The 57671-nt window shown below is 40.6% G+C and carries 53 protein-coding genes and 4 pseudogenes (1 of these 57 only partly in view); 27 read left to right on the top strand and 30 right to left on the bottom strand.

Annotation, left to right across the window (positions count from 1 at the left end; genetic code table 11):
- Positions 1–22, top strand: the end of a protein-coding gene (locus CDG76_RS26025) for a type II toxin-antitoxin system RelE/ParE family toxin (protein WP_094351771.1). It extends 206 nt beyond the left edge of the window; 22 of the gene's 228 nt are visible here — the last part of the coding sequence; its start codon lies off the left edge, out of view; it ends in the stop codon at positions 20–22.
- Here the strand turns inward: CDG76_RS26025 and CDG76_RS26020 are convergent.
- From CDG76_RS26020 to hemE, 5 genes are all read right to left on the bottom strand, one after another.
- The gene (locus CDG76_RS26020) at positions 8–277 is read right to left on the bottom strand and encodes a hypothetical protein (protein ID WP_094351770.1); all 270 of its coding nucleotides are present in this window, start codon (positions 275–277) and stop codon (positions 8–10) included. The two genes, CDG76_RS26025 and CDG76_RS26020, sit on opposite strands and share 15 nt — an antisense overlap.
- Positions 278–391: 114 nt before the next feature.
- Complete coding sequence (locus CDG76_RS26015) at positions 392–709, bottom strand: hypothetical protein (protein ID WP_094351769.1); 318 nt, start codon at positions 707–709, stop codon at positions 392–394.
- Between the two features lie 104 nt (positions 710–813).
- On the bottom strand, positions 814–2412 hold the full coding sequence (locus CDG76_RS26010; protein ID WP_094351768.1) for a B12-binding domain-containing radical SAM protein: 1599 nt from the start codon (positions 2410–2412) through the stop codon (positions 814–816).
- A gap of 247 nt (positions 2413–2659) precedes the next feature.
- Positions 2660–3619 (bottom strand): NAD-dependent epimerase/dehydratase family protein, encoded by a 960-nt coding sequence (locus CDG76_RS26005; protein WP_094351767.1) that lies wholly within the window; start codon positions 3617–3619, stop codon positions 2660–2662.
- Positions 3620–3913: 294 nt separating this feature from the next.
- A complete protein-coding gene (hemE, locus tag CDG76_RS26000; protein ID WP_094351766.1) occupies positions 3914–4975 on the bottom strand; it encodes a uroporphyrinogen decarboxylase in 1062 nt (353 codons plus the stop codon).
- A gap of 1099 nt (positions 4976–6074) precedes the next feature.
- Here hemE and CDG76_RS25995 point away from each other — a divergent pair.
- Both CDG76_RS25995 and CDG76_RS25990 read left to right on the top strand, forming a co-directional pair.
- Entirely contained in the window at positions 6075–6812 is a 738-nt protein-coding gene (locus CDG76_RS25995) for a hypothetical protein (RefSeq protein ID WP_094351765.1), read from the top strand.
- Between the two features lie 33 nt (positions 6813–6845).
- Positions 6846–7469 carry a hypothetical protein gene (locus CDG76_RS25990; protein WP_094351764.1) on the top strand — a complete coding sequence of 208 codons (624 nt, stop codon included), beginning with the start codon at positions 6846–6848 and terminating at the stop codon, positions 7467–7469.
- 54 nt (positions 7470–7523) lie between these two features.
- Here the strand turns inward: CDG76_RS25990 and CDG76_RS25985 are convergent, their stop codons facing one another.
- From CDG76_RS25985 to CDG76_RS25975, 3 genes are all read right to left on the bottom strand, one after another.
- Positions 7524–8843, bottom strand: a complete 1320-nt coding sequence (locus CDG76_RS25985; protein WP_094351763.1) for an ABC transporter substrate-binding protein — start codon at positions 8841–8843, stop codon at positions 7524–7526.
- A gap of 18 nt (positions 8844–8861) precedes the next feature.
- The gene (locus tag CDG76_RS25980; RefSeq protein ID WP_094351762.1) at positions 8862–9515 is read right to left on the bottom strand and encodes a glycosyltransferase family 2 protein; all 654 of its coding nucleotides are present in this window, start codon (positions 9513–9515) and stop codon (positions 8862–8864) included.
- Positions 9516–9847: 332 nt separating this feature from the next.
- Entirely contained in the window at positions 9848–10954 is a 1107-nt protein-coding gene (locus tag CDG76_RS25975) for a methyltransferase domain-containing protein (RefSeq protein WP_094351761.1), read from the bottom strand.
- A 217-nt stretch (positions 10955–11171) separates the two neighbouring features.
- Between CDG76_RS25975 and CDG76_RS25970 the strand changes: the two genes are divergently transcribed.
- A complete protein-coding gene (locus tag CDG76_RS25970) occupies positions 11172–11630 on the top strand; it encodes a class I SAM-dependent methyltransferase (protein WP_223265387.1) in 459 nt (152 codons plus the stop codon).
- A 26-nt stretch (positions 11631–11656) separates the two neighbouring features.
- Here the strand turns inward: CDG76_RS25970 and CDG76_RS25965 are convergent, their stop codons facing one another.
- Complete coding sequence (locus CDG76_RS25965) at positions 11657–12565, bottom strand: S66 peptidase family protein (RefSeq protein ID WP_094351759.1); 909 nt, start codon at positions 12563–12565, stop codon at positions 11657–11659.
- A 29-nt stretch (positions 12566–12594) separates the two neighbouring features.
- On the bottom strand, positions 12595–14067 hold the full coding sequence (gene dacB, locus CDG76_RS25960) for a D-alanyl-D-alanine carboxypeptidase/D-alanyl-D-alanine endopeptidase (RefSeq protein WP_223265386.1): 1473 nt from the start codon (positions 14065–14067) through the stop codon (positions 12595–12597).
- 234 nt (positions 14068–14301) lie between these two features.
- Here dacB and CDG76_RS25955 point away from each other — a divergent pair, with 234 nt between their 5' ends.
- Together CDG76_RS25955 and CDG76_RS25950 are read left to right on the top strand one after the other, a co-directional pair.
- Positions 14302–14901 (top strand): hypothetical protein, encoded by a 600-nt coding sequence (locus CDG76_RS25955; protein ID WP_094351826.1) that lies wholly within the window; start codon positions 14302–14304, stop codon positions 14899–14901.
- A gap of 512 nt (positions 14902–15413) precedes the next feature.
- A complete protein-coding gene (locus CDG76_RS25950) occupies positions 15414–16781 on the top strand; it encodes an ATP-binding protein (protein ID WP_094351758.1) in 1368 nt (455 codons plus the stop codon).
- Positions 16782–16817: 36 nt separating this feature from the next.
- Here CDG76_RS25950 and CDG76_RS25945 read toward each other — a convergent pair whose 3' ends face one another.
- The 5 genes from CDG76_RS25945 to CDG76_RS25925 all read right to left on the bottom strand — a co-directional run bounded on the left by CDG76_RS25945 (position 16818) and on the right by CDG76_RS25925 (position 20999).
- Positions 16818–17351, bottom strand: a complete 534-nt coding sequence (locus CDG76_RS25945) for a hypothetical protein (RefSeq protein ID WP_094351757.1) — start codon at positions 17349–17351, stop codon at positions 16818–16820.
- 8 nt (positions 17352–17359) lie between these two features.
- Positions 17360–18643 (bottom strand): AAA family ATPase, encoded by a 1284-nt coding sequence (locus tag CDG76_RS25940; RefSeq protein ID WP_094351756.1) that lies wholly within the window; start codon positions 18641–18643, stop codon positions 17360–17362.
- 95 nt (positions 18644–18738) lie between these two features.
- Positions 18739–18957: a type II toxin-antitoxin system HicA family toxin gene (locus CDG76_RS25935; protein WP_094351755.1), complete on the bottom strand. Its 219-nt coding sequence runs from the start codon at positions 18955–18957 to the stop codon at positions 18739–18741.
- Between the two features lie 3 nt (positions 18958–18960).
- Entirely contained in the window at positions 18961–19206 is a 246-nt protein-coding gene (locus CDG76_RS25930; protein WP_094351754.1) for a type II toxin-antitoxin system HicB family antitoxin, read from the bottom strand.
- Positions 19207–19397: 191 nt separating this feature from the next.
- The gene (locus CDG76_RS25925) at positions 19398–20999 is read right to left on the bottom strand and encodes an alkaline phosphatase D family protein (RefSeq protein WP_094351753.1); all 1602 of its coding nucleotides are present in this window, start codon (positions 20997–20999) and stop codon (positions 19398–19400) included.
- 229 nt (positions 21000–21228) lie between these two features.
- Between CDG76_RS25925 and CDG76_RS25920 the strand changes: the two genes are divergently transcribed.
- Positions 21229–22131 carry an ABC transporter ATP-binding protein gene (locus tag CDG76_RS25920; protein WP_094351752.1) on the top strand — a complete coding sequence of 301 codons (903 nt, stop codon included), beginning with the start codon at positions 21229–21231 and terminating at the stop codon, positions 22129–22131.
- 2 nt (positions 22132–22133) lie between these two features.
- Here CDG76_RS25920 and CDG76_RS25915 read toward each other — a convergent pair whose 3' ends face one another.
- Positions 22134–22814, bottom strand: coding sequence for a tetratricopeptide repeat protein (locus CDG76_RS25915; RefSeq protein ID WP_094351751.1), 681 nt, complete (start codon positions 22812–22814; stop codon positions 22134–22136).
- A gap of 651 nt (positions 22815–23465) precedes the next feature.
- On the opposite strand from CDG76_RS25915, the gene CDG76_RS25910 reads away from it, so the two are divergent.
- Both CDG76_RS25910 and CDG76_RS25905 read left to right on the top strand, forming a co-directional pair.
- Positions 23466–23792: a YbjQ family protein gene (locus tag CDG76_RS25910; RefSeq protein WP_094327544.1), complete on the top strand. Its 327-nt coding sequence runs from the start codon at positions 23466–23468 to the stop codon at positions 23790–23792.
- Positions 23793–24127: 335 nt separating this feature from the next.
- Positions 24128–24763, top strand: a complete 636-nt coding sequence (locus CDG76_RS25905; RefSeq protein ID WP_094351750.1) for a hypothetical protein — start codon at positions 24128–24130, stop codon at positions 24761–24763.
- Between the two features lie 170 nt (positions 24764–24933).
- On the opposite strand, the gene CDG76_RS25900 is transcribed toward CDG76_RS25905, so the two are convergent.
- Together CDG76_RS25900 and sufR are read right to left on the bottom strand one after the other, a co-directional pair.
- Positions 24934–25194: a hypothetical protein gene (locus CDG76_RS25900; protein WP_094351749.1), complete on the bottom strand. Its 261-nt coding sequence runs from the start codon at positions 25192–25194 to the stop codon at positions 24934–24936.
- Positions 25195–25297: 103 nt separating this feature from the next.
- Entirely contained in the window at positions 25298–25981 is a 684-nt protein-coding gene (sufR, locus tag CDG76_RS25895; protein WP_190240986.1) for an iron-sulfur cluster biosynthesis transcriptional regulator SufR, read from the bottom strand.
- A 476-nt stretch (positions 25982–26457) separates the two neighbouring features.
- On the opposite strand from sufR, the gene sufB reads away from it, so the two are divergent.
- The 6 genes and pseudogenes from sufB (at position 26458) to CDG76_RS25860 (ending at position 32782) form a co-directional block, all read left to right on the top strand.
- Complete coding sequence (sufB, locus tag CDG76_RS25885; RefSeq protein ID WP_094351746.1) at positions 26458–27897, top strand: Fe-S cluster assembly protein SufB; 1440 nt, start codon at positions 26458–26460, stop codon at positions 27895–27897.
- Between the two features lie 105 nt (positions 27898–28002).
- Positions 28003–28794, top strand: coding sequence for a Fe-S cluster assembly ATPase SufC (sufC, locus tag CDG76_RS25880; RefSeq protein WP_094351745.1), 792 nt, complete (start codon positions 28003–28005; stop codon positions 28792–28794).
- Positions 28794–30158 carry a Fe-S cluster assembly protein SufD gene (gene sufD / locus CDG76_RS25875; protein WP_094351744.1) on the top strand — a complete coding sequence of 455 codons (1365 nt, stop codon included), beginning with the start codon at positions 28794–28796 and terminating at the stop codon, positions 30156–30158. The genes sufC and sufD overlap by 1 nt, the downstream gene beginning before the upstream one ends.
- Before the next feature lie 14 nt (positions 30159–30172).
- A complete protein-coding gene (locus CDG76_RS25870; RefSeq protein ID WP_094351743.1) occupies positions 30173–31435 on the top strand; it encodes a cysteine desulfurase in 1263 nt (420 codons plus the stop codon).
- 102 nt (positions 31436–31537) lie between these two features.
- Positions 31538–32148 (top strand): annotated as a pseudogene (locus tag CDG76_RS25865) (hypothetical protein).
- Between the two features lies 1 nt (position 32149).
- Complete coding sequence (locus CDG76_RS25860; protein WP_094351742.1) at positions 32150–32782, top strand: Uma2 family endonuclease; 633 nt, start codon at positions 32150–32152, stop codon at positions 32780–32782.
- On the opposite strand, the gene CDG76_RS25855 is transcribed toward CDG76_RS25860, so the two are convergent.
- Positions 32783–33448, bottom strand: coding sequence for an HNH endonuclease (locus tag CDG76_RS25855; RefSeq protein ID WP_190240985.1), 666 nt, complete (start codon positions 33446–33448; stop codon positions 32783–32785). It abuts the gene before it with no gap.
- 530 nt (positions 33449–33978) lie between these two features.
- Here CDG76_RS25855 and CDG76_RS25850 point away from each other — a divergent pair.
- Entirely contained in the window at positions 33979–34200 is a 222-nt protein-coding gene (locus CDG76_RS25850) for an addiction module protein (protein WP_094351740.1), read from the top strand.
- A gap of 126 nt (positions 34201–34326) precedes the next feature.
- Positions 34327–34626, top strand: coding sequence for a type II toxin-antitoxin system RelE/ParE family toxin (locus CDG76_RS25845; protein WP_094351739.1), 300 nt, complete (start codon positions 34327–34329; stop codon positions 34624–34626).
- Between the two features lie 103 nt (positions 34627–34729).
- On the opposite strand, the pseudogene CDG76_RS25840 reads toward CDG76_RS25845, so the two are convergent.
- The 3 genes and pseudogenes from CDG76_RS25840 to CDG76_RS25835 form a co-directional block, all read right to left on the bottom strand.
- A pseudogene (locus CDG76_RS25840) lies at positions 34730–35014 on the bottom strand (hypothetical protein); the annotation flags it as partial.
- A 157-nt stretch (positions 35015–35171) separates the two neighbouring features.
- Positions 35172–35312: a hypothetical protein gene (locus CDG76_RS37705; protein WP_190240984.1), complete on the bottom strand. Its 141-nt coding sequence runs from the start codon at positions 35310–35312 to the stop codon at positions 35172–35174.
- 359 nt (positions 35313–35671) lie between these two features.
- Positions 35672–36154, bottom strand: a complete 483-nt coding sequence (locus CDG76_RS25835; protein ID WP_094351738.1) for a tetratricopeptide repeat protein — start codon at positions 36152–36154, stop codon at positions 35672–35674.
- Between the two features lie 190 nt (positions 36155–36344).
- On the opposite strand from CDG76_RS25835, the pseudogene CDG76_RS25830 reads away from it, so the two are divergent.
- From CDG76_RS25830 to CDG76_RS25820, 3 genes and pseudogenes are all read left to right on the top strand, one after another.
- Positions 36345–36527 (top strand): annotated as a pseudogene (locus CDG76_RS25830) (GTP cyclohydrolase II); the annotation flags it as partial.
- A gap of 331 nt (positions 36528–36858) precedes the next feature.
- Entirely contained in the window at positions 36859–37017 is a 159-nt protein-coding gene (locus CDG76_RS39715; protein ID WP_317616139.1) for a hypothetical protein, read from the top strand.
- Positions 37018–37228: 211 nt separating this feature from the next.
- Entirely contained in the window at positions 37229–37633 is a 405-nt protein-coding gene (locus CDG76_RS25820) for a DUF2294 domain-containing protein (RefSeq protein WP_094351736.1), read from the top strand.
- Here CDG76_RS25820 and CDG76_RS25815 read toward each other — a convergent pair.
- Together CDG76_RS25815 and CDG76_RS25810 are read right to left on the bottom strand one after the other, a co-directional pair.
- The gene (locus CDG76_RS25815; protein WP_094351735.1) at positions 37614–37997 is read right to left on the bottom strand and encodes a response regulator; all 384 of its coding nucleotides are present in this window, start codon (positions 37995–37997) and stop codon (positions 37614–37616) included. The genes CDG76_RS25820 and CDG76_RS25815 overlap by 20 nt on opposite strands.
- A gap of 395 nt (positions 37998–38392) precedes the next feature.
- The gene (locus tag CDG76_RS25810; RefSeq protein ID WP_094351734.1) at positions 38393–39697 is read right to left on the bottom strand and encodes a CCA tRNA nucleotidyltransferase; all 1305 of its coding nucleotides are present in this window, start codon (positions 39695–39697) and stop codon (positions 38393–38395) included.
- 86 nt (positions 39698–39783) lie between these two features.
- Between CDG76_RS25810 and CDG76_RS25805 the strand changes: the two genes are divergently transcribed.
- From CDG76_RS25805 to tsaB, 4 genes and pseudogenes are all read left to right on the top strand, one after another.
- Positions 39784–40032: a Ycf34 family protein gene (locus tag CDG76_RS25805; protein WP_094351825.1), complete on the top strand. Its 249-nt coding sequence runs from the start codon at positions 39784–39786 to the stop codon at positions 40030–40032.
- 799 nt (positions 40033–40831) lie between these two features.
- Positions 40832–40936, top strand: a pseudogene (locus CDG76_RS39710) (molecular chaperone DnaJ); the annotation flags it as partial.
- A 117-nt stretch (positions 40937–41053) separates the two neighbouring features.
- A complete protein-coding gene (locus CDG76_RS25800) occupies positions 41054–41713 on the top strand; it encodes a 6-aminohexanoate hydrolase (RefSeq protein WP_094351733.1) in 660 nt (219 codons plus the stop codon).
- 161 nt (positions 41714–41874) lie between these two features.
- On the top strand, positions 41875–42531 hold the full coding sequence (gene tsaB / locus CDG76_RS25795) for a tRNA (adenosine(37)-N6)-threonylcarbamoyltransferase complex dimerization subunit type 1 TsaB (protein WP_094351732.1): 657 nt from the start codon (positions 41875–41877) through the stop codon (positions 42529–42531).
- A gap of 31 nt (positions 42532–42562) precedes the next feature.
- On the opposite strand, the gene CDG76_RS25790 is transcribed toward tsaB, so the two are convergent.
- Complete coding sequence (locus tag CDG76_RS25790) at positions 42563–43480, bottom strand: AEC family transporter (RefSeq protein WP_094351824.1); 918 nt, start codon at positions 43478–43480, stop codon at positions 42563–42565.
- 102 nt (positions 43481–43582) lie between these two features.
- On the opposite strand from CDG76_RS25790, the gene CDG76_RS25785 reads away from it, so the two are divergent.
- Positions 43583–44386 (top strand): M15 family metallopeptidase, encoded by an 804-nt coding sequence (locus tag CDG76_RS25785; RefSeq protein ID WP_094351823.1) that lies wholly within the window; start codon positions 43583–43585, stop codon positions 44384–44386.
- A gap of 89 nt (positions 44387–44475) precedes the next feature.
- Here the strand turns inward: CDG76_RS25785 and CDG76_RS25780 are convergent, their stop codons facing one another.
- Both CDG76_RS25780 and mrdA (CDG76_RS25775) read right to left on the bottom strand, forming a co-directional pair.
- On the bottom strand, positions 44476–45537 hold the full coding sequence (locus CDG76_RS25780) for a serine hydrolase domain-containing protein (RefSeq protein ID WP_223265385.1): 1062 nt from the start codon (positions 45535–45537) through the stop codon (positions 44476–44478).
- A 54-nt stretch (positions 45538–45591) separates the two neighbouring features.
- A complete protein-coding gene (gene mrdA / locus CDG76_RS25775) occupies positions 45592–47430 on the bottom strand; it encodes a penicillin-binding protein 2 (protein ID WP_094351731.1) in 1839 nt (612 codons plus the stop codon).
- Positions 47431–47753: 323 nt separating this feature from the next.
- Here mrdA (CDG76_RS25775) and CDG76_RS36525 point away from each other — a divergent pair, with 323 nt between their 5' ends.
- Positions 47754–47939, top strand: coding sequence for a hypothetical protein (locus tag CDG76_RS36525; RefSeq protein ID WP_143854173.1), 186 nt, complete (start codon positions 47754–47756; stop codon positions 47937–47939).
- Here the strand turns inward: CDG76_RS36525 and mrdA (CDG76_RS25770) are convergent.
- A complete protein-coding gene (gene mrdA, locus CDG76_RS25770) occupies positions 47916–49763 on the bottom strand; it encodes a penicillin-binding protein 2 (protein ID WP_094351730.1) in 1848 nt (615 codons plus the stop codon). The two genes, CDG76_RS36525 and mrdA (CDG76_RS25770), sit on opposite strands and share 24 nt — an antisense overlap.
- A 295-nt stretch (positions 49764–50058) precedes the next feature.
- Here mrdA (CDG76_RS25770) and CDG76_RS25765 point away from each other — a divergent pair, with 295 nt between their 5' ends.
- Complete coding sequence (locus tag CDG76_RS25765; RefSeq protein WP_094351729.1) at positions 50059–51186, top strand: ABC transporter ATP-binding protein; 1128 nt, start codon at positions 50059–50061, stop codon at positions 51184–51186.
- 98 nt (positions 51187–51284) lie between these two features.
- On the opposite strand, the gene CDG76_RS25760 is transcribed toward CDG76_RS25765, so the two are convergent.
- Positions 51285–53186: a PAS domain-containing sensor histidine kinase gene (locus CDG76_RS25760; protein ID WP_190240983.1), complete on the bottom strand. Its 1902-nt coding sequence runs from the start codon at positions 53184–53186 to the stop codon at positions 51285–51287.
- Positions 53187–53452: 266 nt separating this feature from the next.
- Positions 53453–57671, bottom strand: a 4219-nt coding sequence (locus tag CDG76_RS25755; protein ID WP_143854176.1) for an ATP-binding protein, incomplete at its 5' end; no start/stop codon positions are given.

Raw genomic sequence — 57671 nt, 5'->3', positions numbered from 1 at the left:
TAATTTTTTATCGCCCTATTGATCGCGGCTTTTCTGGCATAGCATTCAATGATGGTTGGACAACTTCATTACCTACCAAGGCATTGGTATTAGTACTGTTATTCAAGCTATTCGCTAGTTTTCTACGAAGTGACTCTAAAAACATAGTATCATTACCAAGATCGGAAGCCTCATCTTCATTGGTATCTTCGATTTGATTGAGTCGCTCTTGGTATTTCTCAATCAGGCGATCAATGGCTTCAATAATAAACTTTATGTCTTTAAACGACAGATTCATTTTAATTTTCCTAGATACAATAGCGATCTGGATACAAAAACCTCAGTTAAATTAAAAATAAAAAATTCTTTAATATTGTCAGCATTAACTTACTTTATAGAATAATTCACCTACCTATTTCAAGGCTGCTTTGTATTCGTCTATCAACATCGCTCTAGAAGGTTTCCATAACCACTGGTTATGGTGGTCATTGACCAATTCTATTTGCTCAGGAATTTCAGTATTAGACTCTAATTTCCACCAGTTTTTACCATATCCTTGAGTGGTAAATGTAGATACTCCTCCCGGCGATGTCCCGTCTGGTAAAGTAGTCACGACCCAGACTTGACCATCTTTATTATAGCTGGCAATATCCTTGTCAGGTCTAACATTCTCCATTCTAGGAGAATTAGCATTACCTTGCAGATAGAGAGCAATTGGTGTTTTTGCCATTCAGTGAGTGTCGAGTTACGACTATCATACTTTGAATAGCATACTGGTTTTAGTAACGGGTAATAAGTAATTTTTTAACTCTTACCTATTAACCGTTACCACACTTAACTGACTACCGCTTCAGCTTTTTCCTCTACTTTTTCCTTAACTAGAACATACGGTTCTTCTGCACCTTGTGCCAAATATTCAGCTAGCTGGCTTTCAATTTGATCGCGCACAATTTGGCGATACTCTAGAAAATGCTCGTTGTGAGCGCAAGCAGAAATATAATGCTCAATAACTCCAGGATTACGCTTGAGAATGCTGAACAAATGATGCCAGAATTTCCAGCGGGTTTCGCGTTTAATTCCTTGTCGCCAAATTACAATTAGCAACGCTTTTATAACTACCCACTCTGGCATTTTCGCTGGGGCTTTCCAACTCGGCAAGCCCATCATCAAGAAGCAGCGATAGGTGCGATCTAAGTACTGTACTGGGTCGTATAAAGTACAGAATGCTTCAATATATTCTCGTGCAAGTTCTTCTAGAGGACGGGTGGGTAGGAAGTTCATCAATGTTGTTTGGTTGATGTTTCCGTCTTGATTTTCCCGTAATCGTCCTTCCTTTTTCAGGCGATGCCAAAGCGCAGTATTAGGTAACGCTTGTAACATGGCAAAGGTAGTTGAGGGAATTGCTGCTTGTTCAGCAAAGCGGACAATGCGATCGCCTGCGCCGGCTTTTTCGCCATCAAAGCCGATAATAAACCCAGCCATTGGGCGCAATCCCGCTTTGATGATGGTTTCCACTGCCTCAGTTAGAGAACTACGAGTATTTTGAAACTTCTTGGTCATTTGCAAACTATCCTCATCCGGCGTTTCGATTCCCAAAAACACCGCCGAGAAACCAGACTCAACCATCAACTCCAACATTTCTGAGTCTTGTGCTAAGTCAATTGAAGCTTCCGTGTCAAATCGGAAGGGATATTTGTGTTCTGCCATCCAGACTTTTAAATCTTTCAGCAACAATTTTACATTTCGTTTGTTGCCAATAAAGTTGTCATCTACCATGAATACACCCCGTCGCCAACCCAGTTCGTAGAGGCAATCTAACTCTGCTAAAAGTTGGGCTGGGGTTTTGGTGCGTGGTTTGCGCCCGTAGAGAACAATGATGTCGCAAAATTCGCACTGGAAGGGACACCCGCGCGAAAACTGCACCGACATCATGTCATAAGCGTTCAATTCTAATAAATCAAAGCGGGGTATTGGTGTGCTGGTGACATCAGGTTTTTCTGTGGCGCGGAAAGTGCCAGATGTGTCTCCCCTTTTTATTGCCTCAATAAACATGGGCAGCGTGATTTCCCCTTCATCCAGAATCAGAAAATCTGCGCCAACATTTTCAACTTCGTGAGGTACAGAGGTGGGGTAGGGGCCGCCAACTGCAACTAGTTTGCCACGTTTTTTTGCTTCCTGAATTTGGTCAAGTAAATCTTGTTTCTGGACAATCATCGCAGAAAGAATTACTACATCTGCCCATGCCCATTCTGCTTCTGTTGCGGGGCGGATGTTGCGATCGACCAGCTTAAATTCCCATTCTTGGGGCAAAATCGCGGCTACTGTTACTAAACCCAGAGGTGGTAATAAAACCTTGCGATCGACTAACTCCAAGATTTTTTCATAAGACCAAAAGGTTTTGGGAAATATTGGATACACTAACAAGATTCGCATGTAGTATCAATCCTCACACTTTGATTGTTATCCCACTCTAACGAAAATAAAGAGTTATTGACTTTTTATTAAAGTTGTTTTATTTTACCATTGATATTTTTAACTCAAATCAAGGCACTGGGGAGCAGAGAGGAAAGAGGTAATTTTCCATTCTTCACTCATACCCAATGACCCCATTGCTCTCTACGAGATGAGGATAATTTTCTGCTAATATTTTCCAAACATTGTCAAAAGCCACAGATTATAATCAATTTTTAGCCTTTTCAACACCGCTAATTTTCAAAACATCACTCATGGTTGCACAATAATTTGGCAAGTCGAAGCTATCAGGATTGATGAATTTTTCGTATGTAAAATGCCGATAGTTCATGCAAAACCGATCCCAAGCGGCCATGCGAATGCGGAACAGAACAATAATCAAATTAGCCAATGCTATAGATATGGGAATGCGAAAGTAAATCTTTTTGCCCAGATAAGCGCAAACTTCTTTCACTGCTTGATCAGCAGTTAACGGTGCTTGACCTAAAACAAGCCGACGTGGTTGATTATTTTTGGCAGGACGATCGATCAAATATCGCACGACAGTGGCAATGTCTCGTCCGTGGATAAAGTGAAAACTGCCATCTGCTTCTAGAAAGCGAATCACATTAATATATTTCGTCACTTCTGGAATGCCAGATGTGAGATGAGAATAGGGTTTATTGGCATCACCGCCCAATACTAAAGTGGGAAATACTGTGGTAATTTTGGGTGCGATCGCTAATTTTTCTTTTTTCTCTAAGCACTCATATTTAGAACGGATATAATCTGTCCCAATTTCCCCGGCTTCTTTCAATGGTTGATTGTAGCGATCCAAAACGCTAGCTGTCGAAAAATAAATCACCTGCTGGCAACGTTCTGGATCTAGCAGTTCCAGCAACTCTATAGTCTTAACGACATTAATATCAAATGTCTCATCACCACCCCAAGCTGTGGCTGTGAGTACCGCTGTATCAATTGTGGATAGCAAATCGGTAAACTGGCGAATATTTTGCATATCACCTTGTAAAACGTTGATGCCTGAACGTGCCTTGGTATCAACTTGCAGTTTGCTTGGGTTCCTAACTAGTAGATACAGTTCGTGATTTGTTTCTTTAATTAAGGCTTCTGTTAAATAATGACCTACACAACCACTTGCACCAGTCACTAAAATCCGCTTCTGGCTCATAAAGAGTTTTTCAAAATTTAGGAGTTAAAACTAAAGAGTTAAGAATAAAGTTAAAAGTTCCGAATCAGGAGTTATTAATAAAGTTAGGAGTTAGAAGTGAGGAGTTAAGAATAAAAGATAACTTTGCACCTCGCAACTGATCACTTTATATTTTATATAGCGGTTCTCGTCCCAAGTGATGTACAAGAACCCCACCCCCAACCCCCTCCCCGCAAGCGAGGAGGTGGCTCTGATCTACTTCATGGGATTGGGAAACGCTATAACTCCTAACTCCTAACTCATAACTCCTGACTCTCAAGCCTTAACTCCTGCAAGATTCAGTTCCTTTGCCGTTTCAAAGAAGAAAGCGACATTTTCTTCTGGAGTTTCTGGTAAGACACCATGACCGAGATTGAGAATATGACCCCAATTACCAGCTTTGCGAACGGTATCGAGAATGCGATCGCGGATAAACTGTTTAGAGCCGAATAACACGCCTGGGTCAAGATTTCCTTGAACTTTCATTTGTTTACCCAATCTGGCTCGTGCGTCTGCCATATCCACAGCCCAGTCTACGCTGACAATATCAGCACCAGATTGTCCCATTCTTTCCAACACACCCGCACTACCGCTAACTAGCAAAATCAAAGGTGTATCGGGATGGGTTTGCTTGACTTGCTGGAAAACTCGCTGCTGATAGGGGAGAGCAAAGGTGTCATAATCTTGAGGACTCAATTGACCCGCCCAAGAATCGAACATTTGCACAACTTGAGCGCCACAGTCAATTTGGTAGCGGGCATAGATGGCGATCGCATCTGCTAATTTAGCTAAGAGTTGATGCAATATCGTCGGATCTGAAAATGCCATGTTTTTGATGATGGAGTAGGTTTTAGAACCTTTTCCTTCCACTGCATAAGCTGCTAATGTCCACGGCGCACCCACAAAGCCCAACACTGTTGACTTATCGCCTACTTCCGAGCGCAGCGCTTGCAAAATTGTCTTGATAAATGGTAGAGCTGCTTCTGGTTCTAAAGGACGCAAAGCATCAATTTGTTCTTGAGTGCGGAGGGGCGAAGAGATGATTGGCCCTTTACCTTCCGCGATGTCCATATCAATGCCCAAACCAGGTAATGGGGTGACAATATCAGAAAATAAAATTACTCCATCTGGTTGGAAGGCTTTCCACGGTTGCAAGGAAACTTCAATTGCTACTTCTGGAATTTCGGAGCGATCGCGAAACGAAGGATACTTATCTCTTAAGTCTCGATATGCTTTCATATATCGTCCCGCTTGTCGCATCATCCATACAGGGGGACGATCTACTACTTCACCACGAGCAGCCCGTAAGAGATGAGGAGTCGTTGAATAAACACCCATTTATTACTTCATCCTATTTATGCCACTGTTTAGCTTATCATTCTGGGATTACGCTTTTCCAGCAGGTTTTCAGGAAAAGGTGAATACCAGGGCATAATAGTAATATTTTATAATATTTTGATTATTGGATATGAGCGATCGGTTGGCTTGACTACAGTATTAATGCCAGCAAGCGCTACAATTTATTGTTTTTTTGGCTTATCCCATAAAATTATTGCTTTGAGTTCCACGTAGAAATGCACCTCTCACTTCTGCATCAGGGGAATGTGTGAAGAAAACTGCATAAAAAAATGTGTCTCTATGTCATGCATAGAGACACATCCTTAAGGATTTTCAACAGGGATCTGGATAAATTTATCCTTTCACTATCGCTTTATGTTGTGAGCGTTTGAAGAGTGACATCATACCACAGCAGTCATTCCGAGTAAAGCCAAAGAGATTTTTTGCAGCATTCTAGTAATAAACCTTGAAGAACACAAAGAGAATTAAGACTGAACTTTTCTTGAAACCTAGCTATGAAAAACTGGTTTCATTACTCCAACAAATTAGAAGAAAATCACAAAGATTATTAGGCCTTTATATATGACTCTTGTTGGGTAAAACAAGCTCGAAGATGTAAGTTGAGCTTGATGCTTTGTAATCCTGTTTTGATTTTTATAACTCGCAAAAGATACGGTGTATATACTAAAATATCTTTAAAGATTAAGTGAAGGCTTTTGTGCAATTGTAGTGGACAGGACAAACGCATCTAAATTACTCTTGATCGCAACCAAGCTTAAGAACCAACAAAAAATCACTATTTATCGTTTGGTTTAGTTTCCCAGACTCAAAGCGATGTCTACGATGGGATACCCCTAAATCTTTAGCAAGAAGAATAGGTTAATGAGATTCTATTGCGAATAGACTGTTATTATTGACATAATATTCTCACCTTGAGGAAGTGGCGAGTGGGGAATGGAAAATAGGGACTGGTGATTGAGAAATAGAGTAAAACAAGAATCAATATTTAATTGAGAATTGGGCAAACAGGGCATTAGTTAATTCTCACCCTGCTCCCCTATCTCCGCGATCTCCCTATTCCCTCACTCCCTAACTTCTTATGCAAACTGACTCTAACAGTCCCGATCGTGTTGCATCTACTAATAACGAGCCTCATCCAGGAAAGTTTTTGATTCCGCGATCGCAGCGACAGAGGTTCTTTATTCAGTTTACCTTAATGACGCTCATCGGATGGGTTGTCGGTGGTGTTGCCAGTATCGCCTTAGAGAAAATTATTCTCCAAAGTCTCTCACCTAGCGTTGCTATCCAACCACAAACATTGAGCATTTTGGTGAGAAGTCTCAGTAATGTTATATTTGCCATAATTTTTGCTGCTGACCAGAGCCTTGCCCTTTATCGGTATTTACCAGGTTGGCAGTGGCTATTTGCTACTAGCGTTGGTTGGCTGATTGCCAACGGCGTTTCTACAGCCTGGATTAACTACATTTCAACCATTGCCTCATCATCTTCTGAAGATACTTTTATTTTGGGATTTTTGTCTGCGATCGCATATATAATTTCTGGAATTTGGCTAGGGATTTGCCAATGGCTGGTGTTGAGGCGATATACAGCAGGTATTTGGTGGTGGAATTTTGTACCCTCAATCTCTTTCTTCTGGATCGCTATTTTGGTTTGGTTGCTTTTTATTATGCAAAATTTGATTCCAGAAACCTACCGTACTCCCATACTATATTGGAGTGGACAAGCACTTACAGCAGCGATTTTAGGAGCCATACCAGCAATTGGTTTGTGTACATTAAAAAGAAATTTACATCCCAAAACTGAAATTTCTACCTGACTTTTGTCGATATATTCTATAACCTTAATATTTATGACTCGCCCGCGCATTCTCCAACCCGGTCAAAGTTATACATTTAGTAAGTATTTTGAATTACCTTATGCTCCAGCAGATATCTTGGCAGAACTGGGATGTAGTTACGAGCGCGCATTGCTACAACTACCACAATATTCAGGTGTAATTGACTATTTAGAATTTTTACAGCGTTATTTACGGCGTAATATCATGCGCGTAAATCCTATCAGTGAAGCTGCAAAACGTGAAGTTTTAATTGCTCCTATTTTGTTGGAAATTTGCGACCAAACGCAAACTCAACTAAACATTGAGTACCCCATTAATGTTAGCGAACAACTCAAAGGAAGTTTTGATTACTATATTTCATCTTCCAATTCCTTGTTAGTAGTCGAAGCCAAGCAATCTGATTTAAGCCGGGGATTCACTCAACTTGCAATTGAATTGATAGCACTCGACCAATGGACAGATTCGCAAACACCAACTTTGTACGGTGCTGTAACAAATGGAGAAGATTGGCGATTTGGAATATTTTATCGGCAAGATAAACGGGTCATGCAAGATATTAAACTTTATCGCGTTCCAGAAGGTTTGGAAGAATTAGTGCGAGTGCTTGTAGGAATTCTTACCAATACTAATAGTTAATTATATACTCAAGCCACTGCACCTCAAAGGATACCACAAGTTACCCAGTCCCATTTAATTGTTATCCCAAATAGTTTCTAAACGCTCTTGTGCTATTTTGAGAGCTTTGTCGGGAGATTCACCCAGCAATGTAGCCTCGATAGCTCGACCAAGACTGTCAGAAAGACGGCTATATCCGGCAATAATCGGTCGAGCGCCAGCCAGAGGAATTTGTTCCATAAACACTTTTAACCAAGATTTCTGGTTGAGGAATTGCTGATAAGCTTCACTTTGTGCAGCTTTAAGATTAACTGGTAAAAAACCGGTACCGATACTCCATTCTTTTTGGAATTCTTCACTCAAAACATATTCTAAAAACTTGAGTGCAGCTTGCTCTCTGGCTGGTGTAGTCTTCATCACATACAGATTTCCGCCACCTGTCACCGTAGCTTGACCAACATTTGTAGGTATGGGAAATGCGTCGTAATCAACGTTAGATTTCGTGATATAAGTCCAAGGTCCCGTAATTTGCATAGCAACGCGACCCGCTATAAAGGCATCCTCTTCATAACCCCGTTCTGGAGAAGAAAGCATTGCTGAACCATCTTTCAACAGCTGCTGCCAGAATTGTAAAGCTTTCAGCGCTCCAGCATTCGTTAAATTCGGTCGATTATTTGTCAGTACTTCTCCGCTAGCGCTCAATAAAAAAGGAAACCAGCTAAAAACAGTCCATTCTCCCTTCCCTAAAGGCAGTAGAATTCCGTACTGTTCTGGTCGGTTGTCGCCATTGCGGTCTATGGTTAATTTTTTGGCAACTTCCCTCAATTCTTCCCAAGTCTTGGGCGTTTGTGTAATTCCCGCAGCTTCAAAAAGCTTAGGTCTGTAAAAAATACCGATGTTACTTGTATATAATGGCGCTGACCAAAGATGACTATCTAATTGCAATTCTTCAAGTAGGTTAGGGGTGATTTCTGACTTTAGGGGCAATTTTTTCAACCAATCTTCTAAAGGTATAATTGCCCTTAAATCTGCTAACTGACCTGTAATTTGCGGATAGAATGCCAAGATATCTGGAGGCACATTACCCACAACAGCTGTTAATATTTTTGGCAAGTGTGGTTGAGCTAAAAAGACAGATTCTACCTGCACATCAGTATGAGTCTGATTAAATTTATCTACCAGTTTTTCAAACACATCCCGATTAGCAGGGGGATTGATTGCTTGCCATAGGGTTAAATGAATTACTCCATCATCCTTCTGTACCAGTCCCTGACAACCAGATAAAAATATTAGGAACGAACTTAGAACAATCCCTAGAAGTAACATCTGCCAAACAGAAGCGATGACTCGGCGAGAATAATGGCTTATTTTAGATAGAAAAAGGATAATCTTCATGCCAGGTAGTTAATCAGATTAAGAAATATTCTCCAAAACACTTTTGGTAATACTAGTTTCTGCTCTTGTGTAAATATAAGTTTGGGGTTCGGTTACTTTTTCAGTTCTGAATATTTTTGCCGCCCGATACCAAAAGTCTGTATCCTCTCCGTATGCAATATTATTAAATCCTTTCACCTCAAAAAATACCTGTCTCTTTCCAAAAAATGTTGGGCCTAAAACACATTCTCGGAGATTAATTTTTTGACCTGCTTGAAAATAATCTGCAACCCAAACCTCTTCTTCTGTGGCGAATCCACCTTCAATCAAATCAATTTCTGGATTAGCTCTCATATATTCAATTCGCGCATCCAGATGATTTACTTTGTACGCATCATCGCTATCTAAGAATGTTAGATATTTGCCGAAAGATGCCTGTATTCCAACATTTTTAGCATACCACAGCTTCCTATTTTGATGTTTCAAATACCGGATATTTTGAAATTTTTTAATATAAGAATTGACAATTTCAAAAGTATTATCTTGGCTGCCATCATCAACTATAATCAGTTCCCAATCTTTAAAACTTTGAGCAATAACACTATCAATACAATTGTTTAGATATTTTGCCCGATTATAGGTACAGAGGATAATTGACACTTCATGATTGAAATCAAAAACTACAGTTTCCATTTTTAAATCATCATCGTAATTGTTCGCACAATAATCCCACTAACAAAAGAGGGATTTTTAATTATTGAGGAGTAAAGTATAAAGCTGTGTTGAACAGAACCAAGTTATTAACACTCTGAAAAATTACTCCTTAACTGTGTAAGTTCATAAAATCGTGCATGATATCATTATAATGATAAATTATCCGGCTAAAATCAAAGTTTTCTCGAACATCTTCTAAAATTTGTGGACGATAATATTGGTTTTTATCAATCATCTCGCTAATTGTATCGGTAACAATTTTGTGAGAGCAATTTTCATAAATAATTTAATTTCTCCTCACACTTTTAGATTTACTTTTCAGCCAAAATACAAGTTGCGACGGGATAATCTGGATGGTAAGCATCTAGTTCTTCAGATGTTAGTTCTTCTACAGCTATTCCATGATAACTAGCTATGACACTGGTAGGGTTGCCATAGACATACAACTTCTGTTGTGAGAAGTTTCTAAACATCCAGGCGAAAGCATCAGGTAAAGGTCGCCAATAGTCAACGGGAGTAGCATGAACTCTAATCGCACTTGGTACCATTGCAAAACATTTTCCACCAGGTTTTAACCAAGTGTGGATATTTTCCACCACTATCCAGGGGGCGTAACAATGTTCTAAGACGTTAAAAATGATCACTGAATCAAAAGATTCTGGTTTAATAACGGATACATCGTGAGCATCCCCAACTATATCTACTCCTGGGCCTGCTTCTAAGTTGAGAATCTGATATGATGCGCCTGGATTAATTTGATAAAAATCTTTGTCTTTTGGTGTTCCTCCTATTTCTAAGATATTGCCACCAATTTGGGTTTGAATTTCTTTCAGAAATTTGCTGAGGTAGTATCTATCGACGGGTGTACCTCTTGTCAATCCAAATGCTTGACAAATGGGAACTGTTTTTTTCAAATCACCCCAATCTATCGAACCTGTAGCAGGGGATAGTAAACCAAGACTTTCTAGATGTTCTACTAATTTACGAAAGTCTTCTATATTCTCAATAGATTCTAGGTCATCTTCTAATTGATATTGGGAAAATAATTGTGGCAATACTTGGTAAGTTTCTCTACTTAATAAACCAAGTTCATATTGCATTTCTTTTTCGATAAAACTCCGAAAGCCTTTACCAAAAATTGTCAGGCTACTATCTGCTAAAAAAACTAGGGCGTTTTGAAGAAGCTGCTCATATTTTTTGATCTCCTGAATAACTTTCTCTGGTATAGGTTCTAATTTAATTTTTTGAAATATTTGGTAAGCTGTCTCTAATGAATGTTCGTGAATAAATATTTCCAGGATTGTCAACCATGATTTTGATGGAATAATTTCTGCGGTTCGCTGACTCCAAGCAAAAATTGCATATAACTGTGAATCTTCAACTTTTAAAAAGGCATTAGGTACATATTGTTTTGGCATATAATTAATAACTCAAAGTTTTATAATCAGGAGGATGACTTGGGTATTATAAGCTATTTTCGATTTTATTTATAATGGCATCGCATTTATTTTAAGCTTGGCTGAAAATAACAATTTAGCGTTCCTGGAAGATCCTCTTTTCCAACCCTTCCCCGGTTGCAAGAGGCAAGTGTTGCTCTACTTCTCTGGTAAGTAAGGAGTCTGGAGGGTTAGGTTTTTGATTCCTGAATCGATGCTCTGCTCTAATTGCCGCAGTACCACACTAGAGGCGATTACCTTTATTTGGATATTCGAGTTTGTCTTAGTATTAACTTTAGTAGCTGGTTATAGCCCACAAAGAGTAGAAGAGTTAGCTAAAGAATTACAACACAAGTGGTCATTGATTTTCATTGATGGCGATCATGAAGCGCCTGCTCCGCTCAATGATACGATTGTTTGTGAACCATTGGCAGAGGACGATGCTTTAATTTTGTTCCATGATTTAACTTCTCCTGATGTAGCACAAGGTTTAGACTACTTAAAGGAAAAAGGTTGGAATACAATCATTTACCAAACTATGCAAATTATGGGTGCTGCTTGGCGAGGAAATGTTGAACCAGTAAAACATCAGCCAGATCCGAAAATTAATTGGAATTTACCAAAGCATTTAGAACATTATTCTGTGAGTGGATTATGACTGTTTAACTAGAAGCGGATCTGATTTTAACTTAGATGGGGATGCGCGATCGCTAATATTCCTGCATCTCCATCTAAAGTTACCTCTACACCCACTGGTAAGGCTGCATTGGGACTATCATGGCCAAAAGGTAAATCGGAGACAATGGGAATCCCCAAATCGCCTAAGCGATCGCGCAATACTTCTTCTACACTAAAACTAGATATAGTTGGTGGCGCTTCACAACGAGTAAAACCCCCCAACGCAATACCGCAGACTTGAGACAAAGCACCACTCAAACGCCACTGCGTCAGCATCCTGTCAATCCGATAAGGTGCTTCGGTAACATCCTCGAAGGCCAGAATTACACCATCTAGATGTGGCAAGATTGGTGTACCCAAAAGGTGAGTAGCCACCGTCAGATTACCTGGTAATAAAGTACCAGTAACCACACCACCACCCCAACCGCAACCTTTGAGAGGTGTGAAAGAACTACCTTCTACCCAATCAAATAATCGCTTAATTGACCAATCTGACTCATCTGCCAAAGTTGTCATTACAGGGCCGTGAACGCCGGAAATTCCTGCTGTATAAAGACTCCATAATAAAGCTGTGATATCAGAAAAGCCTATAAGCCACTTGGGAAGCCCTGAGGTTGGCCAATTCCAATTTTCTAAGATGCGGGTGCTGCCAAAACCACCTCTGGCACAGAGAATACCACGACAATCAGGATCTTGCCATGCTGCTGCTAGCTGTTGACGACGGGTTTCATCTGTTCCTGCTAGATAACCCCATTTGTCATCTATCTGGGGACTGATTTCTAGTTTGTAGCCACGCGATCGCCAAATTTCTAGACTCTGTTTAAATTCCTCAAATTCTCGCAAAGCGCCACTAGGGGCAATTACTCGTAGTAAGTCTCCAGGTTTTAGGGGCGGTGGTAAGATTTTGGATGGCATGAAAAAAGTTATGAGTCAAAAGTATAATATTAACAATGCTGCAACTGTGTCAACAACACAACAACCTCATCAATTGCCTGTCGTACAACTGTTGCAGATTGATTCGACTGATTGACGATAATACTAAAAACTAGCGGCTCATATTTCGGCGCATTCATATATCCAGATAGAGAAACTACACCCGTTAACGTACCTGTTTTTGCTTGCACAATGCCCTCAGCAGGTGTATTTTGAAAGCGGCCTTTCAGAGTTCCACTTTTACCAGCCACGGGTAAAGATGCGCGATATATATATGCAGTTGGGGTTTTTGCCATTCCCCGCAGAGTTTGGACAAAAGCTTCTGGTGTCACTAAGTCACGACGTGATAAACCTGAACCATCGACCAAAATGTAATTAGCTGGATCGACCCCCAATTTAGTTAAACTTGCTTTGACAACTTCTAAACCGACATCAGCACTAGTCTGATTTTTCAGTCTGGTCTTTTTCACAGCTAATGCTCTCAGCAATGCTTCAGCATAAAGATTATTACTATTTAAATTAGTTTCTGCTAATAATTCAGCTAAAGGTGGCGACTCTACAAATGCTATTTCCTGTTGATTCACACCACCATTTACTACTAATGTCTGTCCCAAAGTAATTTTTTTTGTTGCTAAAGCAGTACGGAAACGTCGTAAGAAGTAATAATTAGGGTCAACTACAGGCAAATCTATTAAAGATTCTTCAGAATTGGTTGCCAGTTGTCCTTGAATTCGTAATACTGTTCCTGATAATTCGCGGGTGACATTGACGTAGCTCGGTTGATTTTGAGGGACGGTTATTGACTGATTAATTATCCGCCACTGTTTTGCTTCACTAGGATCAATCCACAGCACTTGCAAAGATTTGCCTACAGCCTGTGGTACAAGTTTAAAGCTAAAAATATTTTTATTCAGAATAAAGCTGCTGACTGGTACGCCATCACTTGACTGCACATCTTCCCATTGCCAGGTGGGGTTAACAATATCACCTTGAATATAACTATCATCAGCACTCAACTGCTGAATTTGATTAATACCTTTCTGTTTTAACTGCTGTGCCAATTTTTGCAGTTCAGTATCGCTTAAGCTAGGATCTCCCCTGCCGACAACACGTAAAACACCATTGCCATTCTGATAAATAGAGGTGCGAATCCGAAAATTAGCGCCCAATTCCTGCAACGCTGCTGCTGTTGTCAGCAATTTGAGGTTAGACGCAGGAGTAAAATATTTTTGAGCATCTCGACTGTAAAGAGTTGGCCCCGTTGACAGAGGTTGTATCAAAATTCCCCAGCGCCCTCGACTAAATAAGGGACGATTGATTACAGCATCTATCGCTGTTCCCAGTTGGCTAGAGCAAATTGATTTTGTGGTAGTTGTTGGTGCAACTGGGGTTTGTGCTTTTGCAACTCTAGAAGTAAATCCTATCTGGCTAGTCAAAAATATTAACAAAACACCTAGTGGTTGATTTAAAATCTTAAGTCTCACCAATTTTCCTTATCCCAAAGACAGATATTTTTACCTTGCGAACAACTTCTTTCCGGAGAGAGAAGAATTGGCTCAGTAAAGTTACTTAATTAGTATAGGGAAGATGTTCACATATTTCATACATAGGCGATGTCTACGACGGGCTGCGCCTACGCACAAACATAATTTATGGGACTACAAAATAGAAACCCAAGTCAACCTGCATATACAGAAATACGAAATCGAGGCAATGGTGTGAGTACATTTTTATCTGGTGTAGCTGTATTACTCTCTACTTTGGCTTTGGGATGTAGCGGCTATGTAGCTTATGAAGTTTTTACGTTGCGGCAGACACTAAATGCTACTAGTACAGCCAGTAGTACCATTCCTACTCAAGTCCCAAGTCCTACAGCTACAATTTCTCCACAAGCAACAGTATCACCATCTCCAGCGAGTGCTACAACTTCAGCAATTAGCCCTGGTCAATTTGTGCAGCCTGCTTTTGGCAAAAAGGCAGAAGTTGAGTTACTTTCAGCAAAACGAATTAAAGATCCAGAAACTGGAAACCGTGATGTGGTAAATCTGCAAATGCGGATTCGTCGCCTTGCCACAGACGGAGTTGTTGGTAGCGATATTATATCGGTTGCTAGTACAACAGCCCGCAATCCTGACACTAGCGTAACCTACAAAGGAGTTGCTCTTAATCGCTCAACAGGAAGCGTTTCTTTGTTCCAGGTACGTCCACAAGCCTCCGCAGATGCTTATATCTGGCTAAGAGTTCCCGATGGTATCAATAATTTGGACATTTTTGTGCCAGATACAGCCGCATTTAAAAATGTACCAATTTCATTTTAGCTAGCTAAGTGATATCAAATGACTACCCATAAAGGGTAGTCATTTGTCGTTGATTATACAAGGAAATACTTTGCTTCTCTAAACAGTAGCCTGCAACCGTGAGCAGCAGTCTGAGACATAATCAAATTTCCAAAACTTTTTTTAATTACTTTCTCTTCACTTCAGGAGGAATGTCGTTTACTGCCATTGATGCAGTTTTAGTGTTGCTTATAACTGAGGTTTAAGTTCTTTATTAACCATTGGTAAGAGCGTATCCCAAAATAATTTTAAATATTTTAAATAAACAAGAATTATAACGTCACAAGGTTAGCGAATAGGTAACAGAGGATTTTAATTAGTATCAATTGTCCAGTAGAGAAAATAATCGGATGCGCTAACATCAGCAGTTTTGCAGCATAACTGTGATTTTCAGCAGTAATCAGGGAAATATAAGTTTGATTAACTTTGCAATTATCGCAAAGCTGATTCGGGGTGTTATCAGAAATGTTAACTCAAGGTTAAGGATTTAAAGTATGTTATCTATACATACCATGACGAATGCTAATAATCTGAACTTGCGATTAGAATCTACTTTGCAAGAATTACCACTTTGGTCTGTTTACGTCGAAGCAGATAGTCCAGCAAATAATTTGAATACACTCTTTAAGCAAGAGCCTTTACTACCAGGAATTATCCTGGTGAAAAATCATGACTATCTGGGGATGATTTCTCGACAAAGATTTTTTGAACACATGAGTCGTCCTTATAGTTTCCCACTATTTTCTAAACGACCTGCGATAAATCTGATTAATTTTATTCAGCCAGATGTGTGTATAATTTCTGAGGATACGCTCATTGTAGAAGCAAATAAGATAGCATTGCAGCGAGAACCTCAATTTGTATATGAGCCGATTTTAATAGAAACTCAATTAGGTAGTTATAAGCTACTCGATTTCCATCATTTACTTTTAGCTTATTCCCAAATTCATATTTTAACATTAGCTCAACTAGAGCAAGCACAAGAACAATCTAGAATCACCAAAGTAGGTTTTCGTACCCTTAAGAATAACTATGCGCGATTAATTCAAAATGAAAAGATGGCGGCTTTAGGACAACTCGTTGCTGGTATTGCACACGAAATCAATAACCCTGTCAACTTTATCGCTGGCAACCTTGTTTATGCGATTAACTACACTCAAGATTTACTACAATTAATTAGCCTATACCAACACCATTATCCTGCACCAGTAGCAGAAATTAAAGCTGCGATCGCAGAAATGGAACTAGAATTTTTAACTGTTGATTACCTCAAGCTTCTTGATTCTATGAAGTTTGGTACTGAGCGTATCCAAGAGATAGTTCTTTCATTACGCAATTTTTCTCGCCTCGATGAATCTGATAAAAAGATAGTTGATATTCATGAAGGGATTGATAGTACTCTAATAATATTACAAAGCCGTCTTCTAAATCAAGAAACAGGTCAGATAATTACTATTGATAAAGAATATGGAAATCTCCCTCTAGTAGAATGCTATGCTGGGTTAATCAATCAAGTCTTTATGAATATTCTATCAAATGCGATTGATGCGATACTCGAAAGTTTTGAGTCAGCTGATTCAAATCTAAAATCACCTTTAATTCGTATTCGTACTGAAGTCACAGATGATCGGCAAGTAGTTATTCGCATTGCCGATAATGGTAGTGGAATTCCCAAGGATATACAAAAGCGATTGTTTGACCCTTTCTTCACCACTAAACCCGTCGGTAAAGGCACTGGGTTAGGGCTATCTATCAGCTATCAAATTGTTGTAGAAAAACATTGTGGTCAGCTGCAATGTATATCTACTGTAAAAGAAGGAACTGAATTTATTATTACAATTCCTGTCGAACTTAATTCCTGACAAGTTAGTTAAAAATATCTCTATTTTGGGTAAATACTAATCGCTCAAGGCTTTTTTGCGAGTACTTCGGCGTGTAGGTGCTGGGATAGCTGGTTCATAAGCCTTGAGTCCCCCATCGCCCGTAAAAATTTCTACTTGAAAAGTGCTACTGGTTTTGGCATAATATTCAGCCACAGTCTTAATTGTCGCATCTCCAATAGAAATTTTGCCAGATGCTAGAATAGGCCATTCAGTAGCAAGTTGTTTCAATTGCTCTGAGTTCCAAAGTTCACCCACTTGAGTTTCAAAAACTCCCCAAGGTATAACTCCATCTGCTACTTTCACTAAAATATTACCGAAAGCTTGAGCAATTTCATATCGCTTAAAGTTAGCTTGTGCAATATGATTACCAGTTTCTATAATTGTTGCTATTGGTAGTATAAACTTTGCACCTTGTTTTTCTTCTGCCTGAAAACGGGCTTCAACTCTTTTTTTATCCCATTTATCATTATCAGAACCACAAGTCTCTTTACCAGGTACACCTAAGTAAACGCAAAGTATTGATGTGTCAATAATCAAAACCTTTCTCATATTTAATTTCACTTATTATCAGAAAGGCTCTTTTCAATTGCACCTTTAGTTGCAAGTTTGCCTAAAGTACCTGATGCTAACAAAAGAGGAAGATTTTCAATATCTTCTAAAAGTGTAAGCTTGCTTTCTCCAGTTTCAGAATCGCGGTGTGCGACAACCACAAAAGGAACTATCTCCGGGCCTAAAGCATCAAGTAAAGCTGGATTATGGGTAGTTAGTAAAATATCAATTTTTCTTTTGCTGCCAATTTCCCGTAGTATTCTGACTAGCAATTCTGCACGTGAGGGATGAAGCCCATTATCTATTTCTTCAATTACTAGTTGACTGCCTTCTGGTCTAGTGAGGAGTGCTGTAATAATTGCTATAAATTGTAAAGTCCCATCGGACATAGTTCTAGCATCAATCTCTGTGATATGACCAGGTTTCCATTCTTCTTGACAGTAAAGCATAGCATCAGTGCCGAATCTACCAACTTTTTCTGCCCATACTTTTTGAATATCGCCTTCTGGAAAATCTTTGATGTATTCAGATAGAGTTAATTCAACTTCAGCTTTTTGTTCTTCGGTTAATCCTGCTAACACACCAGCAATGTTAGATGCATCACCTTCTAAGGTGTCAGAAAGTCGTGAATAATCACGCATTTTGGAGGGAATAGGATTTAAAATCAAAATGTTTTTAATGATCGGCAAAATTACATGATTAATTAAAAAATCTAGATTATTCTGAGCAAATTCCATTTTTTGCCTAATTTCATATCTAATTTTTTGTTTAGTTTCTTCTTTGATTACCTCATTAAATTCTTTGAAAGAAATATCTTCAAATAAAGGAGAAATATCAACACTAAATCCACCATAATTACTCAAATGGCTTTTAGCTGTTTTATCATCCACATTTATAATAAATAACTTTTGATTGGGAGAATTTTTATTGTGATATTCATCAATATTTATGCATTCTTTTAAAATCCGAACAACTGGTATTGTTTGTAGTGTAATAGTGTAAAAATAATCTGTTTTATCATCCTCACCTTGAACCAGCGCCTTTAATGTAAATTCAGTTTCTGGCTTAATTGCAGCCCATTCTACACCACCGCGAATAGATGGAAGTGTTTTATCTCCAGCTAAAGCTACTTCAATATTTTCACCTCTAGCAATTCTTTGTAAAAATTCTAACGCTTCAACTATATTAGACTTACCACTCGCATTTGTCCCAATCAGAACAGTCAATGGGTCAAGTGGAAGCTCCGCATAACGGAAACTTTTCCAGTTTTCTAAGATGAGTTGCTTAAGCATGACCAACTCCAAAAATGCTAAAATTATATTCCTAATACTTTTGATAGCAACTTAGGGTGCAAATCGCAGAGTTTATTTAATACACCTTTAAAACTTCACTCACCTAACCATTCTTCACGAGAAACTCCAGCTTGTCGTAATAGCCGCGATAATAGACCCACACTAATATCACCCTCATGAGGATTAGTAATAATTACAGTAACATCACCTCGCCGCATTTGTGGGTGCTTTCCTCCTGCATAGGGGCCTTCAAAACCCAACTCTTGCAGACGTTTTACTAAATCACGCCAAGAAACAGGGGTTAATCTAGACATTATTTATACAGGTTTGGTCAGTTCATTGAGGTTGATACCAGCAATTACAGGAATCGTTAACCCCAAATGTAACCGTAGCGCCAGCCAATCACTTAAAGCTTCTCTTAATTCCCGCCTACATCCTTCTAGAGTTTGATGATTTGCCCAGACTCCTTGTAAGCTTGGAATTTCACCCCAATAAGTTTGCTCATTTTCAATGATCTCATAAACCGCTAGTTCCATTGCTTGGTCAATGTAGCTTGCCAACATAGCAATTAAAAAATCCAGTACCTATCTAAATTTAGCTCCTAACAGTAGCGTAGGCAAAGCCCAACCCAGGCATCGCACAATTTTTTCATCCTTCAATATCCCAGCCAAAAAACAGCAAAGCCAGCAGACAAAGTAAAAAATTGCGTAATTACTCTATCTAACTGGCTACCCCTCACTGTGATTTTGGCGATTTATTTTTCTGGCGGTAAATCTACACTGTAAACAGTCTTCCCAGCCAAGTTACGCAATGTTACCGTCATCACCTTTGTATTTCCATCAATTTTAACTCCTCCAAAGAATTGCAAACCTTCACTTGGCGGTCGATTTGCTTTTGTACCTGGAGGAAGGCTTTGAAATACTAATTGCGGTCCGAAGGTATTTTCTAATTCGTTTGGCCCAAATGTACCAGAGTTAAGCGGCCCGGCGACAAACTCCCAAAAAGGCTTAAAGTCGGTAAACTGCGCTTTAGCGGGGTTGTAATAGTGGGCTGCTGCATAATGTACATCAGCAGTTAACCAAACAACATTCTGGATATTTTTGTTTTTGATAAATCGTAGTAAATCGGCAAGTTCTAATTCTCTTCCTAAAGCTGGGCCATCTCCATTTGCCCAAGCTTCAAAATTGGTGCTACCGTCTTTAACTAGCAGTCCCAAAGGCATATCACTAGCAATCACTTTCCATGTTGCTTTTGATGACAGTAATTGCCTTTTCAACCATTGCACTTGTTTTTTGCTCAAAAAGTCTGTTTCTTTACTTGGTACTGGCTGATTATTGGGGGAATTTGGCCCCCGGTAGGTGCGCTCATCCAACATGAAAATGTCTAATAATGGGCCATAGTTGAAAGAGCGATAAATTTTCGCTTTCTCTGGATTATTGCTTTCATATCCAATAGGCAGATATTCTAAAAAGGCTTGTCTTGCCCTTTGAGCTAGCAAGTTAACATCCTTAACTGTATAACGGTCATCGTTGAGGATAATTTGCCCAGGATACCAATTGTTTCTTGTTTCGTGGTCGTCCCACTGTGCCAATATGGGAACTTCAGCGTTGAAACGCTTGATGTTTTCATCCAGCAAATTGTAGATGTAGTTACCACGATATTCTGTGAGAGTTTCTGCTACTTTTGATTTTTCTGGTGTGGTAATGTTTTTCCAAATTGTGCCGTCGTCTAAAGTTACTTCTGATTGAATTGGGCCATCAGCATAAATATTATCGCCAGAATGGATGAAAAAATCGGGATGAAGTTGGCGCATAGTTTCGTAAATTTTCATCCCACCGAAATCAGGATTAATCCCCCATCCTTGACCGGCAGTGTCGCCACCCCAAACAAAGAATACATCTCGTCCAGATTTGGGGGGAGTTCGGAAAGTACCATAAAAAGGAGCGCTGTAGGTGCGTTGATAATCTAAATCTTGGAAAATCACCCGATAAAATAATTTTTGGTCTGGTGGTAGATTCTTCAGATAAAGTCGTGCTGTAAAGTCGCTATCTTTTAAAGCATTAGGCCCCACAACTCGCTGCACATTACGAAAAGATTCAGTGTTAGAATATTCTACGATCATTTTGGCAGGGCGATCGCTCCGACTCCAAATCACAATGCTATCGTTAGATATATCTCCGCTAGCTACACCATAAGGTATGCCAGGACGCATTTTATCAGAGGTGATAATTGCAGGTGCTTCGCCAAAAACTGGTGATTTAGCGACAAAATTTGTGGAAATAATTCCACCGGCTGTGATAGCTGAATGTAGCAAAAACTGACGCCGATTTAGCTTCAATGGGTGATGAGATTCCATACTAAATAACAGCAACCTTTAACTAAAGTATTACAGGATAAGTGTTTACCACACGTTGTTATCTCAACAAGTAAAGATTGAGTTATCTAAGGGTTAATAAAATATATTTAGTTTGATGTAACAGAATGGTAGTCTTGATTATGAACTGGTGTGAGCAAATTTATCCATGACCAAAATTTATTAGTTTGTTAATTTTGAATTTTGAATTTTGAATTCGGAGCGAAGCGACGTGACTGCTGCTGTCTTTCTAGAAAATGTCTACAAGTTTTACAACAATGTACCTGTAGTCAATGACCTATCATTCCAAATTGAAGCAGGGGAGATATTTGCTCTACTTGGCCCGAACGGTGCGGGTAAATCAACCACAATTCGGATGCTGACTACACTCACGAAACCGTCCCAAGGACGCATAGAAGTAGGTGGATATGATGTGACAAGCCAAGCAACGTTGGCAAAACAGAGTATTGGCGTAGTCTTGCAACAAGTCAGTGTGGATAACGATTTAACCGTCTGGGAAAATATGGAACTGCACGGGAGGCTACATCACATTAGCAACCCGCAGCGACAAAAATTGATTAATCAATGGCTAGAGTATGTTGAGCTAGCAGAAAAACGTGATGATTTGGTAAAAACCCTGTCTGGGGGTATGAAACGACGGTTGCAAATTGCGAGAGCCTTATTGCATCAACCGCAAATTTTGTTTTTAGATGAACCAACAGTAGGATTAGACCCCCAGACTAGGCGACGCCTCTGGGAAATTATTCGGGATTTAAATAAACAAGGGATGACGATGCTACTGACGACCCACTATATGGATGAGGTCGAATTTTTGTGCGATGCCTTTGGTTCTACCAAGCCAGGACGCATCGGTATTATGGATAGCGGTAAGCTGATTTCTTTGGGAACTTTACAACAGCTGCGTTCTACTCACGGTGAAGGTTTAGTGATGAAACAATTAGGTGTATCTAACGTGGGAAGTGATGGCGCTCGTAATTGGGAATATCTGTTTTTCCCATCCTTGGAAGCAGCAAATATCTACTTGAATGAACAGCCCGATAAAACCGGCATGATGGTGCGTCCCTCTAATCTAGAAGATATTTTTGTGGAATTAACGGGACGCCAGTTAGATTAACCTCATCCTCCTAACTGCCGTAGCATGGCTTCTACCCTTTCTACGCCATCTGAGTCATTGCGCCGTTTGTACAAGTCACGGGCTTTCTGAAGCAAGCTATTTGCTTGTTTGGCTTGTCGCCGCTGTTTATACATCGAACCCATCAACTCATAAGTCTGGGCGTTGTTTTTATCCAAGTCGATTGCTTGTTGGTATGCCCAGGTAGCAGCATTATAGTCTCCCATACGGGATTGGGTTACAGCCAATCCTAAATAGGCGTTGACGTTGTTACGGTTCAACTGTATGGCACGACGATAACCTTCCTTTGCCCCACGTGTGTCGCCCAAATTGGCTTTAATGTAACCCACAGCGTAGTAAAAATCACTATTGTTAGGGTTGATACCGATCGCGCGACGATAAGCTGTTAATGCTGCTTGGTAATTTCCCTGTTGAGCGTATAAATACCCAATACCTGAATGAATTTTAGCATTCTTGGGGTCTATACTAGCTGCTTGCTGATAAACAGCGATCGCACCACCATAATCCCCGGCATTCACTAACCTCCGTCCTTCCTCCAGTAATTGCTTTAACTCTGGGTTTTTGGCTTGCGCCACTAATACCTGAGCCTGAGCTACTGAAGGTATGGTGAAAGTAAAACATCCTAGTAACACCACACTAAACACGAATGATGTTGGCTTGTACACAGTAAATTTCCTGAAATTTTAGAGGACTTTTTTCTTGTACATTAAAACAAAAATATGGACTTTTGAAAACTGTATTTCTTCGTACTCATTAAGATGTTAATAGTTCATTCTCCTTTCCTTTACATTTAGCACTACATAACAGAGTTTTTACTGAAGGATGAAGTGTAAGCGATCGGGGAGCAAGTGAAAATACCTTACATATAAACTAGTACCATAGCAAAATAACACCGTTTTTAATCAGTAGTTATACGTGTTACCCGGAAAAACTCAACAGGCATTTGACTTAATCTTAGATTCTGATGCACCAAGCTTATAGGCTTTGACATTTATTCCTATTTTTATTTCATTTCAGAGTTTGCTGATTCTGTATCCAATTTTTCTGACATTTTTAATCCTTGATACTACCTTTTGAGAACTTATCATCTAGGCATTTACATCCTTTTCTGGCCATTCAAAGATAAGATAAATTTAAACTGTAAAATGTCGCATTAATCTGTTTAGGACAACACTAAACCCCAAAGCGCAATCTAAAATTGTGTGAGAGGATGTTTATCAAACCTGTATCTGTAATAATAGTTACAATTATTGAAATATTTATCAAAATACTTTAATAATAAATATCAAGATATATCCCATATAGGAGGTTAATTTATGATTATAACTACCACTGATGTAATTCAAGGAGCCGTGATTGAGTCATATTTAGGCATTGTGACAGCAGAAGTAGTTTACGGCAGCAATTTCTTGCGAGATTTTTTGGCTGGGATTCGAGATATTATTGGTGGACGCACTGCTAGCTATGAGCGTCTATTTGAGCAGGGTCAACGCAAGGCACTAGAAGAATTAGAACAACGTGCACAACGTTTAGGAGCAAACGCTGTAATCGGGATTGAAATTGATACTGGCACAATAAATCTTGACCAATCAGGAGTGCTTTTGCTGATTACTGCCACAGGTACTGCTGTCAGGATGCGTTAGCTTTTGATGATTTTAACTTTTGACATTCATTACAAAGCTTTAGTTAGATTAAGTCTAATGGCATACATCGTTAAAGCTGGTTTCTGATAGCTAGTTAATAGTTATATTTTAAGTTAAGAGTTTTTAGATGGAAATTTTAGGAAAAATACATAAATAAACACTAAATTATATTAATAATTGTTAAATAAAGTTTGTTTTTTCTAGCTAAAGATAGACCTATTAAATCTTTCTATCGATAGAGATTAAAATAGAACATTTAGTTATTTAATTTTAAGCATAAAGATAAATATACCCGAGCAGGAACTTTGCTGAAACAGCACTGGAGAACATAAGCGATGTCATACGTAAATCGGACAGGCAATGACGTTATATCTACTGATACTGTGGTAGCAGGTCGAGTAGCTGAATATCACGACCGTGTTCGCTGGGGGCCAATTATTGCTGGTTTGTTGGTTTCTTTGGCTACACAATTAATTTTGAGTTCTATCATTGCTGCGGTTGCGGCAGGCACAGTTGCAGGTTCAGGTGCACCTAGAACAATTGCTCCTAACGCTGCGGGTAATGCGGGGCTTTGGTCAACTATCGCTTTACTAATTTCCCTATTTACTGGTGGTTGGGTTACAGCCCGTGCTTGTGGGCCGATGAACCGCAATACAGCTCTTCTGAACGGCGCAATTCTTTGGGCAACGACTTTGGCAGTTAGCTCATGGCTTTTAGCAAGTGGAGTATCTGGTGCTTTTGGTGTTGCTGCTTCTAACGCAGGAGAAGTCATAAACCAGGTACAACAGCAAGGTGGTGTTAATGTACCACAAACAAACATAAGTGCCCAACAAGCTCGTGAAACGGCAGCTAATATACGTTCGGGATTATGGTGGTTTGTGTTTGGTTCTTTGTTGGGTTTAATAGCTTCAATGATTGGAGCCGTAACTGGCGCTCGTAGTCCTCGTACTACTAACAATTACAATGCTTAAATAATTGTTTAATTGTTTGACAAAGAAAATATTATTTATTTTCAAATAAAAGCACCTTGAAAAAGGTGCTTTTTATTTATTATTTAAAATTAGAGTATTATAGTTACCAACAAAATTTACAACTAACTAGAAATAATTGCTATGACCTAGAAAAACCCGCCTTTCAGGGTTCACCATTTGAGATATGAACCTTCAATTCCCTGCTCGCGTCGAATTTTGCCATCTTTTTCAAACCAGGCAATTACTTGCTGTGCTGTCAAATCTTCAATAGCAACGCTGTACTCTTGGGCGATATGCTTCAAAAGCTTAAGTGATGAAATTGTCAATCTTGTCAAAAATTTTTCTGGGGAAGACAACAACGCCGCGTCTACTTTTGCTGACTCTTCCAGGGTTAAAAATTGTGCTGATGGTTGCTGTGGTGGTACATCCATAAATGCTATCTCAAACTTAGTTGATTATTGATAATAGGTAGTTGCTATTCAGCTATTATCCATTACCAGGGCTAGATGTAAACCGAGTTTATCTATGATAATTTTACTGACGAATTTGTACTAAATAACCGCAACGATGCTCGCCATCAATAATCCAGTGGGTGCGTTCTACGGTACAATCTGGTAAGACGGCTGCAAACATTTCTAATTCGTGACCACAGATGCTGGGGAAAGACTCGGCAACGTTGGAAATGGCGCAGTTATGCTCCATTAAGATAAAGCGATCGCTCTCAAAGCAGTCATTTACATCAACAGCGTGATACTCTGCCATGAAGCCTTCCGCTTTTCTCAACTCTACTAAGTTGGCTACACGTTCTCGCAGTGAACCATTACCAACGCGATCGCGGTATTCTTTGGCTTTGCGCTGCCACTGTTTCTCTAAAATCGATTTAAATTGGTCATGTCCTACCGTTTCGGCTAAGGTGTCTAGCAGCGAAACCGCAAAATTTCCGTGGCCATCACCAAAGCGATCGCTCATTGTTCGATGCAAGCGATCGCGTCCTTGACGACTCAGTTGATAAAGATGCTGCGGCCGCCCCATCCCCGCCGCCTGCACTGATGTAGAATACAAAACTAGCTCCTCCGTCTCCAAATCTTTGAGATGGCGACGAATCGCTTGGGGGGTAACGTCTAAAACTTCAGCTAGCTCCAAAGCCGTTGCTTTTTCGTGTTTGTGCAGATATTCTAGGATATCTTGCTTGGTTGAGGACTGGTGGGTAGTCGCCATCTTCATGTGGTGCGAGACGTTCAGCGAACGCCCCAAAAATTAATTTCTTTGAAAATTTGACCGTGCCGATTTTGGATTTTGGATTTTGGATTAAAAAAGTTTTCTGGTATATGCCCCGCTACGCTATCGTCAATCTAAAATCCTTGAGCCAAGCACCCTTGTGGTCTCTTTCAATCCCTTCGGGTTCAGCAGTCACTCATGGGGGAAACCCCCTTGGCGCTAGCCTCTCCCTTTGGGAGAAGACCACGCTGCTTCACCAAAATTACAAATCTAAAATCCAAAATTGTTTGACTTAGACAACATTGTTGTTGTTAATTTAGCGTAAAATGAAGATAGATTAAACAACATAGCTGTTGTTTTACTCTCCACCACTATTCTAGCAGGCGTGTAACCATTCCGTAACGGGAGATGGAAATCGGTTAGCCGCAGCCCGTCTCCCATCCTAAAAGAGTTCAGAACACGAGAGATTATTACTGATGAGTGCCACTGTCAAAACCTTAGTCAACCAACCCTACAAGTACGGCTTTATTACAGATATTGAAGCCGACACTATTCCGCGTGGACTAGACGAGGACGTTGTTCGCTTGATCTCATCTAAGAAGAACGAGCCGCAGTTCATGCTGGACTTTCGCCTCAGAGCTTATCGCCAGTGGCAAAAAATGACGGAACCAACTTGGCCTAATGTCAAGTATCCGCCAATCAATTATCAGGATATCATTTACTACTCAGCGCCGAAACGTAAGAAAGAAAAACTAAACAGCTTGGATGAAGTTGATCCAACCCTTTTAGAAACCTTCGAGAAGTTAGGCATTTCCCTATCTGAACAGAAGCGGCTGGCAAATGTCGCCGTTGATGCAATTTTCGATAGCGTTTCTGTCGCCACTACATTTAAAGAAAAGCTAGCGGAAGATGGCGTTATTTTCTGTTCGTTTTCGGAAGCGTTGCAAGAACACCCAGAACTAATTAAAAAATATTTGGGTAGCGTTGTTCCTATAGCTGACAATTATTTTGCCGCCTTGAACGCCGCCGTATTTAGCGATGGTTCTTTTGTATACATTCCTAAAGGCGTGAAATGCCCAATGGAACTGTCTACCTACTTCCGCATCAACTCTGGTGACACGGGACAATTTGAGCGGACTTTGATTGTCGCCGAAGAAGGTAGTTATGTTTCTTACCTCGAAGGTTGCACCGCACCGATGTATGATAGCAACCAATTGCACGCCGCCGTTGTGGAACTTGTCGCCCTCGACAACGCCGAAATTAAATACTCCACTGTACAAAACTGGTACGCTGGGGATGCCAACGGTAAAGGCGGTATTTACAACTTTGTCACCAAGCGCGGTTTGTGTCAGGGCGTAAATTCCAAGATTTCCTGGACTCAAGTAGAAACAGGTTCAGCGATTACTTGGAAATATCCTAGCTGTGTGTTGGTGGGTGATAACTCTGTGGGTGAGTTTTACTCCGTGGCGCTGACAAATCACATGCAGCAAGCTGATACGGGTAGTAAGATGATTCACGTAGGTAAGAATACCCGCAGTACAATTATTTCTAAAGGAATCTCCGCAGGTAATTCTAGTAATAGTTACCGGGGTTTGGTGAAAGTTAACCCGACGGCTAAGGGGGCGAGAAATTATTCTCAATGTGACTCAATGCTGATTGGGGATAATGCCCATGCCAACACTTTCCCTTATATTCAGGTGCAAAATAACGGTGCGAAGGTGGAGCATGAAGCTTCTACTTCTAAGATTGGGGAAGATCAGTTATTTTACTTTGCTCAACGGGGTATTTCTTCAGAAGATGCGATTTCGATGATGATTAGCGGCTTCTGTAAGGATGTTTTCAATCAGCTACCGATGGAGTTTGCTGTGGAAGCTGATAAGTTGTTGAGTTTGAAGTTGGAAGGCAGTGTTGGATAAATGGAAGCAAGGATAAACACAGAGACATCGGCGTTCTGTGTTTATCTTTTGGAAGAGTAACGAACCGCGAAGACGCTAAGAGCGCGAAGAGAGAAGGGAGAGAAGATGATTATTGAAAATAGTGAAGTTGTGCTGTCAGTACGGAATCTGACGGCTAATGTTGATGGGACACCGATTCTTAAGGGTGTGAATCTTGAGGTGCGATCGGGTGAAATTCATGCGATTATGGGGCCGAATGGTTCTGGTAAGAGTACTTTTTCTAAGGTGTTGGCTGGGCATCCGGCGTATGAGGTGACTGGCGGTGAGGTGATTTTTCAGGGGCAAAATCTGCTGGAGTTGGAGCCGGAGGAACGGGCTAGAAGTGGTGTATTTTTGGCGTTTCAGTATCCGTTAGAAATTCCGGGTGTGAGCAATTTGGATTTCTTGCGGGTGGCGTACAATTCCCGGCGGAAGGCGCAAGGTTTAGAGGAAATAGACGCTTTTGATTTTGATGATTTGATTGAGGAAAAGCTGGATGTGGTGAAGATGAATCCCAGTTTTCTCAGTCGCAGTTTGAATGAAGGGTTTTCTGGTGGCGAGAAGAAGCGGAATGAAATTCTGCAAATGGCGCTGCTAGAACCAAAGTTGGGAATTCTGGATGAAACAGATTCGGGTTTGGATATTGACGCACTCAGAATTGTGGCGAATGGGGTAAATCAACTAGCAACTCCAGAAAATTCTACAATTTTGATTACTCACTACCAACGATTACTCGATTATATTGTGCCTGATTTTGTGCATGTGATGGCACAGGGACAGATTATTACAAGTGGTGGTAAAGAACTGGCGCTGGAATTAGAGTCTCGCGGTTATGACTGGGTGCTAGAAGAATTTGCAGCTGCTGAGGTGGGTGTGTAATGAATATTCAAGTATCTCCTAGTGCAATACCTAATTCAAATGCAGTCAGTTTGACATCAATGTTAGATAGAGATGATTATCTGACTGGGTTGTTAAATCAAGTAACGGCAACTAAAACAGAAGGTTGGTTGCAGGAATTACGCCAAAGTGCTGCTAATTGGGTACGCCACTCGATTATCCCGACTACCCGCGAGGAAGAATGGCGATTTACTGATTTGTCGTCTCTGCGAAATGTGCAATTTCATGTAGAGATGGGAAATTTTGCGTCTCTAGAATTTGATATTTTGCCAGAAGCGGCTAATAGTCGTTTGGTATTTGTGAATGGCGTTTTTGCGCCGGAGTTATCCGCAGTTTCAGATTTACCATCTGGAATTGTGGTGAGTAATTTGGCTGGTTTGTCTGTGGTTGAGCAGGAGGGTGTACAGCAGTATTTAGCTCAAGCTGAGGGAGCGCAGGAAGTTTTTACTGCTCTCAATACGGCTGGGATAACTGATGCAGCTGTGGTGTGGGTGAAGAAGAATGTGGTAGTTGAAACGCCTATTCATTTGGTGTTTATTTCAGGTGAGACGGCGACGATTTCACAGCCGCGTTGTTTGGTGGTGGCGGAAAGTGGTTCGCAGGTGACATTGGTTGAAGAGTATACGAACCGCAGAGGCGCAGAGAGCGCAGAGAAAGAAGTTTACTTAACTAACGCGGTTACGGAAATTTGGGTTGGTGACAATGCCCAAGTGAGCCACACTAGGGTTGAGCAAGAAGGTGCAGAGGCTTTTCATATTGGGAAAACTGCGATCGCACAGGCTCGTGATAGTCGATATACTTGTCATGCCATAACTTTAGGTGCGAAGTTGTCACGGCACAATTTAGAAATTTTGCAAACTGGTGAGCAGACACAAACTACTCTCAATGGTTTGACGATCATTTCTGGTAAGCAATTGTCTGATACTCACAGTGCGATCGCACTCAACTATCCTCACGGTACAAGTGACCAATTGCATAAATGTATTGTAGGCGATCGCGCTCATGCGGTATTCAATGGTAAAGTTTTTGTACCCAAACTAGCGCAGTTAACAAATGCATCCCAGTTGAATCGCAATTTGCTGCTATCGTCTAAAGCCAGAGTTGATACCAAACCCCAATTGGAAATTACTGCCGATAATGTAAAGTGCGCTCACGGTGCTACTGTTAGCCAATTAGAAGATGACGAAATATTCTATCTGCAAAGTCGGGGAATTGATGAAAACGATGCTCGTAAGTTGTTAATTAACGCCTTCGCTGCTGAAGTTATCAATAAAATACCAGTTCCCTCTCTGCGAGAAATCCTTTTAAACACAGTGAATAATCTCAAGTCCCTGACTAATGAGTAATAACTAATCTACCAATGACTTTCACTCCTACCAAAACCCTTGCTGATAAAGTTCGCGCTGACTTCCCGATATTGCATCAGGAAGTTAACGAGAAACCCCTGGTTTATCTCGATAATGCCGCGACATCGCAAAAGCCTTTGTTTGTATTAAATACCCTGCGGGATTATTACGAGCAATATAATGCTAACGTGCATCGAGGTGCCCATTCCCTAAGTGCTAAAGCTACTGATGCTTATGAAGGTGCGCGAGATAAAGTTGCCAAATTCATTAATGCTGCATCCCGTCAGGAAATCGTCTACACCCGCAACGCAAGTGAGGCGATTAACCTAGTAGCTTACAGTTGGGGAATGAATAATTTGCAGCCTGGGGATGAGATTATTCTTTCGGTGATGGAACACCACAGTAATATTGTGCCTTGGCAATTGGTAGCACAAAAAACGGGTGCAGTACTGAAATTTGTAGAATTAACACTAGAAGAAACTTTTGATTTGGAACAGTTTAAAAAGCTGATTTCCGAAAAGACAAAGTTAGTGTCGGTGGTGCATATTTCTAATGCTTTGGGTTGTATTAACCCAGTGGAAGAAATTGGTGCGATCGCTCACAGCTACGGTGCTAAATTTTTAGTTGATGCTTGCCAAAGTGTTCCCCACTTCCCTATTGATGTACAGAAAATAGATTGTGACTGGTTGGTAGCTTCCGGTCATAAAATGTGTGCGCCAACTGGGATAGGATTTCTGTATGGCAAATTGGAATTGCTAGAATCAATGCCCCCATTTTTTGGTGGTGGCGAGATGATTGCAGAGGTGTATTTAGACCATTCCACTTATGCAGAATTACCGCACAAGTTTGAAGCTGGTACACCTGCAATTGGAGAAGCGATCGCACTTGGTGCTGCCATAGATTATCTTACCAGTATCGGTATGGATAAAATCCACGCCTACGAAGCAGAATTGACGGCTTATTTGTTCCAACAATTAGAGCAAATTCCCCAAATTAGAATTTACGGCCCTAAACCAAATGCTAAAGGGGAAGGTAGAGCCGCTCTCGCATCGTTCACAGCCGGAGAAGTCCACGCCAATGACTTATCTACATTATTAGATCAAGAAGGCGTTGCTATCCGTTCTGGACACCACTGCACACAACCATTACACCGTTACTTAGGTCTTGCTGCAACCGCACGAGCAAGTCTATCTTTCTACAATACCCGCGAGGAAATTGATATTTTCATCAAAGCACTGAAAGAAACTCTAGACTTTTTTGCAGGTTTCCTTGCTTAAAGTTACAAAATATTTAGATACTAATTGTGCCAAATATCAGCAAATATCTTGCTAATATTTGGCACAATTTAATTATCTGGATTATTTACAGGAGCAACTAAAGTGTCATCCAGTGACTTTACTTTAGATAAAGTTAGAAAAACCTTTGACCTAACTATTTCTGATAAAACTGATATATTTGCATCTGTACATGAAGTAAAGTGTCCACCATTACTTGCAGAAGTATTGCGGGAAAATGTGTACCTTTAGCTCTTGCTAGTAATACTGAGAAATCCCGTTCAGTGATGATTATTGCGCCTATTTTAATTGCGGTAAGAAAATATTTAAATAATCAAATAAGTTTATTTTCTGGTATCGATTTTACCGTTGATTCAGCACAAGGTTTAAATGGAAATTGCGATTTTATTATTAGCCGTTCACCAGAGTTACTAATTCTTAACGCGCCAGTTGTCACAATTGTAGAAGCTAAAAAAGAAAATATCAATGCCGGATTAGGTCAATGTGTAGCAGAGATGTTAGCAGCTAAATTGTTTAATGAGCGTGAGGGTAATAACATTCGGACAATTTATGGGACTGTCACTACTGGAACTAACTGGAAGTTTTTGAAACTTATTGGGCAAGTGATTGAAGTTGACTTGAGCGAATATTATATTAATGACATAGGTAAAATTATCGGGATTTTATCTAATATCCTGACACAAGAAGTATTGTAATATGCTTGTCAAGTCAACGCCTGCTGAACAAAGAACAGTGCTACAGAACATTAGCTGGGAAACCTTTGAAGCCTTGCTGAGAGATACAGGTGAAGATAGAGGTTCTCGGTTTGCTTATGACTGCGGTGTTTTAGAAATCATGACTCCACTTTTTGAACATGAAAATCCTAAAATTCAGTTTGACCGATTGATATTCGCTTTAGCTGAAGAAGTGGGAGTAGAAATTAAAAGTGCTGGTTCTACAACGCTGAAGCGACGATTAGCACTTCGAGGTATAGAACCAGATAACTGCTATTATATACAAAATGAATTTAAAGTCAGAGATAGGGTAACGCTAAATTTAGAAACAGATCCGCCGCCTGACTTAGCAATTGAGATTGACATTACCAGGAGTTCAGTTAACAAATTGGGAATTTATTCAGCATTGGGTGTAACTGAACTTTGGAGATATGATGGGCAAAATTTTAAATTTTATCAGTTGATAGAAGGGCAACATGTCGAGTGTAAGTTTAGTATTGCCTTTCCTATAGTTTCAGTGAGTGAGATAAGCAGATTTATTGAGCAGAGTAAAAGTATAGGAGAAATTGCTTTACTCAAATCCTTTCGCGCTTGGGTCAAGGGTAAAATAGAATAGTTATTTATAAATTAAAAAGTAATTTTCTCCATTAATTTTTACAAGACGTTTATTGTTCTCTTTGTCTTTAATTTCTACTTGGGCATAATGTAGCATTCTATGATGATTGGGACATAAAATAACAACATTATTTTCGTCTTGTGAACCTTCCTGAGATAAAAGAATTAAATGATGTGCTTCCGAATAAAAGCCTCCATTAGTTTTTGCAAATGTAAATCCACAATTTTCAAATTGGCAGCAATTATTGTATTTATTCTTAATTTCTAATATTATCTCTTGATCCCTTTTTATTCTTTGTAGAATAACTTCCTCCCTTTCATTTGCTAAATGTGGCTCATGTTCAAAAATATTGTTTTTTATTTCCTGATATTCTCTTGTATTAATTCTTTCTAAAATTTCTTGAATATATTTTTCTTTGCAACAAATAGTTTGATTGCAATTAGGCTTTTGAAGTTTTTCATGAAAATATTCTAATTTTAAAGACTCACCTAAAATATTATTACAATTCCATTTGCCTATAACAGCACGATCTTTTGTATTATCTCCTCGTTGAGTTATATCAGTATTTGCAAAACACCACCACAACTTTTTTTCAAAAATAGTTATCCATAAAGTATTTTCATCAGATACATAAAAATTGCGAATTTGCTTACAACGTTCAGCCACTTTCTTTTTATTGAAATATTTCTTTAATTCTTCTTCAAGTTCACTCCATTGATTCTTTGACTTACACTCAAGACAAAGTTGATGAGATACTTCTATGAAACCTAAACGAATAGTATAGTATTATCTGTATAAATGCAATCTTTACGCCATTTGTTACCTGGTCCTAGATTTATATATAAAATTTTATTGGGAGTAATGTTCATCAACTTGCTCTCTTAGTCAAAATGTATAGAAAAGTTAAGGTAGCAGACATATTATTTCCAACCCAATTAAAAATAAAGATACATTTTATGTCTGAAAACTCAATCAAATCTGTAATAGCATATAAAAGTGATTGTGCCAATGCTAATGCTACGCAAATAAATATTTCCATAAGCAAGCTAGGATGCCTTTAAACAAACAGGCACTAGCTGCTAAAATGTTTACCGAATCAGGTAAACTTGATGCTTTACTTGATCTTGATTGGGAATAAAATAAGTAATTTATAATCTAAAATAAGATTTATCTAAATAACTAGATTAACAACAACTATGCACCCCATATTAAAAGTCGATATTTCCGAACTAAGTGTATCTGAGCGTATACAGCTTGCCGAGGACTTATGGGACAGCATTCTTACTACACCGGATGAAGTTCCTCTCAGCGATGAGCAAAAACAAGAATTAGATAGACGCTTGGAGATGCATCGCCAAAACCCAAACCAAGGTTCAACCTGGCAATCCGTGAAGCAAAGACTAGGTTTAACTGAATGATATCATGTTCGGCAAATCACTTATAATATGTCATTGCGAATGCAACGAAGTGGAATGAAGCAATCGCAAAAGTTTGGGATTGCCGCGCTACGCTCGCAATGGCATAAGTATTAAGTCGAACATGATATGAGCTATCAGTTAATAATTAGTCTAGAAGCAGAACTGGATATTCAAGATGCTTTTGAATGGTATGAGCAACGTGATTCTGGAGTAGGTTCGGAGTTTGTACGTGCAGTTGATAGCTGTTTAGCATTAATCGGACGTAACCCTTCAGCTTATCCAGTGGTGTATCGACAAGCGCGGCGATTATTAATACGTAGATTTCCCTATGGTGTTATTTATATTGTAGAAGAAAATGTTATCACTGTAATTGCTTGTTACCACGTCAAACGTAATCCTAAACAATGGCAGAGCAGGAATATTTGAACGCTTTTATGATCTCGCCTACAATCACCTGAACCATCTATAATTCCTGTTCTCAAATAAGCCATTAATAATAGTGTAATCAAAGCGATCGCACCCCACAAAATCAACTCAAAGAATCTGGATCGATCCCCAACTTCCGCAATTCTTGTGCCAGTCTTTGAGTGCGTTGTTCAGCAGTGATTCCTTGTTTGTCATACCAATACAATCAATCCCGCGTAATTCCCTGATAGGTTCCCCGTTCATAACCAATTGGTAAACCTATCTCTGATAACCAAACGAAATTTCCTGGTTGCAATACATATTCACCATTTACAAAGCGATAACCTTCTAAAGGTGGTTTTCTCCGGCGTTGGGGATTGTAAACAACATAATACAAAACCTCTATATCCTGTAGCGTTTCCTAATCACATGAGGTACATCTTAGCCCTCTCCTCGCTTGCGGGGAGGGGGTTGGGGGTGGGGTTCTTGTACCTCACTTAACCGAGAACCGCTATAGTCTCTCGATTTTCACAACTCATTTAGGATCGCTATAGTTAGAAAAACTTTTAGCTTAACAGAGTAAAAAAGCTAAGATCGGCAAAAATTGTAATTGCTGAGTTGGGATGTGCAATAAGACACCAAGGGTCTTTATTGAAAATTGCTGTAACTGTGGCTATGGCATTCACGGCATCAATACCATAACTCATAAAGAAATCTACCGTACCCCCATCAACAATTGAGTACCACTGAGAACCTAGAGACCACTTATTTTGATACTTACATCTAAACTGTAGTCTTTGTAAATACCAGTGGCGTAGGCGCAACCCGTGGTAGACATCGCTTAGTAAAATCCACCATGCTCTACTTGTGCTATCTAGTTTGTACTAAAGTTAACTTTATTCAACCGAGAATTGTTAGTTGACAGTTGGTTGCTGTTAGTACAAGCAGCAATGACGCTGCTATTAATTCAGATAGAAGTGTATTGAATAAAACTATGGCGACTAAGGCGATGAATTGTTGTTGATGAGGATGATAACGGATTCATAAAACAGTATGATGCTCTCTCCTATCTGCCGTTGTAGCTGAATCTAAAAGTACATTCTAGAATCAACTTTTGATTCACTAGAGAATATGGTTGAATTTCTAAAGCACGTTGAAAAGCTCGGATAGCTTGACCATACTCTCCTAGTGCTGCATAACATAAGCCCATACCATGAAGTGCCCCAAAATGTATTGGATTTATCTGCACAACCATCTGACAATCTGCCAAAGATTTTTGATAATCACCAATACTGTAATAGAGGAAAGCTCGACGATTCCAAGCTTCGGCAAAATCTGGCTGGTCTTTAATTAATGCCGTCAGTGATGTTTCAGCTTCAGCAATTTCACCTGCATCCAGTAACTTTTGACTGCGGTCAATTATTTCCAGCCCATAGATTCCCTTTTGCTGAAACCAGATCCGCCAGATTTTTCTGGTTGCCTTGTCGCGCACTGTGGCATCCGGGTTTTTCAACTCTTCAAGTAAGGAATTGATAAATAAAGAATCCATGAATTTGAGATCAGTGAATATACCTTTGTATTAACTTTCTCACAAAATATATCGATTAAATCATTTTTAAAGTCATCTTTAAATTAGGCGTGATTAATCGCTAATTATGAAATTCCTGTGTGATTGATTGTGTTCAACAATACGACTAATACCACACTAGATATTTACTGACTAGAGGTAGCTGACAGATCCCTTTGGCACTATTACTCAAGCTCACATCAATATGCCAGAACTGCAAGATGCACTAGACAAAGGTTGTTTGCAGGTAAATAGCAAGATTATGAAACCAGGCGGTAATTTGGTTATCATCAAAGCCGTAGTTGAGTTAGTTTGGTATTTACCAGCAATTGCCAAGCGCTTTGGCATTGCAGAATAACAGTCAATACTTTTCGGATAAACCCAACAATCTCTCTTTTGGGCTGAGGAAAGGTTACTGGGGCTGGGGTAAAGGTAAATTTAAACCCTTTCCTTTTTCCTTTTCCCCCTTAACCGAAAAGTGTTGGAATCACAGTTGCTTCGGCCGTACAGAATGTGTCGCCAGAGTGGAAGATATGGGCTTCTAAGAATTAATGCCAAATATGTTGTATTGGTTTTTCACAAATTGTCTCAGTGGCTAACACACTCTTTATTAGAACCTAAGTTTGTCTGCTTATTCGCTGTACTGGAAGGTATAGAGAGTTTTGTAATGTACATTACATTCTGATGTGACGCTGTATGCGGCTGCCATTGATGACCATTTGGATGCACATGGCTATATTATTCCTGGGTTCGGAGATGTAGGCACGGCGGGCTACGCGGGAGCTTATTTGGCACAAAATAAGCTAATTACCTATGAGCAAATGACGATCAAATCCAGTTATTAGCCGAACACTGCATAAATCGTTAGTTAACAAATTTTACTTCGTCAAATTTGGAAATATTCTTAAATAAATGCATACTAAATACATCACATTGAGCCACTAACTTCATATAAAATAGTGATTGATTTTCTCAGACTATTCCATAATCATCTACTATAATGTTGGATACTTCAATTTTCCGCTTGTAGCAATAAATATTACATAGTAGGTACTAATGGTGCAACCGACTATTGGACAATTAGAAACAGAAATATCACAGCGGATTATAAGTTTATATAATGATAGGCTAGGTAAGTCTCCTAGCCAAATCATTTGTCATTTTTTTGATACTGAAATCGTAATTTCTTTAGAAAACTCTGTTACCCAAGCTGAACAAACTTTACTAAAAGGTGGTTATGATACTTTAGCTGAACAAGTACGATTCTATTTAGAGAAAATAATTAAACCAGATTTAAAAAATTTGATTGAGGAAATTATTGGTCAACCTGTCCTTTACCTGATGACAAACACCAATTTAGCAACAGGCCGTAGTGGGATTGTTGTAATTCTCAAGGAATTACCTGAACTTCGTAATCCCGAATCTATTCCTAAGATAAATGTTAGGAATTTAGCTGACTGATGTGGCGACTGATTACCACTTCTAATTGGTTAAAATCATAGGGTTTAGTAATGCAATCATCAAATGCTGTAAGCATCGTGGAGCGATCGTCTTGTACCGTTCTTAGAGGTGTGACTGCAATGATTGGAATGGTAGCAGTTTTTGAGTCATGCTTGAGATCGTCAATGACTTGGTTTGCACTCAAGTTAGATAGCTTCATATCTAGCAGGATTAAATCTGGTTGATGAGTTTGTGCCAACATCACAGATCTCACCCCTTGTTTGGTACAAATAGATGAAAAATTTAATATTCCTAGATGAGAATTAAGTAGCTCTAAATCATGTAAACTCTGTTCAACAACCAAAATTAAAGGCTGTCCATTCATAAGCAGTTAGTCCTGTCCAAGAAAAGCTATTCATAAAAACTCCACCCATCAGAAAAACCTGAAAGTCTTTGTTTCTAATAAGTGTTTAATTTAATGTACGAGAGTATCTTCAGGCAACCAACTAAAGCATAAAAATGAATAGGTTAGTGTATAATTCATTCGGTTGTCCATCGGCGCTAAATTTTAGGAAATAACATAGCAAAGCAGCCTATAATATCAAGCAAATAGTAGCATGATGTATGTTATTGCAAGAATTGACTATAAAGATCGGTATTTTATGGTAAGTAGGGCATACTTAAGGTACTTGAAGTTGCAGATTTATTAGCCTTAGCCAGGAGTGCCAAAATTGCGTAGGCATCGCCTTTGGTACATTACCATAAATTAATTAGGTATATTTAAGCATCAAGTAACTGACGTGCATAAGCGATCGCCTCTGCTGGTGTTGAAAGTTTCCCCTCGGCTTGTGCTACACCAATTTCAGTCAGCAGCTGACCGATAATTGGCGAAGCTGGAATATCTAATGCTACGATCAACTCCTTCCCGCTAACTAGGGGAATGGGATGAGCGATCGCATCGTTAGCGTTGAGGTAGCGGTCGATCAAAGGTGCTAAAACTTGGTAGCTCAAAGATTTAGTTTCCACTGCTGTGTATAGTGGCTTGTCGCCAGATATTGCCTCTACCAAATTATTAATTGCTACAGCTAGCACTGCCGTAGTGGGGAACACAATATCTGCGTTATGAAACAAAAAGTATTGTTCTCGCAACGACATATCAACTACTTGAAATTGCGGTAACAATTTCAGAGCAGTAGTTACACCTCGGATTTCGGCACGACTATAAGTTAGTTCCTGTAGCTCTATTTCTGCTAATTCGGGATCTGGGTTGACGAGACAAGCAAGTTTGGCAATAGCTAGCCAAGTAGTTTTAATACTATCGCGGACATATTCTTGCAGTTGTGCCCCTAGTTGTTGCCAATTTTCTGTGAGTAAGGCGGCGGCTGTGTCAACTGCTGCTAGTTGGAGCAAGCTTTCACGGGTGGCATTTTTGAAGAAAGGGGCAAGTAAACCATCTTCCCAAGCCGTTGCGATCCAAGGAGTACCCTGAGAATTTGCCAGTAGATAGCCAATTTCTACCCTAACTCTTTCGGCTGCAACTTTGCTGATATGCGATGCCAAAGAACGAATTGCGGCTTGGGTAGCTGGCTCAATAGTAAAACCTAGTTGAGCGGCTTGACGATAACCTCGCATTAACCGCAAAGGATCATCTTCTAGGTTCGCGGGTGACACCATTCGCAAAATGCCCTGTTGTAAGTCTACATAACCTTGCAGAGGATCGATAATTTCTTGCGTATGGGGATTATAAGCGATCGCATTTACTGTAAAGTCTCGTCTGTGCAAATCAACTTCTAAACTATCCCCTTCCTGTTGGGCAAAGTCAGCTGTGGCGTGGGGAAAAACCACACGCGCAATTTGTCGTTTTGCATCGAGTAACACAAAACCAGCTTTGTAATGATGAGCGATCGCTCTCGCTACCTTTACCGCCTTGGATGGTATAACAAAATCTAGATCCAGATATTCGCGAGTTCTGCCCAGGATCGCATCTCGGACAGCGCCACCTACCATGTAAGCGGGTTGTGGTAGGAATTCCAAACTAAAAGGCCAATTTTCGGGAGCGAGGGTAGAAGGAATTGATTCGTGCATTGTAATAAAAATCAACCCAGCAACTCATGAATAACAGTTGGGCTTACGTTAGATTAACAATAAAGGCCCCTGGAGTTGGTTCTATTATGTGTATTTGCGTGAATTGCCACTATGTAGACAGCTGTGTTACCTATCATGCCGTAGAAGGGCAGCACCAACAGCCTCACTTGACTGAAACACCAGATTTTGATCCGAATGAACCTTCTATCAATGTCAATATTCGGACTACAGATGATGTGATTGAAATGGAATGGGATGTTGTTGGTTGTCTGAGCTTCAAGCGGGAAACGGGTAAGTGGTCGAAATTGCGTCCTGGTGAATTAGTGCCGACTTGACAAGTCAACAGTAATATGTTATGTTCATGCCCATTAATAACAGAACCTTGACAATTCAATACCAAGTTTCTTAGTGAAAGCAAAAGTATTTATTTTGACTTTACACACGTAAGTTTTTCGCGGGGGTATAGCGACCGCTCAAACCCTGATTCTTTCGTTGACCCCCTCGAAAAGCTGCTGTGTAAGCGTTTGAGCGGATGTGCAGTTACATTTTTGTCAATAATCTAGGCTTATTGACAATTAAATTAGACCCCCTCGAAAATGACCCTTGAAGACCAGTCACAGTAAGGGTTCTAGAAGGGTGGGGTTTCTCAATCACTTACCCCTCACGGGGATGGAAACTTCTATAATCAAGGGAAACATTTCTTTAGTTTTTTGAGTTTCTCAATCACTTACCCCTCACGGGGATGGAAACAAACGTGAAATAATTGGAGCAATTTTTGATACGTAAGGTTTTCCAATCACTTACCCCTCACGGGGATGGAAACCCTTGAAGCTTAATTGCCGTGTCGATCCACTCTTTGTAGTTTTCCAATCGCTTACCCCTCACGGGGATGGAAACGCGCCACACTCACAGTTGAGTATCATGTCTACTACTGTTTTTCAATCACTTACCCCTCACGGGGATGGAAACCGTTCAATTCCGAGTACCGCGTCGCTATATTGTGCAATATTTTTCAATCACTTCCCCTCATGGGGATGGAAACTTGACTATGATGTGGTTGAATAGATAAATCAAGTCAACTCTAAAAAATCAATATTTTAATTAACACAGTCTGTAGAATCTCCATCTTTACCCAGAACAGATGAATCAAGAAAAACTCGTCAGACATTTCTGAGATTAGCTGAAATCTTTCATCCTGATAAGGTAAAAGACAGCGAGACACAAATGTATTATAAAGATGGGGATAACGATGGGCGGCAAGAGAATTTTTAAGCGTACCACAACTCACAAAAGTTATTCTTAGGAAGGCGATAAGGCGATCGCAGAAGATAAAGAAGCTAGCCAAGAAAAAACAGCATGACCAACTCACAGCGACTAGACCATGTAGAAGATGAACTCGAAACCGTTAAGCGATTGCTAGTGTCTACTGCTAGCTACGCAGAATCATCAAGCAGGCGGCTTGACGAGTTGACGATAAAACAAGATCGTACCCAATTTCACCTTGACGAGTTGACGATAAAACAAGACCGTACCCAATCTTATCTTGACGAGTTGAGCATAAAACAAGACCGTACCCAATCTCATCTTGACGAGTTGAGCATAAAACAAGACCGTACCCAATCTCATCTTGACGAGTTGACGATAAAACAAGACCGTACCCAATTTCACCTTGACGAGTTGACGATAAAACAAGATCGTACCCAATCTAACCTTGACCAGCTAGGGGTACGTGTTGACCAGATAGGGGGAAAGGTTGACCAAGTTTCTGATAAGGTTGATAGTTTTATCACTCACACGCAACGCCTATTTACAAAGACAGGCAGTGAGATAGAGGAAACAAAGGCACGAACTGAGCGATTAGAAGCACTCATGCTAAAGCTTGATCGAAACTATGAGGAACAAAAATCTCAGTTTCAGGAGTTTAAACTCACTACGGGTGCTGCTTTAGAGCGAATTGACCGAGTTTTAGACTATCTATTGAGACAGCAAGGCGGTAATCCAAATCCCCCATCTTAGTTGCGATCGCTATTAGAAAGTCAACAGCATTGGCTCTCACAAACCTTGTAACAAGACTGTTTGACTGATTATTAATTCAGTAGTTTTTCAATTAAGAACCGCTATGTTATATGCTTAAATAAATTACGTTAACTCTATAAAAATAGATATTTTAAGTAACTTTGACAACTGAACTAGAAGACCTTGCAATAAATAAATACGCTTTAGCACTACATACCACCACTCCCGAATTAGGACTAGCAATTAGTAATTTTGCAGACGATACCCGCTCTCAAATTTGGAATTTGGGGCGTGATTTATCTAGCTTAGTGCATCAATATTTAATTGAATTTATCAAACCGCAAACTTGGGCAGATTTGTCCTTTATCGCAGTTGCAAAAGGCCCTGGCGGCTTTACGGGAACTCGGATTGGTGTTGTTACTGCTCGTACTTTGGGGCAACAGTTAGATATCCCTGTATTTGCGATTTCAACTTTGGCTGCGGTAGCTTGGTCAGAAGTAAGCAAAAGTCAAAATTTAAAAACTTTTGCTGTGGAAATGCCAGCCCAACGAGGTCAAATTTTCGCTGCTATTTATCAGTTTCAGCCAGATACTTCTAAACTAAAAGTGTGTTTGTCAGATAGAGTGTTGACACCAGAAGCGTGGCAGGAAACTTTAGCGAATTGGAACACTAATTATCAGCTGCTTCAAGCTCAATCTGGTCTAGCAGCGACAGTGACAAGTATTTTGGAACTAGCTAATCTCGATTGGCAAGAGGGCAAATTTCCTAATTGGTCAGAGGCTTTGCCATATTATGGGCAGCATCCAGTAGAAGTTTAACTGATATGTGTCACAGTGCATAAATCCAAAATTAAAATAGCCACAGCCAAACAGGGAGAGTAACCAGCAATACTATAGCCCCAGCAGCTAAGGCAGTAACTGCTAAATCGCGATCGAGATTGAATGTCTCAGCAATTACCAGTGTGCCAAAAGCTGGAGGCATAGCCATTTGTAAGACAATTACCTTTGCTGTAGAACCAGTTAATCCAAACAGTGGTAATATGCTGCCCAATATTAAGGGAACTAGCAACATTTTGATTCCCAAGCTGATTCCTGCTTGTGGTAGGCTACCCCAAGATTTGAGCATCCCTAGTCGCATTCCGATTAACACCAGAGATAAAGCTACACTACACCAAGCAAATTTCTCCAAGCAGAATTCTACTACTGTGGGAATTGTCGCTTCTCGAACCAGCAAGCCAAATCCGAAACTCCATAAGGCAGGATTAATTAAGATGGCCTTAGCAGTCTGCCAATGATTCTGGACACCAACGCCAAAACGCGCTGCTAGCAACACACCCAAGCCATAAGTTCCTGGGAATGAACCTAACAAATCGTAAAATAGCGCCCAAGCAAAGTATTCCTTGCCTACCATTGCTAAGGTAATGGGAAAGCCAAGATAACCAGTATTACCCAACATTGCGGCTAATATCAAGCTAGCCTGAGTTGATGGTTGGGGGACAGTCTTTCTAAAATAGGCTTGTCCTTTAATGGCTAACCAAGCTAAAAATGCTCCTAGTAAAATGGCTAGGTAAGCGATGGCAGGTGCAATCCAAATTTGCCCTGATAAACTAGATTGACGCAAAAACGATACTATGCTTATGGGTACTCCCACCCAAAAAAGAAACAGTCCTAAACGTGTAGGAACTGTTACAGGTAGTTTGCGTCCCAGAATAAAACCTACCAGGACTAATCCTCCCAGCTTGACGTATAGTTCTAAAAGGTTTGTCAAGATTGCGCCTAAGAACCACAGATGTAAAATGCTACCTGTTACGTTTACTTTTGTCCAGTGCAAAATCTGTTATGGTTATCCCACAAAAACAGGAGTTTACCCTTGAATAAGGCAGGGTTTTCTGGAAGACCGCAAAACTCATCGAATGATCTTGGTGATGATATTCCAGTGGCTGTACGCGATACCCCTGATGCAACACCTAAAATTTGGTTGCAACCCCGAATTATCCTTATTGGGGGATTTGCGGGATTTGTCTTGCTCGCTTTAATGAGCGGTTTTTTGTTTTTCGTCACAGCACCTAAAAAAACCGTAGATTCTCAACCTTTACCAGCTACTTCTGCTCCTACAACTCCAACAGCATCTAATAATTCCAGCGATACTGTGTTAGGGCATTTTCCATACCCAGAAGCCCCTGAGTCAGAACTAGTAACCATCTCCGCAAATAGGGGCATTAGAATGCGAAAAACTGCTGCCCAAAAGTTTGAGGAGATGGTAGCAGCAGCCCGGAGTTCAGGTGTAATTTTACTACCAATTTCTGGCTTTCGCTCAGTCAAAGACCAGGAGCAGTTGTTTTTTGCTGTCGGTGCCCAGCGAAATCAAACGCCAGCAGAACGAGCCGCCCTCAGCGCTCCTCCTGGTCATAGCGAACATCACACAGGTTATGCTGTGGATGTTGGAGACGGAGCAGTACCAGCAACTAATCTTCAAACAAACTTTGACAATACCAAGGCTTATCGGTGGCTGCAAGCAAATGCACCGCGTTTTGGCTTTGAAATGTCTTTTCCCAAAGATAATGCTCAAGGTGTAAGTTATGAGCCGTGGCACTGGCGTTTTGTAGGCGATCGCAATAGTTTAGAAATGTTCTATAAAGCCAGAAACTTAAAACCCGCTAAGATATCGCCATAGCAGTTATTCGATTTTAAATTTTAGATTTTAGATTTTTCTTCAATCCAAAATTCAAAATCTAAAATTGGCAGAGTCAGGAGTAATTGCTTTTACTTCCTCTCCCCTAATGGAGGCTGAAGCACTAGTTCGGTAAGAACTGGACAGTAGTATTCAGCAATTTTCTTAGCGATCGCATCTGGTCGAGAAATTTTATCTAGATTGCAAAGTAAAATCACGGTAATTTTGTCATCAATAAAGCGGGTAATGTTACTTGCGAATCCTAGTATCGAACCATTATGACCAACTACTCGGTGATCGCCATAATTAAATACCCACCACCCTAAACCTGCAATATATCTTAATTTTTCCCAATCATCGCCCTGATTGGGAAAATGAGGAGTCCACATCAAATAAAGGGTTGATTGCTTTAGTAGAGTTGCACCACAAAGCGCCTGTTCCCACTTCACCATATCTTCTATATTGGAAAGTTGACCTCCGGCAGAATAGGTAACAGAAGGACTGTAGTAAGGTTTGTTAACGAGTTTGCTGTTTGGCAAGCGATAGCCAGCAGCCCGGTGTGGCACTATGTCTTTGGGATCGTTCATCACGGTTGCATTCATTCCCAAAGGAGCAAAAATGCGCTCTTGCAACAAATCTCCATAAGATTGTCCAGTTACCTTTTCTAGGAGCAAACCCAGTAGATAGTAGCCTGTGTTGTCATAGGCGCTAAACTCACCCGGTTGGAACTTGAGGGGTAGGTGAGTAACTAGAGCCAAAATTTCAGATTTAGATAAATTAAGATGGGTAATTTCCCAATAGTTTGGGGCATCGGTATAGCTGGGAATTCCAGACTGATGAGACAGAATATGTTGAATTGTGACATTTTGCCACGCTAGGGGTAGATAATCAAGATAGTCTGCGATCGCATCATCTAGCGAAATTATCCCTTTCTCTACCAGCATCATTATGGCTGTAGCAGTGAAAGTTTTACCGACAGACGCAATTTCATAAACTGTATTTTCAGTAGCTGGAACAGAGTGTTCAACATTCGCCAGTCCATAGCCCTTAACTAAAACAGGTTCACCTTCCTGCACCACTGCAACAGAAAGCCCCGGAATCTGGTTTTTAGTCATTACAGATCGAATATAGTCGTCAATCACAATTGACCTCATTTCTATTTGGTGATCTGGAGACGAGGGCAGAGGAGAATGCCCAACGCCACACGCTTAGTTTCGTCTGCTATTTCCTGGATTTTCAGGCTGAGGTTTCTGATACTTACCTGGATACTTGCGCTGAAAGTATTCCTCCATAATTTGTAAGATCATGGGCGCAGCAATACTACCACCACCGCCACCGGAATGTTCAGCAAATGCCACAATCACAACTTCTGGCTGTTCAGCAGGTGCATAGGCTCCAAACCAAGCGTGATTTTGCTTAACACGGCCTTTCCACGCTTCAGCCGTGCCACTCTTACCAGCCACAGGGGGAACTGTTGGCTGCTTCAAAGCTTTACCCGTACCTTCAGCTACCACTTTCCGTAGTCCCTGACGGAGAACACTTATGGTTGTCGGCTTCATATTTAAAGATGCTCGCCAGTTTTTAGCTTCTTCGTTGTCTTTAAGCAAATGTGGCTGGACTCGATAGCCACCATTAGCGGGTACGGCAAACATGATGGCGACTTGTAAAGGTGTAGTTTGTAAAGCACCTTGACCAATTGACATATTAATGCTGTCGCCTACAGTCCAAGGTATCTTCCAAGTTTTCTGCTTCCATGTCTCATCTGGCACTAACCCTTTTGCCTCTTCGTTGCCAAACTCAAAGCCAGTTCTTTTACCAAATCCATACTTACGAGTCCATTCAATTAAAGTTGGCCCGCCAACCCCGCGACCAATTTGATAGAAGAAGGTATCACTACTCCACTGTAATGCTCCGACAAAACCCAATGGCCCGAATCCGGCGTGATTCCACTCACCAAATCGGGTGCCGCCAAAACTCAAAGAACCGTAGGTTTGCAGGACTGTGCTAGGAGAAAATTTACCTGATTCTAGACCGGCTGTGGTGGTAACAATTTTGAAGGTGCTAGCGGGTGGAAAGGCGCTGAGGGCGCGATTCACCAAGGGATGATCGGCACCTTGGACAAATTCCCAATCTTTTTGGGTGAGTTTCTGCTTCGAGAAAATATTTGGGTCAAAGGTGGGATGAGATACCATTGCTAAAACAGCACCATTCTTTGGATCGAGTGCCACGATCGCACCGTCGCGATCGCCTAAAGCTTTTTCTGCTGTCTTTTGCATATTTAAATCTATGGTCAAGTGCAAATCGTTACCAGGTTTTGCCTGTTTCTCGCCCAAAACCCGGAGCGGGCGACCAGCACCATCCACTTCTACCTGCTGACCACCCCATTCGCCCCGCAGAGTTTTCTCATAAGCTTTTTCAACTCCCATTTGACCAATTACATCACCTAATCTGTAGCCTTCCTGCTTCTTTTCTTTTAACTGACCGCCAGTCAGTTCTCGCGTATAACCTAATACATGAGCTAATTCCTTGGCGTGGGGGTAGTAACGAACCGCTTCTGTATGAATTTCTACGTCTTTAAGTTCGGTTTGATACTCTTTCAATGCTGTGATTTGGGCTTCATTCAAGTCACGAGCAATTCGGATGAGTGAAGAAGAGTTAGCACCTGCCTCTTCTAGTTTCTTTTCCATCTCTTCTTGGGAAACGTCGAGAATTTGAGATAGACGCGCTCCCACTAATGACCACGCTGGTTTGGTATGTGCCATCGGCCACAAATATACAGAGCGAGGATAGCGAGTACTGGCTAAAAGTTTGCCGTTGCGGTCAAAGATATTGCCTCGTTCTGGTTGTTTGGGGATCATCCGAATCCGATTTGACTCGGCTCGTTTTCGGTGGCTTGCCCCTTCAGTAATTTGCAAATATGCCAAACGAATGCTGATTCCTGTCAGCATCAATAGAGTAAATATAATTAAAAATATCGGCTGGAAACTTTGTCCAACAGTACGTGTATTTTTTTGTCCGCCAAGTGGAGATGGTTTCAGGAAAGTCATAAGGCAAAGAGGATTTCAAAATTAAGATTATCTGTAAATAACTCTGCTAAATTCTTAGCAGGTATTTAAGGACAAACTAATTGGCAGTAATTAATTGTTTTCAATTGATACCATAAGCTCATCTCTTCTATTGCCTCGCCTAAAAGCTTCTTGAATTTTGAACTTTGCACACTACTGGTCTGTCCCATTAATTTTGATGAGTTTGTAGTAAGCACTTCAGTGCTTAAAAATCTAGGACTAAAGTCCTTACTACGAACTTTTTCAGTCATCAAAACTAATGAGATAGACTAGAAACTCTTACGCTGTACCTGGATTTCTCACAAGTGAGAAATCCAAGGGGTGTGGGAGGTGTGGGAGGTGTAGGAGGTGTGGGAGGATGGGGAAGAAGTCTTACCCCCCACACTCCCCACACTCCTCTTCCCCTGAAGCCTACACTATGCGTGAGAAATCCGGGTGTATACCTATTTGACTTCCGCCTTGCGGTACTAATCTCCAGTGCTATGTCCTGAACTTTGAGTTTTAGCTTCTGATGGGTCAGGCTGAGGTTTTTGATACTTACCTGGATACTTGTGCTGAAAATAAGCTTCTAGTACTTGTAAAACCATCGGCCCGCAAATAGTACCGCCATGTTCGCCAGTATTTTCCCCAAAGGCCACAACCACAATTTCTGGCTTATTACTGGGCGCATAAGCACCAAACCAAGTATGATTTGGGCGACCAACACCAGCTTCAGCTGTGCCACTCTTCCCAGATGCTTGGGCAATTGTCGGCACGTCTAAGCGCTTACCAGTACCTTCACTCACCACCTTTCGCAGTCCGTCGCGGAGAACTTTGATAGTTGTCGCTTTCATATTTAAGGATTCTCGCCAACTTTTTGCTTCTTCGTTATCTTTAAGCAAATGCGGCTGAACTCGATACCCACCATTAGCAGGGACAGAAAACATAATCGCTGATTGCAGAGGTGTCACTTGCAAAGCGCCTTGACCAATTGACATATTAATGGTGTCGCCAACAGTCCAAGGCGTTTTCAAAACTTTCCGCTTCCATGTTTCATCTGGAACCAAGCCTACTGATTCTTCATCACGAAATTCAATACCAGTTCTTTGACCAAAACCGTATTTGCGACTCCATTTAATTAAAGTTGGGCCGCCAACTTTTCTGCCAACTTGATAGAAGAAAGTATCACTACTCATAGCGATCGCTCTGGGAAATCCCAATGGTCCGAATCCGGCGTGGTTCCACTCACCAAATGTCACCCCGCCTACGGTAAGAGAACCAAAGGTTTGTAGTATTGAGTCAGGAGAAAATTCACCTGATTCTAGTCCAGCTGTCGTAGTGACAACTTTAAAAGTACTGGCGGGCGGAAAGGCACTCAGGGCACGATTTACCAAGGGATGATCTTTACCTTGGACACTTTCCCAATCTTTTTGAGAGAGTTTTTGTTTGGAAAAGATATTTGGGTCAAAGGTGGGGTAAGATACCAACGCTAAAACAGCACCATTGTTTGGATCGAGTGCTGCGATCGCACCTCGGTAATTTCCTAAAGCTTTTTCGGCTGCCTTTTGCACATCCAAATCTATGGTTAGGTGCAAATCATTACCAGCTTTTGCCTGTTTCTCCCCTATAACCCGGATTGGTCTACCCGCACCATCCACTTCCACTTGCTGACCGCCCCATTCGCCCCGTAGAGCTTTCTCATAAGCCTTTTCCACGCCCATCTGACCGATGACATCTCCCAGTCGATAGCCTAACTCCTTCTTGCCCTTTAACTGGTCGGGGGTCAACTCCCGTGTATAACCTAATACGTGCGCTAATTGCTTACCGTGGGGATAATAACGTACAGAATCTGTATTAATTTCCACTTCAGGAAGTTCATTTTTATACTCCTTTAATGCCGTAATTTCTGCTTCATTTAAATCGCGAGCAACCCGGATGAGTGAAGAAGAATTAGCACCTGCTTGTTCTAATTTCTTTTCCATCTCATCTTGGGGAATGTTGAGAATTTGCGCTAGACGGGGGCCGACTACAGACCAGGAAGGCTTAGTATGTGCCATCGGCCACAAATATACAGAGCTAGGATAGCGAGTGCTAGCTAAAAGTTTGCCATTCCGGTCAAAAATATTGCCCCGTTCTGGTTGTTTGGGAATCATCCGAATTCGGTTTGCTTCAGCTCGTTCTCGGAGTTTTGGCCCTTCAACAATTTGCAAGTAAGCCAAACGAGCCTCAATCCCACTGGCCATTAATAGGGTAAATACGATTAAAAATATTGATTGGAAACCACGTCCAACTGTACGTGTATCTTTTTTGCTGCCAAGTGATGGGAATAATGACATAAGTATCAATTCAAAATTCAAAATGAATAAATGCAATTCCAGCCAGACTTTTAGCAATTGCTAATATGCAATTTTAAGGTTTGTTAACTTAATCGCAAAATCTCTAAGTAGTAAAATTAGTATAAAAAATTACTATATTTTTATTATCATTACTGGGTATGAAAGAATCGGGCGAGTATATTCTTGAACAATTGTTTTTGGCGGATACAATAAACCAAAGTGTCAAATATAGTCTGCCCAAAAGACTAGAGCAATTGACAAAATAACGTAATATCACGGCATTCTACTGAGGATTATGGCTCAAATCGTCATGCAAGATCAGAGGGGGATAACAAGTTTTCAGCCACTTGATGTTGAACTGCGTAACGTCTTCAAGTTTTTTAACCAAGAACCAGCAGTAAATGGAATTGATTTGGATGTCAGACAAGGAGAATTTTTTAGTATTTTAGGCCCCTCCGGTTGTGGTAAAACAACAACACTGCGCTTAATTGCTGGGTTTGAAATTGCTGACGCTGGTAAGGTGTTTATTCAGGGTCAGTCCATGACTAATGTGCCCCCTTACCGCCGACCCGTCAATACTGTATTTCAAAGTTACGCTCTATTTAACCACCTGAATGTCTGGAATAACATCGCTTTTGGACTGCGGTTAAAAAAAATACCCAAATCGAAAATTGAAGCTAGAGTCCAAGAAGTTTTAAAACTGGTGAAAATGGAAAGTTTGCGATCGCGCTTTCCTAATCAACTTTCTGGTGGTCAACAGCAGCGAGTCGCTTTAGCCAGGGCTTTAGTCAACCGTCCCACCGTGGTACTACTGGATGAACCTTTAGGGGCGTTAGATTTAAAACTACGTAAAGAAATGCAGGTTGAGTTATCAAATTTACACAAAGACTTGGGGTTAACCTTTGTGATGGTGACACACGACCAAGAAGAAGCATTGTCTTTGAGCGATCGCATTGCCGTGATGAATCAAGGCAAAATTGAACAAGTTGGCACTCCCAGCCAAATTTACGAACGTCCCTGTACATCCTTTGTTGCTGATTTTATTGGTGATACTAATTTATTCAGTGGTGAAATCGTCGCGGTAGACTCCTCTAATATTAAAATTTCCACAAAAATGGGACTATCAATCGTTATTAGCCGCGCTGAAGATACACCAACTGAATTATCACAAGCTGTAGTAGTGAGTGTGCGTCCAGAAAAAATACAGCTTTCGTTGTATCCACCTAATTTGCCAGTTAACTGCTTTGAAGGACGGCTTATCAACGTTATGTATTTGGGCACACACGTTAATTATGTTATGGAATTAACAAATGGCATTAATATTAATGTGTTGCAACCTAATACTCTTGGCACTTTACCAGACCGCGACACACCTATTTATGCCTGGTGGGCAGAAACTGATTGTTTAGCTATTAGTCAATAGTTAATTGTCATAGAAAGCGGTGGCAAATCAGTCAACCTCATGGAAAAGTAGGACAACCGCCCCATAAGGGATATAATTTTACAGTTGCAAAAAAAACTTTAATGCTGAATTGGAATTGTAATTACAAACTCTGTTCCTACTGCTGGTGTTGAATGACATTCTAGTTTGCCACCATGTGTTTCTGTAATGATTTGATAACTGATAAACATTCCCATACCTGTTCCCTTACCTACAGGCTTGTTGGTGAAAAACGGATTAAAAACTTGTTTTTGAATCTGTTCTGACATACCTATGCCATTATCAGCGATCGCAATTTTTACCCAACCTGAATCTAGCACTGAAGTACGAATGGCGATCGTGGGAGTTAACAACCCCGATGTTAAATTGTCTATTCTTAATTGTGCATTCTCAATTGTCCATTCTTCTAAAGCATCAATGGCATTCACTAATATATTCATAAATACCTGATTGAGTTCTCCGCCATAGCATTCCACTAAAGGTAATGTGCCGTAGTCTTTGATGACTTGAATGGCTGGAAGCCTTGTTGTTTCTTGGAAGCGATGTTGCAATACCATTAGAGTACTGTCGATGCTTTCGTGAATATCTACTGCTTTAAACTCGGCTTCATCTATGCGTGAGAAGGTTCGTAACGACAGCACAATCTGACGGATGCGCTGAGTGCCAACTTTCATCGAACTTAATATTCTTGGTACATCTTTCTGGATGTACTCTAGGTCAATTTCCTCACACAAAGCCTGAAATTCCAACTTATTACCAGCCTCTTGCTGCTGATGGTGAATTATTCGTAACAGGTCTTGAGTATATTCTTCAAGATGGCTGAGATTACCGTGAATAAAATTAACGGGGTTGTTGATTTCGTGGGCAACTCCAGCCACAAGTTGACCCAAACTAGACATTTTTTCTGCTTGAATCATTTGTGCTTGAGTTTGTCTGAGTTCTTGAAGAGTTTGTACTAAATTTTCTGTTTGTTGTCGCAATTGGTCTTCCATCTGTTTGCGCTCACTAATATCCCTGGCGACACAAACAACGGTGTTTTCGGTCACACTGGCAATATTCGCCTCAAACCAAACCTCTCGGTCGCCTATAGGCAAGCTATATTCTACCTTCACAGTTTTTTTCGTTAAGAGTGCTTGTTGAATAGAGTTGAGAAAATAGTCGGCACAAGCAGAGGGTAAAACCTCATGTATTTTTCTGCCCAGCAGTTCCGCAGGAGGTTGGTAGAGTAAGGGCGCACTACTAGGAGCGATTTTTAGGTATCTTCCTTCGGCATCTAAGACAAGAATCACATCCTGTATAGCGTTGAACAAGGCGAGTAATTCTGATTGCGAGGCTTTGATTAATTCTTCAGCTTGTTTGCGACTGCTGATATCGCTAATAGCGCCATGAAGACCAATAATTTCACCATCTGAATCGAAAATTGGCGAAGCCACTGATCTCATCCAGCACCAATCTCCATCCTTTTTTAGGTGGCGAAATTCTATTGCGATCCGCTGTCCCTTGGTTTCCACCATTTCTTGAATTTTTCTCTGGGCTAAAGGGAAATCATCAGGATGAAGCAGGGGGGCAAAGGTTTGACCAAGTAGGTCTGAAGGTTCCCATCCTAAAACATTTTTATACTGTGGTGATACATAAGTAAAAAGACCTTCCACTGACATAGAAAAAATCAGATCGCTGATATTTTCCACGAGTTGGCGATACTTAGCCTCACTCTCAGCCAAAGCAGTTGCCGCCGCTTGGTGATGCTGTCCGCGAATTTTATTTGCTGATTCTACAAAGGCAGAATTATTGGTCAATTTCGACTGTAATTCTATCAGTTGTAAATCTTGTGGGACTTTATCAGTAACTAATTCCCAAATTTGATGTTGTTCGGCTAACAGCGTAGTTGAATAAAGGTCTTGCATAGTTTCTAGCTGTTGCAGCAATTGGGCATTTTGCTGACGTAAAAGCGATATCTCTTCATTGATTTTTTCAGTACACATGTTCAACTCCGATTTACTCCGAACCGTATTGCAAGTGGGGTGACAGAATCTTCTTAGCTAAAGTTGGTCTACTCAGTACTGTTTATCGAACAGAATTCAGGAGTCAGAATGGGCTAAACCTTAGCTATCCGCTAACAGCAATGTTTTCTGACCGAAAAAGCGGATAGCGCCGGCGGCAAGCGAGTCTTCGAGCGTCACGAGCGTCTTGATTCTGACTCCTGTTAGCGCAGCGGGGCGTAAGCCCATTCTGACTTCTGAATTCTTCTTCAATGCCGCACTGGAATTACGATCGCAAACTCTGTACCTTTTCCTGGTGAGGAGTTGCAGCGTATTGAACCCCCGTGTTTTTCCACAACAATTTGACGGGCGATCGCTAATCCTAAACCCGTTCCTTTTCCCACAGATTTCGTCGTAAACAAATGGTCAAATATCTTTTGCTTGACTGCTTCATTCATGCCATTAGCATTATCAGCAATCGTTATTTTCACTTGATTATCTTGCAATGAGGTTTGAATTGTAATCTTGTTAGGATTTTCTTGGATTTCTGCAAAATTCCGCCCAGTATTCGACTCATCTAAAGCATCAATGGCATTAGCTAGGATATTCATAAACACCTGGTTTAATTGTCCAGGAAAACATTCAACTTGAGGCAAATTGCCATACTCGGTTACTACTTCAATTGCTGGACGTTGCTCATTGGCTTTGAGGCGATGTTTGAGAATTAAAATTGTACTTTCAATCCCTTCATGAATTTTAAATGGCACTTTGTAATCTTTATCAGCGCGGGAGAAAGTTCTTAAACTAGTGCTGATATTTTTCAGGCGATCGCACGCCATCACCATTGAATCTATTGCCTTGGGTAAATCTTCTAAACTATAATCTAAGTCAATTTCTTCTGCATGGTCAATAATTTCAGCACCCGGATTAGGTAAACTTTCTTGATAAAGTTTCAAGTGTTGCACAACATCAGCAATAGTGGGTTTAGCTTGTTTGAGACTTGCAGCAATAAAGCCCAAAGGATTATTCATTTCATGGGCTACACCAGCAACTAAATTACCCAGTGCAGACATTTTCTCACTTTGAACAATTTGTAATTGGGCTTGCTGTAAATCTTCTAAGGCTGTTCCGAGTGCTTGAGATTTTTCTGTAACTGCTGATTCAGCTTGTTTGCGATCGCTAATATTAATAGTTGTTACAACTATGCGATAAACTTTGCCCGTCCCATCTTTTAATGGACTGAGTGTGGTTAACCACCAAGTTTTCTGGTCGTTAAATGTTAGACATTCTTCATAGGTGATGGGTATTCCGGTTTGGAAACAACGCAGATGATTTTGAGATACTGCTGCACCTTCATCACCATGTAAATCTTGCGGAGTTTTACCCAGCACTTGGGAAGCAGGTATACCAACTGCTATTTCGCACGATTTACTCCATCCTGTGTACTCAAACTTACCATTATCCCGGACATCAATCACACAGATCAGACAACCAACACCTTCGTAAATACTACTGAGGAACTTTTCTCGCTCCTGGAGATGATTATATAACTGGGCATTTTCTAAAGAAATTGCGGCTTGAGTGCAGAGGAAATTTACAACAGAAAGGCGATCGCTAGTAAATACCCCTTGAGTCAGTTGATTTTCTAGGTAAAGAATCCCTATTAAACGCCCTTGATTAATAATCGGGGTACATAATACACTCTGGGGTTGTGTTCGGTGCATATATTCCCCAATCAACCCAATAGTATCTGTTTTACAATTGTCTATAACAACTGTTTGTTGAGTATTTTTGACGTAATTGATAATTTTTACGGGAATTTCTTGACAATTAGCGAGCGATTGTGGCTCAAGAATGGTTTGTATTTGGTCATGATTGATAAAGGTAATTGCCCTAACTTGCCAATTATCACCAGACACTTTCTTCAATAAGGGTTCCCCCCGCACGGCAGTGTCCTCATCTTGGGGAAGAATTAATACAGCTTTTTTCGCGCCGGAGTTTTCTAGGATAATCTGGGTCAAGGTGGCAATGAGTTGATCTAATTCCAGAGAACTGGAGATAGCTTGAGCGGCTTTGAGGACAGAGGTAAAATCTAATGTCTGGGAAATACTAGTGCTGCCAGTGGTAGAAGTGCGAGTAGATGAGGAAGTGCTACGAAAGCTAATAGTTTCTAGGGTATTGAAGTTGATTCGTTGCTGTTGCAGAATCGATTGGAGTAGTTGGGGATAGCGTTTTTCTAGGTCTTCTATTTTGGCTTTTGCGCCCCAACGAGCGTAACAGTAGTATGCTTCTTGCATATATGCTTGGGCAACTCTTTCTTTACCCCAATCGAGATAAAATTTGGCTACTAGTTCATTGCTAAGTGCTTCTTCTTGGATGTAGCCGTTGGCTTTAGCTAGAGTTATGGCGCGATCGTAATTTTCAAGTGCTTCGGCTTTATTGCCCAACACTCGTTGTTTTTCAGCCTCAACTAAATGCCATTTATGCAGATGATTTGTGGGAGCATTTTGCGCACAACGGTGGAGAGTGGTTTGATGGATTTCTACCTGGGCGAGAATTACGGAAAGTTCAATTTCTGGCTGGGTGGAAAATTGGGCTAGGTATGTCAGGGCTGCGTAGAAATAGGAAATCGGAACAAAAATCAATCCTGATACTGCAAGTAAATACTTTTCCCCTTCCTCAATGTAAGCGATCGCAGCTTTGTAATCACCAAAAGAATAGGCAAGCAACAGTTTGTAGATATACAACTCAGCCATCACCGTGAGTTCATTAGCCTGACGATGTTTGGGAATCATCACCGTTTCATCGTAGATACTGCCGCTCAAACAATCAGGCTGAATTTGGATTTCCCTAAAGTTCTGTGCCGCCTGTCGCATAATACTTACATAAGTCTGGGCAGAATGTTGCTTTGCCTGAGTTAAGGCGGCGTTGTAACTTGCGATATCTAATTCCAAATTGCTAAGTTCAGAGCCACTCCAAAAGACTGCATAGCTGTAACAACATACGTTATAGCCAGCGTGTAAAAAATCGCCAGTTTCCATACCAGAGGTAAAACCAGCTTTCAGCAACGGTATCGTTGCTGAGAGAGCTTCTTGGTGATGTTGAATAAAGCCACCAAACAACATGGAAATTATGGATTTGAATTCCCGTACATTGAACCGATCTAGCAAATTCAATGCCAATTGCCCAAAACCGTAGCCCCCTTCAACCTCTCCCAAAAAGGCACACAGCACCATTCCGTGCAGCGCATACCCCACAGTGGAGGCGGGCGTATTCCCGAACTGAAGCGATAGGCTGACCATTGTGCAGCTAATCAGGGGCAATAAACCCGGTATTCCTTGGAAAACGGGTGCAAACAACATTCCTAACAGTTGCATGGCTGCCTGAGCTTGAGGATCGGTCATCACTGGTAAGTCAGCTAGTTCCTCAATTCGTTTGCCTGCAAGTTGATTAGCAAGGACTTGTAAAGCTTTACCAATCTCAGCATTGTTTGGCTCAATGGGTAGCTCAACCCCCAATTGTTTTAAAGCATCTCTGCCAACTGCGATCGCTTCTAATAGTCTGCTCTGGGCAGTCTGGGCAGCAATTTGAATTTCGTAAATTTTAACTTTGTCTAAAATCGTCTGGGCTGATTGCAACACCTGTACTGCTATCTGTTCCATGCCATCAAAGTCAGCATTTAAGTAGGCGGCTTCGGCGGCGGCAACATAGAGACTCAGGGTCAATTCATATCGATCTTGCCAGCAATTCACTGTGAGTAGCTCAATCCCAGTTTGTAAATAGGCTCTGGCAGCAGCATAAGCAGTAGAATTTTTAGCTTTACCTGCTGCTGCTAAGTTAAGTCGAGCCAAGGCTTCTCGCTGGTGCGGTTGGGCAATCAACTCTTGCCCTAAATTCAAATGTCCAACAATATCAAACAGTTTTTCTTCTTGTTCTATTTGAGAGGAACTTTCTAGAAGTAATTGACCAATTTTGAGATGAGTTGCTTGTTTTTGGTTATCAGGAATTAGAGAATAGGCAGCTTGTTGTACTCTGTCATGCAAAAATCTATATTTGGCTAATTGTTTATTGGTATTCCCAGTTGACAGCGCCAATCGATCGTGATTTTCTCCCTGATAAAATTTATAAACATCACTAATTGGTAAAATCAACCCTTCTTGTAAAGCTTTCCATAAACTAGCAGCTGTTTCAATTTCTGATGACTCCCAAACAATCGCCAAAGTTGCTAAATCAAATTGATTGCCAATGCAAGCGGCTAACTGCAATACATTTTGAGTTGATTGAGGCAGTCTTTGTAATTGAAATACCATAAACTTAACAACATCATCTGTCACCGCTTGCTGATTTATTTGGGTGATATCACATTGCCACCCCCCCGTAGCCCCCCCTTGGTAAGGGCTACCGTGTACACACAAATCGGAGTTACTTTGAGATCCGGGTTTTACCCCCCTTAATCCCCCCTTGGAAAGGGGGGAAACAAGAAAATCT

The sequence above is a fragment of the Nostoc sp. 'Peltigera membranacea cyanobiont' 210A genome (genome assembly GCF_002246015.1).
Classification (GTDB): domain Bacteria; phylum Cyanobacteriota; class Cyanobacteriia; order Cyanobacteriales; family Nostocaceae; genus Nostoc.
This window is presented reverse-complemented; position numbering and strand designations above follow the sequence as displayed.

Coding starts and splice junctions, on each gene's coding strand:
- CDG76_RS25780 (WP_223265385.1), bottom strand. CDS start 45,537: ATGAGGTCAATTGTGATTGACGACTATATTCGATCTGTAATGACTAAA.
- CDG76_RS25760 (WP_190240983.1), bottom strand. CDS start 53,186: ATGTGTACTGAAAAAATCAATGAAGAGATATCGCTTTTACGTCAGCAA.
- CDG76_RS25975 (WP_094351761.1), bottom strand. CDS start 10,954: ATGCCAAAACAATATGTACCTAATGCCTTTTTAAAAGTTGAAGATTCA.
- CDG76_RS25835 (WP_094351738.1), bottom strand. CDS start 36,154: ATGGATTCTTTATTTATCAATTCCTTACTTGAAGAGTTGAAAAACCCG.
- CDG76_RS25765 (WP_094351729.1), top strand. CDS start 50,059: ATGGCTCAAATCGTCATGCAAGATCAGAGGGGGATAACAAGTTTTCAG.
- sufC (WP_094351745.1), top strand. CDS start 28,003: ATGATTATTGAAAATAGTGAAGTTGTGCTGTCAGTACGGAATCTGACG.
- CDG76_RS25905 (WP_094351750.1), top strand. CDS start 24,128: ATGTCATACGTAAATCGGACAGGCAATGACGTTATATCTACTGATACT.
- CDG76_RS25900 (WP_094351749.1), bottom strand. CDS start 25,194: ATGGATGTACCACCACAGCAACCATCAGCACAATTTTTAACCCTGGAA.
- sufR (WP_190240986.1), bottom strand. CDS start 25,981: ATGGCGACTACCCACCAGTCCTCAACCAAGCAAGATATCCTAGAATAT.
- CDG76_RS25850 (WP_094351740.1), top strand. CDS start 33,979: ATGCACCCCATATTAAAAGTCGATATTTCCGAACTAAGTGTATCTGAG.
- CDG76_RS25805 (WP_094351825.1), top strand. CDS start 39,784: ATGTGTATTTGCGTGAATTGCCACTATGTAGACAGCTGTGTTACCTAT.
- CDG76_RS25990 (WP_094351764.1), top strand. CDS start 6,846: ATGACTCGCCCGCGCATTCTCCAACCCGGTCAAAGTTATACATTTAGT.
- CDG76_RS25930 (WP_094351754.1), bottom strand. CDS start 19,206: ATGTTGGCAAGCTACATTGACCAAGCAATGGAACTAGCGGTTTATGAG.
- CDG76_RS25820 (WP_094351736.1), top strand. CDS start 37,229: ATGGTGCAACCGACTATTGGACAATTAGAAACAGAAATATCACAGCGG.
- CDG76_RS25985 (WP_094351763.1), bottom strand. CDS start 8,843: ATGAAGATTATCCTTTTTCTATCTAAAATAAGCCATTATTCTCGCCGA.
- hemE (WP_094351766.1), bottom strand. CDS start 4,975: ATGGGTGTTTATTCAACGACTCCTCATCTCTTACGGGCTGCTCGTGGT.
- mrdA (WP_094351730.1), bottom strand. CDS start 49,763: ATGTCATTATTCCCATCACTTGGCAGCAAAAAAGATACACGTACAGTT.
- CDG76_RS25870 (WP_094351743.1), top strand. CDS start 30,173: ATGACTTTCACTCCTACCAAAACCCTTGCTGATAAAGTTCGCGCTGAC.
- sufD (WP_094351744.1), top strand. CDS start 28,794: ATGAATATTCAAGTATCTCCTAGTGCAATACCTAATTCAAATGCAGTC.
- CDG76_RS26005 (WP_094351767.1), bottom strand. CDS start 3,619: ATGAGCCAGAAGCGGATTTTAGTGACTGGTGCAAGTGGTTGTGTAGGT.
- CDG76_RS25940 (WP_094351756.1), bottom strand. CDS start 18,643: ATGCTTAAGCAACTCATCTTAGAAAACTGGAAAAGTTTCCGTTATGCG.
- mrdA (WP_094351731.1), bottom strand. CDS start 47,430: ATGACTTTCCTGAAACCATCTCCACTTGGCGGACAAAAAAATACACGT.
- CDG76_RS25945 (WP_094351757.1), bottom strand. CDS start 17,351: ATGAGAAAGGTTTTGATTATTGACACATCAATACTTTGCGTTTACTTA.
- CDG76_RS25815 (WP_094351735.1), bottom strand. CDS start 37,997: ATGAATGGACAGCCTTTAATTTTGGTTGTTGAACAGAGTTTACATGAT.
- CDG76_RS25980 (WP_094351762.1), bottom strand. CDS start 9,515: ATGGAAACTGTAGTTTTTGATTTCAATCATGAAGTGTCAATTATCCTC.
- CDG76_RS25800 (WP_094351733.1), top strand. CDS start 41,054: ATGACCAACTCACAGCGACTAGACCATGTAGAAGATGAACTCGAAACC.
- CDG76_RS25995 (WP_094351765.1), top strand. CDS start 6,075: ATGCAAACTGACTCTAACAGTCCCGATCGTGTTGCATCTACTAATAAC.
- CDG76_RS25965 (WP_094351759.1), bottom strand. CDS start 12,565: ATGCCATCCAAAATCTTACCACCGCCCCTAAAACCTGGAGACTTACTA.
- CDG76_RS25810 (WP_094351734.1), bottom strand. CDS start 39,697: ATGCACGAATCAATTCCTTCTACCCTCGCTCCCGAAAATTGGCCTTTT.
- CDG76_RS25845 (WP_094351739.1), top strand. CDS start 34,327: ATGAGCTATCAGTTAATAATTAGTCTAGAAGCAGAACTGGATATTCAA.
- CDG76_RS25950 (WP_094351758.1), top strand. CDS start 15,414: ATGTTATCTATACATACCATGACGAATGCTAATAATCTGAACTTGCGA.
- sufB (WP_094351746.1), top strand. CDS start 26,458: ATGAGTGCCACTGTCAAAACCTTAGTCAACCAACCCTACAAGTACGGC.
- CDG76_RS25860 (WP_094351742.1), top strand. CDS start 32,150: ATGCTTGTCAAGTCAACGCCTGCTGAACAAAGAACAGTGCTACAGAAC.
- CDG76_RS26015 (WP_094351769.1), bottom strand. CDS start 709: ATGGCAAAAACACCAATTGCTCTCTATCTGCAAGGTAATGCTAATTCT.
- CDG76_RS25925 (WP_094351753.1), bottom strand. CDS start 20,999: ATGGAATCTCATCACCCATTGAAGCTAAATCGGCGTCAGTTTTTGCTA.
- CDG76_RS26020 (WP_094351770.1), bottom strand. CDS start 277: ATGAATCTGTCGTTTAAAGACATAAAGTTTATTATTGAAGCCATTGAT.
- CDG76_RS37705 (WP_190240984.1), bottom strand. CDS start 35,312: ATGAGTTATGGTATTGATGCCGTGAATGCCATAGCCACAGTTACAGCA.
- CDG76_RS25910 (WP_094327544.1), top strand. CDS start 23,466: ATGATTATAACTACCACTGATGTAATTCAAGGAGCCGTGATTGAGTCA.
- CDG76_RS25935 (WP_094351755.1), bottom strand. CDS start 18,957: ATGTCTAGATTAACCCCTGTTTCTTGGCGTGATTTAGTAAAACGTCTG.
- CDG76_RS26010 (WP_094351768.1), bottom strand. CDS start 2,412: ATGCGAATCTTGTTAGTGTATCCAATATTTCCCAAAACCTTTTGGTCT.